At 57.8% G+C, this 55914-nt stretch carries 53 protein-coding genes, 2 tRNA genes and 1 pseudogene (1 of these 56 only partly in view); 30 read left to right on the forward strand and 26 right to left on the reverse strand.

Annotated elements, in window-relative coordinates:
• Positions 1–113 precede the first annotated feature (113 nt).
• Positions 114–344, forward strand: a complete 231-nt coding sequence (locus BR48_RS0116640) for a hypothetical protein (RefSeq protein ID WP_027232348.1) — start codon at positions 114–116, stop codon at positions 342–344.
• Between the two features lie 1264 nt (positions 345–1608).
• On the opposite strand, the gene BR48_RS26305 is transcribed toward BR48_RS0116640, so the two are convergent.
• From BR48_RS26305 to BR48_RS0116660, 3 genes are all read right to left on the reverse strand, one after another.
• Positions 1609–2145, reverse strand: coding sequence for a hypothetical protein (locus BR48_RS26305; protein WP_139217602.1), 537 nt, complete (start codon positions 2143–2145; stop codon positions 1609–1611).
• Positions 2146–2349: 204 nt separating this feature from the next.
• A complete protein-coding gene (locus BR48_RS0116650) occupies positions 2350–2667 on the reverse strand; it encodes a hypothetical protein (protein WP_027232350.1) in 318 nt (105 codons plus the stop codon).
• Between the two features lie 747 nt (positions 2668–3414).
• Complete coding sequence (locus tag BR48_RS0116660; protein ID WP_027232352.1) at positions 3415–3774, reverse strand: hypothetical protein; 360 nt, start codon at positions 3772–3774, stop codon at positions 3415–3417.
• Between the two features lie 179 nt (positions 3775–3953).
• On the opposite strand from BR48_RS0116660, the gene BR48_RS0116665 reads away from it, so the two are divergent.
• The 4 genes from BR48_RS0116665 (at position 3954) to BR48_RS24825 (ending at position 5955) form a co-directional block, all read left to right on the forward strand.
• Positions 3954–4030: transfer RNA gene (locus BR48_RS0116665), tRNA-Pro, on the forward strand.
• A 74-nt stretch (positions 4031–4104) separates the two neighbouring features.
• The gene (locus BR48_RS0116670) at positions 4105–4410 is read left to right on the forward strand and encodes an ETC complex I subunit (protein ID WP_027232353.1); all 306 of its coding nucleotides are present in this window, start codon (positions 4105–4107) and stop codon (positions 4408–4410) included.
• A 50-nt stretch (positions 4411–4460) separates the two neighbouring features.
• Positions 4461–4537: transfer RNA gene (locus BR48_RS0116675), tRNA-Arg, on the forward strand.
• A 38-nt stretch (positions 4538–4575) separates the two neighbouring features.
• Positions 4576–5955, forward strand: coding sequence for a glycoside hydrolase family 99-like domain-containing protein (locus BR48_RS24825; protein ID WP_051615111.1), 1380 nt, complete (start codon positions 4576–4578; stop codon positions 5953–5955).
• Positions 5956–5960: 5 nt separating this feature from the next.
• Here BR48_RS24825 and BR48_RS26715 read toward each other — a convergent pair.
• The 4 genes and pseudogenes from BR48_RS26715 to BR48_RS0116700 form a co-directional block, all read right to left on the reverse strand.
• Positions 5961–6212, reverse strand: a pseudogene (locus BR48_RS26715) (tripartite tricarboxylate transporter substrate-binding protein); the annotation flags it as partial.
• Positions 6213–6224: 12 nt separating this feature from the next.
• Positions 6225–6683 (reverse strand): hypothetical protein, encoded by a 459-nt coding sequence (locus tag BR48_RS25555; RefSeq protein WP_051615114.1) that lies wholly within the window; start codon positions 6681–6683, stop codon positions 6225–6227.
• A 79-nt stretch (positions 6684–6762) separates the two neighbouring features.
• Positions 6763–7182, reverse strand: coding sequence for a hypothetical protein (locus BR48_RS0116695; protein ID WP_027232355.1), 420 nt, complete (start codon positions 7180–7182; stop codon positions 6763–6765).
• Positions 7183–7355: 173 nt separating this feature from the next.
• The gene (locus BR48_RS0116700; protein ID WP_027232356.1) at positions 7356–8255 is read right to left on the reverse strand and encodes a LysR family transcriptional regulator; all 900 of its coding nucleotides are present in this window, start codon (positions 8253–8255) and stop codon (positions 7356–7358) included.
• Positions 8256–8519: 264 nt separating this feature from the next.
• Between BR48_RS0116700 and BR48_RS0116705 the strand changes: the two genes are divergently transcribed.
• Positions 8520–9506, forward strand: coding sequence for an MlaD family protein (locus BR48_RS0116705; RefSeq protein ID WP_027232357.1), 987 nt, complete (start codon positions 8520–8522; stop codon positions 9504–9506).
• Between the two features lie 12 nt (positions 9507–9518).
• Here the strand turns inward: BR48_RS0116705 and BR48_RS0116710 are convergent, their stop codons facing one another.
• The 5 genes from BR48_RS0116710 to BR48_RS0116730 all read right to left on the reverse strand — a co-directional run bounded on the left by BR48_RS0116710 (position 9519) and on the right by BR48_RS0116730 (position 12716).
• Positions 9519–9701, reverse strand: a complete 183-nt coding sequence (locus tag BR48_RS0116710) for a hypothetical protein (RefSeq protein WP_027232358.1) — start codon at positions 9699–9701, stop codon at positions 9519–9521.
• Positions 9702–10319: 618 nt separating this feature from the next.
• Positions 10320–10496 (reverse strand): hypothetical protein, encoded by a 177-nt coding sequence (locus tag BR48_RS26310; RefSeq protein WP_153667724.1) that lies wholly within the window; start codon positions 10494–10496, stop codon positions 10320–10322.
• A gap of 219 nt (positions 10497–10715) precedes the next feature.
• Positions 10716–11201, reverse strand: a complete 486-nt coding sequence (locus tag BR48_RS0116720; RefSeq protein ID WP_027232359.1) for a hypothetical protein — start codon at positions 11199–11201, stop codon at positions 10716–10718.
• A gap of 170 nt (positions 11202–11371) precedes the next feature.
• Entirely contained in the window at positions 11372–11698 is a 327-nt protein-coding gene (locus BR48_RS24835; protein ID WP_051615116.1) for a hypothetical protein, read from the reverse strand.
• A gap of 184 nt (positions 11699–11882) precedes the next feature.
• Positions 11883–12716: an FkbM family methyltransferase gene (locus tag BR48_RS0116730; protein ID WP_081815925.1), complete on the reverse strand. Its 834-nt coding sequence runs from the start codon at positions 12714–12716 to the stop codon at positions 11883–11885.
• Between the two features lie 396 nt (positions 12717–13112).
• Between BR48_RS0116730 and BR48_RS0116735 the strand changes: the two genes are divergently transcribed.
• On the forward strand, positions 13113–13451 hold the full coding sequence (locus BR48_RS0116735; protein WP_027232361.1) for a hypothetical protein: 339 nt from the start codon (positions 13113–13115) through the stop codon (positions 13449–13451).
• 61 nt (positions 13452–13512) lie between these two features.
• On the opposite strand, the gene BR48_RS0116740 is transcribed toward BR48_RS0116735, so the two are convergent.
• From BR48_RS0116740 to BR48_RS0116750, 3 genes are all read right to left on the reverse strand, one after another.
• Positions 13513–13893, reverse strand: a complete 381-nt coding sequence (locus BR48_RS0116740; protein ID WP_036814785.1) for a DUF305 domain-containing protein — start codon at positions 13891–13893, stop codon at positions 13513–13515.
• A gap of 87 nt (positions 13894–13980) precedes the next feature.
• Positions 13981–14328: a hypothetical protein gene (locus BR48_RS0116745; RefSeq protein ID WP_027232363.1), complete on the reverse strand. Its 348-nt coding sequence runs from the start codon at positions 14326–14328 to the stop codon at positions 13981–13983.
• A gap of 55 nt (positions 14329–14383) precedes the next feature.
• Positions 14384–15559, reverse strand: coding sequence for a cystathionine beta-lyase (locus tag BR48_RS0116750; RefSeq protein ID WP_027232364.1), 1176 nt, complete (start codon positions 15557–15559; stop codon positions 14384–14386).
• Positions 15560–15645: 86 nt separating this feature from the next.
• On the opposite strand from BR48_RS0116750, the gene BR48_RS25560 reads away from it, so the two are divergent.
• The 5 genes from BR48_RS25560 to BR48_RS0116775 all read left to right on the forward strand — a co-directional run bounded on the left by BR48_RS25560 (position 15646) and on the right by BR48_RS0116775 (position 20970).
• Entirely contained in the window at positions 15646–16431 is a 786-nt protein-coding gene (locus BR48_RS25560) for a phosphatase PAP2 family protein (RefSeq protein WP_051615118.1), read from the forward strand.
• 237 nt (positions 16432–16668) lie between these two features.
• Positions 16669–17697, forward strand: a complete 1029-nt coding sequence (locus BR48_RS0116760; RefSeq protein WP_027232365.1) for an amino acid ABC transporter substrate-binding protein — start codon at positions 16669–16671, stop codon at positions 17695–17697.
• Positions 17698–17799: 102 nt separating this feature from the next.
• Complete coding sequence (locus BR48_RS0116765) at positions 17800–18996, forward strand: amino acid ABC transporter permease (RefSeq protein ID WP_027232366.1); 1197 nt, start codon at positions 17800–17802, stop codon at positions 18994–18996.
• Between the two features lie 2 nt (positions 18997–18998).
• The gene (locus tag BR48_RS0116770) at positions 18999–20153 is read left to right on the forward strand and encodes an amino acid ABC transporter permease (protein WP_027232367.1); all 1155 of its coding nucleotides are present in this window, start codon (positions 18999–19001) and stop codon (positions 20151–20153) included.
• Between the two features lie 13 nt (positions 20154–20166).
• Positions 20167–20970 carry an amino acid ABC transporter ATP-binding protein gene (locus BR48_RS0116775; RefSeq protein WP_027232368.1) on the forward strand — a complete coding sequence of 268 codons (804 nt, stop codon included), beginning with the start codon at positions 20167–20169 and terminating at the stop codon, positions 20968–20970.
• Between the two features lie 245 nt (positions 20971–21215).
• Here BR48_RS0116775 and BR48_RS0116780 read toward each other — a convergent pair whose 3' ends face one another.
• Positions 21216–22487 carry an FAD-dependent monooxygenase gene (locus BR48_RS0116780; protein ID WP_051615120.1) on the reverse strand — a complete coding sequence of 424 codons (1272 nt, stop codon included), beginning with the start codon at positions 22485–22487 and terminating at the stop codon, positions 21216–21218.
• A gap of 29 nt (positions 22488–22516) precedes the next feature.
• Positions 22517–22762: a zinc-finger domain-containing protein gene (locus BR48_RS0116785; protein ID WP_027232370.1), complete on the reverse strand. Its 246-nt coding sequence runs from the start codon at positions 22760–22762 to the stop codon at positions 22517–22519.
• A 199-nt stretch (positions 22763–22961) separates the two neighbouring features.
• Here BR48_RS0116785 and BR48_RS0116790 point away from each other — a divergent pair, with 199 nt between their 5' ends.
• On the forward strand, positions 22962–25157 hold the full coding sequence (locus tag BR48_RS0116790; RefSeq protein ID WP_027232371.1) for an RNA degradosome polyphosphate kinase: 2196 nt from the start codon (positions 22962–22964) through the stop codon (positions 25155–25157).
• Positions 25154–26665 carry an exopolyphosphatase gene (gene ppx / locus BR48_RS0116795; protein ID WP_027232372.1) on the forward strand — a complete coding sequence of 504 codons (1512 nt, stop codon included), beginning with the start codon at positions 25154–25156 and terminating at the stop codon, positions 26663–26665. The genes BR48_RS0116790 and ppx overlap by 4 nt, the downstream gene beginning before the upstream one ends.
• A 44-nt stretch (positions 26666–26709) precedes the next feature.
• Here ppx and BR48_RS0116800 read toward each other — a convergent pair whose 3' ends face one another.
• A complete protein-coding gene (locus BR48_RS0116800; RefSeq protein WP_027232373.1) occupies positions 26710–27633 on the reverse strand; it encodes an EamA family transporter in 924 nt (307 codons plus the stop codon).
• A gap of 86 nt (positions 27634–27719) precedes the next feature.
• Positions 27720–28880, reverse strand: a complete 1161-nt coding sequence (gene rnd / locus BR48_RS0116805; RefSeq protein ID WP_027232374.1) for a ribonuclease D — start codon at positions 28878–28880, stop codon at positions 27720–27722.
• Between the two features lie 150 nt (positions 28881–29030).
• Between rnd and aspS the strand changes: the two genes are divergently transcribed.
• Entirely contained in the window at positions 29031–30821 is a 1791-nt protein-coding gene (gene aspS / locus BR48_RS0116810; RefSeq protein WP_027232375.1) for an aspartate--tRNA ligase, read from the forward strand.
• 153 nt (positions 30822–30974) lie between these two features.
• Here aspS and BR48_RS0116815 read toward each other — a convergent pair whose 3' ends face one another.
• The gene (locus tag BR48_RS0116815) at positions 30975–32171 is read right to left on the reverse strand and encodes a hypothetical protein (protein WP_155810909.1); all 1197 of its coding nucleotides are present in this window, start codon (positions 32169–32171) and stop codon (positions 30975–30977) included.
• Positions 32172–32373: 202 nt separating this feature from the next.
• On the opposite strand from BR48_RS0116815, the gene parC reads away from it, so the two are divergent.
• From parC to BR48_RS0116840, 4 genes are all read left to right on the forward strand, one after another.
• Positions 32374–34662, forward strand: a complete 2289-nt coding sequence (gene parC / locus BR48_RS0116825) for a DNA topoisomerase IV subunit A (protein ID WP_027232377.1) — start codon at positions 32374–32376, stop codon at positions 34660–34662.
• A gap of 109 nt (positions 34663–34771) precedes the next feature.
• Positions 34772–35485, forward strand: coding sequence for a TetR/AcrR family transcriptional regulator (locus BR48_RS26485; protein ID WP_051615122.1), 714 nt, complete (start codon positions 34772–34774; stop codon positions 35483–35485).
• Positions 35486–35511: 26 nt separating this feature from the next.
• Positions 35512–36720, forward strand: a complete 1209-nt coding sequence (locus BR48_RS0116835) for an efflux RND transporter periplasmic adaptor subunit (protein WP_027232378.1) — start codon at positions 35512–35514, stop codon at positions 36718–36720.
• The gene (locus BR48_RS0116840) at positions 36717–39860 is read left to right on the forward strand and encodes an efflux RND transporter permease subunit (RefSeq protein WP_027232379.1); all 3144 of its coding nucleotides are present in this window, start codon (positions 36717–36719) and stop codon (positions 39858–39860) included. The genes BR48_RS0116835 and BR48_RS0116840 overlap by 4 nt, the downstream gene beginning before the upstream one ends.
• Positions 39861–39931: 71 nt before the next feature.
• On the opposite strand, the gene BR48_RS0116845 is transcribed toward BR48_RS0116840, so the two are convergent.
• The 5 genes from BR48_RS0116845 to hemB form a co-directional block, all read right to left on the reverse strand.
• Positions 39932–40831 (reverse strand): DMT family transporter, encoded by a 900-nt coding sequence (locus BR48_RS0116845; protein WP_027232380.1) that lies wholly within the window; start codon positions 40829–40831, stop codon positions 39932–39934.
• A 63-nt stretch (positions 40832–40894) separates the two neighbouring features.
• Entirely contained in the window at positions 40895–41641 is a 747-nt protein-coding gene (locus tag BR48_RS0116850; protein WP_027232381.1) for an arginyltransferase, read from the reverse strand.
• A 110-nt stretch (positions 41642–41751) separates the two neighbouring features.
• The gene (locus BR48_RS24850; protein ID WP_051615124.1) at positions 41752–42165 is read right to left on the reverse strand and encodes a hypothetical protein; all 414 of its coding nucleotides are present in this window, start codon (positions 42163–42165) and stop codon (positions 41752–41754) included.
• Positions 42166–42236: 71 nt separating this feature from the next.
• Positions 42237–42707 (reverse strand): RDD family protein, encoded by a 471-nt coding sequence (locus tag BR48_RS0116860; RefSeq protein WP_027232382.1) that lies wholly within the window; start codon positions 42705–42707, stop codon positions 42237–42239.
• A 79-nt stretch (positions 42708–42786) separates the two neighbouring features.
• Complete coding sequence (gene hemB / locus BR48_RS0116865; protein WP_027232383.1) at positions 42787–43824, reverse strand: porphobilinogen synthase; 1038 nt, start codon at positions 43822–43824, stop codon at positions 42787–42789.
• A gap of 154 nt (positions 43825–43978) precedes the next feature.
• On the opposite strand from hemB, the gene BR48_RS0116870 reads away from it, so the two are divergent.
• From BR48_RS0116870 to BR48_RS0116930, 11 genes are all read left to right on the forward strand, one after another.
• Complete coding sequence (locus tag BR48_RS0116870; RefSeq protein ID WP_027232384.1) at positions 43979–45034, forward strand: enoyl-CoA hydratase/isomerase family protein; 1056 nt, start codon at positions 43979–43981, stop codon at positions 45032–45034.
• Positions 45031–45459 carry a DUF6163 family protein gene (locus BR48_RS0116875; RefSeq protein WP_027232385.1) on the forward strand — a complete coding sequence of 143 codons (429 nt, stop codon included), beginning with the start codon at positions 45031–45033 and terminating at the stop codon, positions 45457–45459. Before BR48_RS0116870 ends, BR48_RS0116875 begins: the two co-directional genes overlap by 4 nt.
• Positions 45460–45616: 157 nt before the next feature.
• On the forward strand, positions 45617–46132 hold the full coding sequence (locus tag BR48_RS0116880) for a winged helix DNA-binding protein (RefSeq protein WP_027232386.1): 516 nt from the start codon (positions 45617–45619) through the stop codon (positions 46130–46132).
• A gap of 329 nt (positions 46133–46461) precedes the next feature.
• The gene (locus tag BR48_RS0116885) at positions 46462–47739 is read left to right on the forward strand and encodes a L,D-transpeptidase family protein (protein ID WP_027232387.1); all 1278 of its coding nucleotides are present in this window, start codon (positions 46462–46464) and stop codon (positions 47737–47739) included.
• Between the two features lie 281 nt (positions 47740–48020).
• Positions 48021–49313 carry a serine hydroxymethyltransferase gene (gene glyA / locus BR48_RS0116890; protein ID WP_027232388.1) on the forward strand — a complete coding sequence of 431 codons (1293 nt, stop codon included), beginning with the start codon at positions 48021–48023 and terminating at the stop codon, positions 49311–49313.
• A gap of 157 nt (positions 49314–49470) precedes the next feature.
• Positions 49471–49953 (forward strand): transcriptional regulator NrdR, encoded by a 483-nt coding sequence (gene nrdR, locus BR48_RS0116895; protein ID WP_027232389.1) that lies wholly within the window; start codon positions 49471–49473, stop codon positions 49951–49953.
• Positions 49954–49957: 4 nt separating this feature from the next.
• Positions 49958–51055, forward strand: a complete 1098-nt coding sequence (gene ribD / locus BR48_RS0116900; protein WP_027232390.1) for a bifunctional diaminohydroxyphosphoribosylaminopyrimidine deaminase/5-amino-6-(5-phosphoribosylamino)uracil reductase RibD — start codon at positions 49958–49960, stop codon at positions 51053–51055.
• Between the two features lie 10 nt (positions 51056–51065).
• Positions 51066–51680, forward strand: a complete 615-nt coding sequence (locus tag BR48_RS0116905; protein ID WP_027232391.1) for a riboflavin synthase — start codon at positions 51066–51068, stop codon at positions 51678–51680.
• Between the two features lie 33 nt (positions 51681–51713).
• Positions 51714–52175: a 6,7-dimethyl-8-ribityllumazine synthase gene (gene ribH / locus BR48_RS0116910; RefSeq protein WP_027232392.1), complete on the forward strand. Its 462-nt coding sequence runs from the start codon at positions 51714–51716 to the stop codon at positions 52173–52175.
• 2 nt (positions 52176–52177) lie between these two features.
• The gene (gene nusB, locus BR48_RS0116915; RefSeq protein ID WP_027232393.1) at positions 52178–52684 is read left to right on the forward strand and encodes a transcription antitermination factor NusB; all 507 of its coding nucleotides are present in this window, start codon (positions 52178–52180) and stop codon (positions 52682–52684) included.
• A 577-nt stretch (positions 52685–53261) separates the two neighbouring features.
• Positions 53262–55415 (forward strand): sodium-translocating pyrophosphatase, encoded by a 2154-nt coding sequence (locus BR48_RS0116930; protein ID WP_027232395.1) that lies wholly within the window; start codon positions 53262–53264, stop codon positions 55413–55415.
• A gap of 81 nt (positions 55416–55496) precedes the next feature.
• On the opposite strand, the gene BR48_RS0116935 is transcribed toward BR48_RS0116930, so the two are convergent.
• Positions 55497–55914, reverse strand: the 3' portion of a protein-coding gene (locus tag BR48_RS0116935; protein ID WP_027232396.1) for an outer membrane protein assembly factor BamE. The gene runs 110 nt beyond the window's last position; 418 of the gene's 528 nt are visible here — the last part of the coding sequence; the start codon falls outside the window, past its right edge; the stop codon is at positions 55497–55499.

Here is a 55914-nt window from a genome sequence, read left to right on the forward strand (position 1 = left end):
TCATGGTCGCTTCAGCCAAAGCAAATACCACGAAAGACTGATCCGGCGGGTTAGTGACGCTTATGAAGGCCGCGTGCATTATGAGAAACGCACATATTCGACAGGAGCAATTCTTGACGCCCGAGCAATTTAAGGAATGCCTTTCACTCTTGCGCTGGACTCAGATCGACCTTGCTGCGGCATTGGAATGCGACATTTTTCTCACGAACGCTTGGGGCAACGGGCTTGAGCCGATCCCGGCGGATATTTCCGCGTGGCTCGAGAAACTCGCTAAGGCTCACCACAAAGCCGGTATTCCCGATGCATATAGGGGCGCAGTGCTGAAGATGAAGGTGGGAGGTTAGAAAGGAGGCCTTTACCCGATTGATCCGCGAGGCTTTTGTGGTCCCGGTGTTAATGAACTGGCGCAAACGTGACAGCTCAACTTCGAGTTGGCACCGTTTGTCTTTGTGGACTGCGAGAGGCCCGATTAGCGGTCCAATAATTGCGGCCTCACAGATCAGACTATCCGTCCGAGCCACGCTGTCCCGCCGCATCGGGAGGACGTTCTTCCACTCAGAGGCTAAGGGCTCCGTTCATTGCAGCATTTATCAGGTATGTCAGCATGCCGAAATGTTCGTTGGCGGCTTTGGCCTATTGTGGCACCCGAAATGATTTATCAGATGATGAAATTCGCCCCCGGTGCCGCCATGGCGTTCGGGGGGTCTTTTCTTTCAGCGCCCGATCGTCTTTATGGATGCAGCACTACCTTGATTACGCCATCCTCTTTGTCGCGCAATTTCTTATACAGGGGCGGCGTTTCGGGATTCCGAATCAATAAATTTATTTATTGGGGGAACAGTCGCCTTGTCTGGACGCCGGCTCCGGCCAGTCTTGGTGGTTCAGTCGTTATTGGAAATTGACTTTGTCTACTCTCTCGGCAATCGCGCTTGAATTCATATTCCACCCCGTGATTTCGTTGTATTTCTGTAATAAAGTGCAATTCGTTCAATAGTGAGTGCCAATGTTAAGTAAACTCCTAGTATTATCGACGTTGTCTTAATAATTAAAATATAAATTGAATCACGCGTTGTTATAGAGAATAAACTATTCTTGTTACCGACGCCCAAAAGTAATATAACAATAAACAGCAGCATGCATAATAATAACCATTTTGTCGGCCACGGATTATATATGATTGTATCCTTTCTAAATATCAGCATAATTGACTGCCATAATATGAGAATCCACACAAATAATCCAAGAACAGATTACATCGCAAAAAACATACATTTCTCATAAGTCGTATAATCTGAAGTTATGATCTCGTTTTGATTTATATAATTAATTGGCCCTATGTAGAAAATTGCTCTAACAGAAATGAACTTACATGCAATATCAGGATAAGAAGATAAGTACACACCTACACATAAAAGAAGTATTGGTATAACTAGAAATCCGATAAAGATCGGCTTCAAGTGTTCTCCATACGCTGTGATTAACTGCTTTTCAATTGTCATCGGTCCGTCACCTGTTGTCGCTAGGGAGACTATTCCGCCGCCAAATCATCATCATGATGGAACCCCGCCTCGTGAATATACAAACTCGGATCGGGCTGCTGGCGAACCTTCACATTGGCGGCTTTTGATCTCTATCATAGGTAAAATGTTCGGTTGCGGTATCGCCCGATTCAACACCATAATCACGCACAACGTTGAAGGTCCGCTCCACTTTGAGGAGCTTACCGTTTTGCTTGGATATCCAGGCCTTTGCGATCGCGAAATTCGGTTCGTAGCGCCAATCACCGGTTATGGTGATAGCAGCGGTTCCGCCCACGTCTTCGTCAGCCTGGCGCCGGCAACCATAAAACCGCGGAACGTTATTCACCATGGATTGCAACATATCCCGGTATTGCCTTGTCCACGCACCACCTGCCACTTTCCAATACCTGTTAATTCCATCCCACCGTTCTTCCGAATGTTGTTCAGGAGGCTTACCGGGCCTCTGCACATATATCACCTCCTGATAGCGGCTGGTGTTCCTGGTTTTGTCATAGGCCGCCAGGAGATCATGGCAGTCAGGATCATAGTTCGGATCGCCCGCGCGTGCGGTCTCGGCAGTGACCAACAAGCTTAAAGCGAGTGCGGGAATCAAAGCAGATTTCATAGGATGTCTCCCCTGGAGCAGCTCTAGCATCGGAGCTTAGGACCAGCGTAATCGCTAGTGCGCAAAGGTTTCGAAGCATTTGATTTCCCCAACTCTTTTCCCTCATACAAGCTTTTTTCTGAGTTCCTCAAAAGAAAAATCTGAGCTCCCTCTGGGAGGCGTCAAGGTTATTCTCTGCAGGGGGCAAGCAGACTAGCGCCCTTACTAGCGAATCTGTTGCGGGACGCGACTCCGTGGACGCCAACGGCTCTTCTTGCGGTCCTCTGGCGTGAGCCATTCGGCGCACCAGGCAGCCTGAAACACCTCGGCATTCGCACGGCTCGAGAAACAATAGACGCTGTAGTGAGCGGTTTCTTCATCGAAATAAAAGTGATGGCCGAGGGCGGATGCGCCGAGCTGCACAGCTTGGCCGCTGATGGCCCAGAGATGCTTTCGCATCTTCGCATCGTTCTTCAGCATGACCTGGTGCGGATAGTAGCGATCGACCATTGTCTTGGTCAGTGCGCCGCGACTTCGGCTCATTGAGGCGTCCTTTCAGATGCCCGTGCTCGCCCATCCCCGAACAGGGTTTTAAGAGTTTCAAATTGTGGTTGGACGGTCGTCGCTGCCGAATGTGTTCTATAAATGTTCTGGTTGGTCGCAGATGTCAATCTGGCCCGAAATAAAAAGCAACGCTATTGAAACCTGCCCCGTCGTCGTGCTCTTCTACATAGTTGTCAACACGGGGGTGGCATGCCGAACGGACTGCACTTAATCGCAAATGCCATCACCGCAATATGCAGCCTCATCTTAATCGTTAGCTTGTGGCGCAGAATCGCAAGGCGTGGGGACTTCTGGGCCGATCAGTACTATTCTTTCGGCAGGAGAGACCTTGATCGCAACCCTTTTATAACCTTCAAGCGAATGCGCGACCACAGGCTGCCGATCATATTGCAGGAATTCAAAGCGTTCTACGCTTCCTCACTCGGCAAAGCTGTCTGCTTTCTCGCAGCTGTCTCGTTGTTCCTATAGACCGCCGCATTTGCCGATGTCGCCGACATGACCAGTGCGAGTATCGGAACTTTCATTTGCCCTACGAAGACAACCGGGATCGCGTCAACAAGAAGCGCGTCATCTGGCGACCAGTGAAGAGTGAAGAGCGTAACGACACGATTCGGTGCGACGATAGACAACCGGGTATGCGACTGAAAGCGAACTGGCGCTCGCGACAGGTTCAACTCGGGGCGAACGTATTTGTAGGGCGTGATAGGCCAAATGAGCGGCCAATAGCTATTTCTTGGGCGCTATCCGGGGCAGCCTGCCGTTTCCCAGCAAGTCGAGCATGAGATGATACGCTGCTGGATTGGACTGCTTGAGAATGTCATGCGGCCATTCCTGCGGATCACGCTTGCCGGCCTCGGTTGTCAAGAAGTGCGCGAACCTATGCTCAACCCAGTCTATAGCCTCACGCATGGTCAGGCATGAATCGGTGGCTGCATTTCCGATCTGCATGTTTACAGACCAAACACTGAGGTTGTCCGAATCCCTGTTGCGAAAGATGCGCGCGATCGTGATGTTCTCGACGTAGGCGCAGAAGTCGTGATGAAGCTCATCGCCACCGATGACCCTGCGTTTCCAAGTGATGTGCATAACCGAGCATACCATCGCCTTGCGGAACGTCCAGTGAACATCCGGTGGGACTATGGTGGGACTTTTTGTGCCGTAAGGTCCCACCGTATGCCTTATTTTCCATATTTGTTCTTTTTGTCGCTTTGTGCTCTTGCCTTCTCAGGGCGAAAACTCTAGTGAAACCAGCGTCCAAGAACGGACGGAGCGTAGCGCAGTCTGGTAGCGCATCTGGTTTGGGACCAGAGGGTCGCAGGTTCGAATCCTGCCGCTCCGACCATTTTCAGTGAAGTTGCTGCTGGAGTTCGGCAAAAGCCTGTAATATATCGGCATTGCAGACAAAGGGATTCTTCGATGGCAGCGCGCATTTATCGTCCAGCAAAAACAGCCATGCAGTCAGGGAAGGCGAAAGCCGACACCTGGACGCTCGAATACGAGCCGGAACAGCCCCGCAAGGTTGAGCCGTTGATGGGCTATACCTCGTCGCGCGACATGAAGAGCCAGATTCGCCTGACTTTCGAGACCAAGGAAGAGGCGATTGCCTACGCGCAAAAAAACGGCATCGCTTTCACGGTACTGGAACCCAAGGAAACGCGCCGCCGCGCCGTCTCCTATTCGGAAAACTTTCGCTTCGACCGCAAGCAGCCCTGGACGCATTGATTTACTGAATTTTGCGCCTGTCCGCCGGGATGGGCGCGCCGATACCAAACGGTCCCGTAGCTCAGCTGGATAGAGCACCGGCCTTCTAAGCCGACGGTCGCTGGTTCGAATCCAGCCGGGATCGCCAAAATTAGTGCCCGGGCGAGCACGAGGACGAGGTAGCCAATGAACCGCCTTTTTGAGCCCGAGCGTTCTGAATCTGCTGCCAATCCGGTGGGCCGGGATGTTTCAGACAGCGGCCGCACTGTCCCAGAATCCACAGACACTTCTAAGCTGATCGCCTTCTATCTGCCCCAGTTTCATCGGGTGAAGGAAAACTCCGCTTGGTGGGGTCCGGGCTTTACCGAGTGGACCAACGTTGCGCGTGGCCGGCCCAATTTCGACGGCCATTACCAGCCGCATATCCCGCGCGAGCTCGGCTTCTACGATCTGTCCTATGTGGAACCCCTGGCGGAACAGGCTGCTCTGGCGCGTCAATATGGCATCCACGGCTTCTGCTTTTACCATTACTGGTTCAGCGGGCGACGCATTCTTGAGCGTCCCGCAGAAAACTTTCTCAAATCGGACATCGATATTAAGTTTTGCCTCTGCTGGGCCAACGAAAACTGGACCCGCACCTGGGACGGCGACGCCAGGAGCGTGCTTCTCGAACAGAAATATGCCGAAGGCGACGATGAGGCCTTCATCGCAAGCCTCATCGATTACTTCAAGGACGATCGCTATATCAAGATCGACGGCAAACCGCTGCTTGTCGTCTATCACGCCAAGGAAATTCCAAACCCGAAGAAGAGTTTTGCCGTCTGGCGCGAGTTTGCGAAGCGGGAGGGGTTTCCGGACCTGCACATTGCCGCGGTGGATTTTTATGATATCTCGGCGCCTGAAGAGTGCGGGGCCGATGCACTGGTCGAATTCCCGCCGCACAAATTCATCGGTTCGGAAAGCCGGCCCGACCGGTCACCGGTCACGACCAATCCGGAGTTCTCCGGCCGCTTTGTCGACTACCGCAAGATGGTGGCCCAAAGCGTCAACCGGCCTGTGCCCGCGTTTCGGCTTTATCGTGGAATTATTCCAAGCTGGGACAACACAGCGCGTCGCCAGAACACGGCAACGACAATAATAAATTCCAACCCGTCACTCTATGGCAGATGGCTGCGCTATTTGCGGGCCTATAGGCGAACCGAGTTTGACACGGGCGAAGACAATTTCATCTTCATCAATGCCTGGAACGAGTGGGGCGAGGGGTGTCATCTCGAGCCCGACCAGAAGTGGGGATTGTCGTATCTTGAAGAAACGCGCGGCTCGTCCTTCTACAAGCGTGATGACGCAGCAGAACAGTCTATCGAGGCCGCGCGCTCCTCTGCGATCGAAACTCTGACCCAGGCCTTTCTGGACTCAGACCCTGCCACCGACGCCAGGACGATTGCCGAGAAACTTTCAGACTACCGGCCTCCCAGCCAGTTCACCCGGAAATTGTCCGGCATACTGGTGAGATGGCCTTGGCTGCACCGCACGGTCAAGACAATATTCCAAAAGATCAATGCGTGATCCTTGTAGCCATCCGGCTCGGCGCGTGCCACGAAGCTCGCGCCAAGGCTGGTGTCGCCGCCGTCCATGTTGTGGACAATAACCTGCTGGCCAAGCAGACCGGACATCTTGGCCGCGATCACGCGGGCAACAACATCCGTCGAACCCCCCGCAGCAAACGGCGCGACCAGCGTGACCACATGATCCGGGAAACTACCTGCCGCTGCTGGCGCGTGGAAGGTATACGACTTTGGATCGCAATCGCCTGCTACGTTCACGACTTCGGTTAATTACCCGACCCTACGATATACTAGATCGAAGTCGTGCGCCCAGTACGTGCCGTCTTGCGAGCGTTGCCACGAACCTTTGATCGTGTTTCCTCCGGTGTCGAACGTACCGACATAGCGTTGAAAGAAACCCGGGGAACTGCGCCAAAGCTTCCACACGCCGTCAGCCACCGTCATGTTGACGACGCGGTGTACGTGCCGCGCATCGGTGTAAAGCATCGTGAAAAGCCCGGTCGCATCATCGAGCCCTATGATGGACGTGATAGGAAACGGAGAGTTTTCCGTCCATTCACGCGGAAGGCTCGGCGCCATCTCCGCGTCGGCCCGCTGGATCACGAACTGCCTGTTGGCCAGCCATTCAAAGCGGGTATGACCGCTGGCCATGGGCTTGCCGCCAATGGTTGCGTCCGTGCGCCACTCTCCGATAAAAGGGATCAAGCGCTCGAGCAAGGCATCGGACATTATCGCTCCCCCGTTTTCGCCTCCTGCTTTTGGACCAATCCCGCCAATTGTCGCGAGATGCGCTGCGTCATCGCTGACCTTATTGGTGCGACCGTCCCGACCCACCCATATAGGCGTCGCCGCCGCGCGGCAGGTAGATCTTCTGGTCCCCGTAACCGCCGTCGTTATTCGAGGACGGACGGGGATTTGATGGCGGGTTGACGTTCGGGCGGTTGTTGTCGCTGTTGCTGTAATGGCGGCGGTCGTCATTGCCATTGCGATCGTAACGGGAGCGATCGTATCTGTAGCGATCATACCTGTAGCGGTCATTCCGGTAAGGGCTATAGCGGTAGCCGTTATAACCGGGGCCATCATAAAATCCGCTATAGACGGTCGTCCCGTAATAGCCGCCATATCCGCCATAGCCGCCGTAATAAGGACCTGTCGTCTCGACGCAGCCCGAAAGAAAAACCGCAGAGAGACCCGCTGCTGCAGCCAGCGTCAAATATCTGATGGACATAGAAGTCTACCTCCCATACGGACCCGTTATTCTATCACTGTTCAACAACTGCGCGCCGGAAAAAGTTCCAGCGCGAAGTGCAACGGCTCGCCGTCCAGTCAAAGAACCTTCGGTCCCATTATTTCTTGTGTGATCTTTGTACGATCGACCTGCTGAACGCAGGCTGAATGGTTTCAACAGTCCCAATAGGCCGGGAATCCGAACGCCTTGCGCAGATGGTCGGCAAGCGCCCTCAGCTTGGCCGAAGGCGTGCGGCCTTCGGGATGGGCGATATAGATGTGTTCGGCCGCCGCCGCCACGCCGATATCGATAACCTGCAATTGCCCGGCCTTGATCGCTTCGCCGGCGACGAAGCTCGGCAGCATTGCTATCCCGATCCCGGCAATGGCGGCGTCGCGCATCGTGTCGCCATTGTTGACCCTAAGCCCGATCCGGCCACGAACCGTCGTCGCGGTGCCGTTCGTTGGGAAACTCCAATCGGCCACGCCGCGGTTTGCATAAAAAATACCTTTGTGCTGGTCGAGCGATTCGATCGAATCCGGCGTTCCATACCTTTCGATATAAGCGGGCGATGCGACGAGCACGCGCTGGCTGCTCGCCAGGCGCCAGGTGATGAGACGGGAATCAGCAATTAAACCGTGGCGTATGACGGCATCGTAACCATCTGACGCCACGTCGACGCGGCGGTCGTCGAGATCGAGAAAAAGCTCGATATCGGGATGCGCTTTGAGAAACGGGAAAAGGGCAGGGCCGAGATGCATGCGCCCGAAAGTTACGGGTGCGGAAATGCGCAACGGGCCCACCAGCAGGCCGCGCCGCTCGGCCATGTCGGCTGCCGCATCCTCCACCTCACGCGTAATGCGTGCCGCGCGCTCGAGGAAGGCTGCGCCATCCTCGGTCAGGGCAAGACTGCGCGTTGTGCGATGCAGGAGCACAGCCCCGATCTGACGCTCCAGCTCCGCAAGCCTTTCACTGACGATCGATTTTGATAGCCGCAGCCGGCGGGCGGCCTCACTGATCGAGCCTGCTTCGGCCACGGCAACAAAGGTTGCAATCCCCTCGAGCTTCATCATTGTTCGATAATATCCGAAAATGCCTTCCTGAATATTCAAGTTAATCCGAACGTTTAGCGAGCGCCATACCTGCCGAAGCCCCGGGCCGGGCTTGCTGATCCCGACATGGCTGCCAAACTTGGCCAATTCGACATTCCTCACAACCAACACCTCGATCAATGCATGCATTGGAACGCTTTAAGGCTGAACGCCATTGATTTGCCGCGACATGAGGCGGTAATGAGAAGATCAATTTTCTGAACCTGTCTTCATTCCGGAATTTCAATGGAAACCAAGGCCAACTATTTTCTTGTAGCTATATTCTTGCTTGCGGTGAGTTTCCTCGCATTCGGCTTCTTTTACTGGATCGGGCGTTATGGAGAGACGCGAGAGACTGCTACGCTAGAAATCAGGGTTCCCGGATCCGTGACTGGCCTTGCTGCCAATAGTCCGGTCTATTTCAATGGCTTGAAGGTCGGGCAGGTGCGTCGATTGTATATCGATTCGACCAATCCGGACGCCGTGATCGTCCAGACCGACATCGATGCGACAACGCCGATTACGCGTTCGACCGTTGCGACGCTAGCGTTCGAATTGCTGGCAGGCCGCGCCTATATCGAGTTGAAAGGCGGCAAGGCCTATGAGCCGAAGCTTCTGGAGGAGGCGGAAAAGGAGGATACTGTTGCGCGCGTCGACATTGACCCGACATCGTTGAAAACGCTGGTTCAGACCGCGCAGGACTGGATTGACCGCGTCGACAAGGCAACGACGGCGACCGAGAAATACATTGCGGACACCCGAGGGGCATTTGTCGAAGGCATCAACCAGGCCAAGGCGGCGACAGACAAGTTGGCTGCCAGTACCGATCTGATCAATAAATATGGCGAGCGTGCAAAAAGCCTCAATGAGATCACGCATGATGCGCGTGACGTGATCGCCCGCATCAACGAAGCCTCCGTGAAAATCGACAATGCCCTGGCGAAGGTCGATCGCGAATTGTCAGATGAAAAAGGCAGTGCCGTCAGCGACGCACGCGCCAAGCTTGAAGCCTATCAACAGCAGGCCAAAACCCTGGATGCTCAATTGGCGTCCATCTTGAAGAACATCGGCAGTTTCACCGGCACGAAGCTGCCGGAGGTGCAGAAATTCATTTCGGCGAGCCGCCGATCGGTCGACAGCATCGACAGGGCGGTTTCGGATTTTGCAGATGATCCCAAGAAGCTGTTTTTCGGTGAGGACAGCAAGGTTCCGGAATTCGAGGCTCCGCGCTGAGCGCTGGCACGCTCACGAGGCGTAATACATTCCGGCGATATAACTCGTCGCAGCGATAGCAATCAGCACGACCGCGAGCGGCCAATAGAGATAGGCTTTGAATTCACCTTCAAAGCAGCGTGTGTTGTCATCGAATGTGGCTGGAATATTCGCTGCGGGGGTCTTTGCCCTCTTCTTCAACGCGATGAACGGCACAACTACTCACCTTCCGAACTGACGGCCCAGATACAAGACTATTGGTATAATGATCAGAAAGATGATGAGGTAACCCCAGATTGAAGTGAGGTAGGGCGCGTAGTCCTCTCGTTCCTTCCGTTCATCCTCCTCATCCATTGGTGCCTCCCACATCTGCCCGTGACACAGTGATTAAGAGGACTTAGAGCCAACTAATGAATGCGGCTCAGGTCGCATCAAGCCATGGTGGCAGGTTGAAAACAATTCAACAATTCAGGCTACGTCGTTAGATCAAAAGCGGAAATGTGCACTAGTTCGAAAGTGTATCGCCGCTAGGCCAGTCCGGGCGCACGAGCAACATCAACCGATTGCGTCAAGGCTGCGCCTGTTGAGCCCGGCGACATAACAATCGTGGCGATAATAGCAAGGTCTGGCAGAGCTGCAACTTCAACGGGTCAACGCCGAAGTCATACGACCCTATGGTTGCAGAGACAAACGTGTATTGAAATGATTGGGGTGGCGGGCTTCGAATGCCCCGCACTCGCCCATCGTAAGCAATCCAGCACGTCTTAGCGGGAAGCACGCAATTTTAACCTGCCAGCAAGCCGGCAGGTCAAATATTTTAGATTTTCATTGTCGTCATGCCGTGTGCTGTTTGAACCTGCGATGAGTGAAACCACCCTTGGCGCGCCTCAAAATATCCGAAAGCTTATTGGGGCTTGCGGGCTTCTTTGGCATCTCTTCGCGGACTTTTTGTAGAATTTGTTGGCTCGCACAACTGGCATTATGGGGCAGATGAAGCGTCACGTCGCCCATTTCGTCACTCCCTGGAGAAGAGCAAATTACCTTCCGTTGGTCGGAAGGCTGAAAGCTTAATTATCGCCTAAGCCGATATGTGTACGCCTAGTTTCGTGCTTATACAACTAAGATCAATGTTGGCGGCAGTCACATTCTGCGTTTGTTATTCAACATGCCGTGAAAAACAAGAATAGGATACCGGTCAAGCAGCCTAGACCGGCTCTTTTAGTGCATTTTTCAAGCTTGCAGCGGATGGAACCGCCGCAGGGAAAGAAACCCGGCGATGATGAAAAGTACAAGCACGATCCCCTGGCTGATTGCGAATGGCGGTTCCGACTGCGTGGGCGCGAGTGCGTTAAGGGCCGGGATCTTCTGAAACGATTGCGCGACAAGGACGAAAACGTTGAGGTAGAGCGACACGATCGCGCATACCACATAGACCCAGCGCCACGATCCCGCGAGGCGGAATGCATAGAGGGCGGCGATTGCCAGAATAAGAAATACCATCGAGATAATCCCGACGCCAATCGCCGGGGTGAAGCCGTTGAATGGGAACAGAAATCCGGTCACGCTCGTGGCGACCGTCGTCAGCAGGAAGATAAAGGTCCAGCCCGGCCAGTTCTCCGACTTGAGCAGGCCCGACAGGACGACCAGTCCTGTCACGATGCCAATAAGGCTCAAGATCACGTGGAACAAGGTAAATGGCGTCATACCCAGAATCATTATGGTCCCCTCAACTCGTGATTGTATGGCGTGGAATCAACTTCACACAACGAAACAATTTTTACAAACAAAAGTAAATCGGACGCGTCTTCTTCAAAAATATGAGTGTAGCTCTCAATATTTAAGCGTGGATGCTGGCAGGAGACTTGCTTTTTCAGTAAGGGGGTAGGTTAACCGGCACATTTCCTGCGGTCGATCGAACGTGTCATCGAATCGACCTGGCCCTGCAGCGGCCCGGCCTGCTTCTGGTTATTGGTGCGATAGTCGGGAAGGAAGGGCCCAAGACCCACGATGATATTGGGGTCCTGGTAGCCGGCGCCATTTGTCAGGCGGCTGACCTCGGCCATCTTCTGGTTGCGCTGAGCGATCAGAGCCGCGCAGTCTGTCGTATCGTAGTTCAGCGACGAAATCTTCTCGTTGTCGAGTTGGCCCTGGATGTTGCCGCAACCGGCAAGAACTACGGTAAGGGTGATCACCTGAAGGTGCCGTATCGTCATAAGTCAAATATCCCCGATCGCGAAGCAGCGCGGACATGAATGGGCTAATGGCGATGTTTTGGCAAGATGGGTGTCCAAAATCTCGCGCAACGCAGACGTCATGAAGTGCGCGACATACTGAATGGCGACCGCTCGACCAGCAACCGCCGGGGGTGATGCCGAGGCGGCTGCACCATGATCGAGCTCAGTCGACAATCAGAACGCGCTGGCCGACGCGATTGGTCGGAATATCCATTATCGTGGTTATCCGCGCGCTTTCGTCGTCAAATACAACACAGCGATGGTAATGAGTTGCAAGAAAGCGCAAAAAACTTGCGGTCTGGCCCGGTTGGGCCGGATTTGGTGACATGACCACGTAAATGGGGATGCTCTGCCGCATGACCTGGAGAAGGCCAAGGCACGCCATCGTCTCGTAACCCTCAATGTCGATCCAGACGAGGCCCAACTGGTTTGTGGGGACACGTGCATCGTCCAATATAGTTTGGGCCGTGTTGACCGTGGTCCGCAGCGGCATGTCCGATGCATGTTTTTGCCTGACGCTGCTCGTGAGGCTGTCCGTTCGGTTAACATGGAAATTGATCATGCCATCGATCATGCCGGCGGCGCAGGGAATCTTGTCTACAACCCCATCGAGATTATTGTCGGCAAGCTTTCGAACGAGCGCACGGAAATTTTCGGGTTCCGGCTCAACCGCCAGCACACGCGTAAATGCACCGCACGTGGCGAGTTCGCTTGTGGTGTCACCGCGGCCGGCGCCGAGTTCCAGCACGGTGGAATTGCGGCGCAACGCGCCAACTCCATCGAGTATCCGGCACACCATGGCTACGTCGCCGTGACACCGCACTTCGAGGGCGGCCTGGACAGCGCTCGGTAGTTTATCAATTCCGCGCCCGCCAGACGACCGAAGAAATTCGGCCGCAAACAACCGCAGCGCCGTCAGTGGGCCGAGGCGAGGTTTCTTTCTCTGGAAAGTAAAAATAGATGTGGATATCAGCTCCACGTATTCATCGAAATACATGACCTTTAAATCCGAAAAAATCTAAAAAAGAAAAAAGCAATGATCAAATTCTTACTTAAGTTCGGTTCCATCGTCAAATGGTTCTAATTGATCAATTCGGGCAGTGATTCCTGGCCGGAAACGGGGTTCTCATTTCGCCGTTCACGGCCCAGCGGGGGGGCGCGTGTTAAATTGGGCAAATGGCGGAAATGTTTTTGATCAATAACATGCGAGCTTTCCCTTATACAATAGATAAGAAAAGAAGGTTAAAACTGTCGGGAAATCTGGATTTAATCCGATATGCCTAGTAATTTAGTATGGTATCGCAGTTTGCGCTTGCTGAAACCGTCGTTCCGCCCTTATGATTCTACTTCCGGGAGCCCCCGGTCGTGCAACCCAAAGAGTGAGGAGACAGGAATGCCTGGTTTGCTGCACCCACTTCACGACGGCCACGCGCCGATCATATTGCAAAACGCCTTCCAAGACGCGATCGATGCACTTGAGGACTGGGAACTCGGCACTGATGAACCGGTAATTGACGTTAACGAGAAGCGGGTCGCGATCAGTACCGTGTTCCGCCGCCTGTGGACTTGCACGGACATTCTTCCGGCACGCACATTGGACGTCATTGAAGATCTATTGCCGTTGCGTTCAGCTGAATTCAAGGTGGGCACTTCGACCTATGCCGATGCCGCCTATAGTCTCTGGCAACTGTGCTTGCAAAAGCGCGCCGCGAGCTATGAGATGCGTATCTAGTTTCAAGTCAAAGAATGTGGTCACCCGCCGGTCTCGCCGGCGGGTGATTTTTTTTGAAGCGTCAGCCGCCGTTTTTGGCCAGCCAGCTTTTCATCTGTTTGATTTCCGCCTCCTGTGCCGCGATGATCTCGCCAGCGAGTTTACGGATTTCCGCATCCTTCCCGTATTCGAGTTCAATCTTCGCCATGTCTATTGCACCCTGGTGGTGCGCGATCATTCCCCGCACGAAATCCTCGTCGGCCTTTCCCGTGAACTCGATCGCCATATCCTCGTGCATTTTGGCATTGGCCGCGGCAAAGGCTTTCGACGGGGCACTCTGATCGCCGGCGGGCTTTGCGGACATCTCATGCTGCATCTTCCCGTGCGTATTGTGGTCCTGGGCGATAACGGGCGTAGCGGAGGCCATGCCGAGAACCAGCGCTGTCGTATATACTCTGTTCATTGTTGTAACTTTCCTTGGGCCAGCAGAAATCATGCGCGAGGCTTTGGCCCGGCTCACCTGCGCGTCAATTGCGAAAAATGTTTACGATCAGAGCTTGGGGGGACGTGGCAGGGGCGCGGGTATGCCGTTGACGAGCGGCAGTTGCCGGTCGCGTGGAATGACGATTCGAGGCTTTGCGGCAACTAACACCATGAGTGCCGTTGCTGGAACGCCGATACAGGCGGCGCAGGCGGCAAGATGGGGCGCCGGGTCCTGCGCGCAATGGTTTTGCCCATCACAGTTGCGCTGGTGATCGATGTGCCGGGCCGCTGGCGTCTCCAAACCGTGGTGCTGCGTCCCGATTTCCGCGGCGAGCCGTCCGGGTGCGGCGAATACCGGCACCCACCCAATGCAAAGCGCAGTTATCAGCGCGAAGATCGCAGCGAAGCGTTTCATCCGGTCGTTCTAACAAGAACACCGCATGAACTGAAATCACTTCTCTTCACGTCGTTCACGCGGTTCTTGCTGCCGCAAGCGCATTTTCGATATCGGCAATCAGATCGGCAGGGTCTTCGAGCCCGATTTGGAGGCGGATCAAGGGGCCGGCATAGTTTTTTCCGGTGATGACCCGCCCGCCTAGATTGACGTGGACGGCAAGGCTCTCATAGCCGCCCCAGGAATAGCCGAGACCGAATATCGTCAGCGCATTGAGGAAGGCGTGCGCCTGGTTCACCCCGCCAGCGATGACGATTGAGAACACGCCGCCGGCGCCGCCGAAGTCGCGTTTCCAGAGGACATGGCCGGCATGGCTTTCAAGCGCCGGATGGAGAACTTCGACCACGCCGTCCTGCCGCTCCAGCCAATTGGCAATTTCGAGCGCACTCTTGGCATGCCGTTCCATGCGCACGCCCATGGTCCTCAGGCCCCGCAGGATCTGGTAGGCATCATCACCGCCCACGCAAAGTCCGAGGGCGGTATAGGCAGCGTCGAGCTTCTTGAAGCATGCCTCGGTGGCGGAAACCGTCCCCATCAATATGTCGGAATGTCCTGATGGATATTTCGTCGCCGCGTGAATCGTTATGTCGACGCCGAAATCGAGCGCCCTGAAATAGAGCGGCGTTGCCCAGGTATTGTCCATCATCACGATGGCGCCGGCAGCATGTGCCTTTTCCACGATAGCCGGAATGTCCTGCACTTCAAACGTGTTGGAGCCCGGTGATTCGGTGAAGACGACGCGAGTATTCGCCTTGATCAGCTTTTCAATGCCGGAACCGATGAGCGGATCGTAATATTCGACCTCGACACCGAACTGCTTCAGCATCGTGTTGCAGAAGTGCCTTGTATTGCCATAGCAGCAATCGACCATCAGCAGGTGATCGCCAGGGGCAAGAAAAGCGAGGAGGGGGAGCGTTACCGCTACCAGTCCTGAAGGGACGAGCAATGTTCCTGCCGAGCCCTCGAGTTCGTCGATTGCGCGGCAAAGCGCATCCGTTGTCGGCGTTCCATGCGTTGCGTATGTGTATTTCTGCCTGTGGCCCGCCATGGTTTCAGCGTCGGGGAAAAGCACCGTCGAGGCATGGACGACGGGCGGATTGACAAAGCCATGATAGTCGTGCGGATCGTATCCACCATGTGCCAATCTGGTATTGATGCCCAGTTTCGCCGGCTTGCCCGGTTGCTTGTCCATGAGTTCGTCTCCACATCTTGTCTGTCTGGTGGGAAGTCGATAATCCGGCAGCGCGCCGGTTGCAACAGGGAGCGTCGAAAGGAAATATGACGGATCAGCTTCAGGACCGCCCCTCCGGCTTCGTGCGCGCGGGCCAGTCTGTCATCCGCTTTCTGCGCCGCATGAATGCGCCCGCTTATCCGGCGACCGAACCCGCCTGGACGCAAGGAATGACCATGGCTGCGGTCATGATCGTCTTCGTCATTCTCTTGCTGCACCCCTACGATGAGTGGCTGTCGCGCACGCTGTCATCGCACGGGCGCTTGCGCGAGGCGCGTCACCTGACCGACATTGGTCTTTCTCAGTGGTATCTGATTCCAGCGTTTGCCGTCGCAGTTTGCCTTATCGGCATCGACTGGTGGGGCCTTGCCCGGACAAGAAGAGTTCAGTTCGGCTTGATCTATTCGCAAGCGACATTCGCGTTCTGGGCGATCGCTCTTTCGGGTATTTTCACCAATATCGCAAAGTTTCTGATCGGACGCGCCCGGCCGAAATTCATCGATACGCTGGGTCCAAATGCCTTCTCGCCCTTTGTGTCGGGATATGATTTCGCAAGTTTTCCGTCGGGCCATTCGACGACCATGGGTGCCGTCGGCGCGGTGCTTGCATTGTGGTTTCCGCGCTGGCGGGTTGCGATCATCCTCGCAACGATGTTCATCGCATTTACCCGCATCCTGGTGCGCGCCCACTATCCTACCGATGTCGTGGCCGGCTACAGCGTCGGCTTTCTACTGACGGTTGCCCTTGCAAGGTTCCTCGCAGGGCGCCGCACTGCCTTTGTTTCTGACGGCCGATTCTGGCCCAAAATCCGCTTTCGCGACAATTTTTGGTGAGCGGATCGCGATTTGCACAGCGAATAATCAGAATAATCGCTTTGAGGGCAGGTTAACGGCCTGTTTTGCAATATTCTCAAGCAAAGATTGTACCTTGACCAAACAGACAGAATGGCCTTCGATGCAGCGGTGAATGGGAGAGGTATTGGGCCCTTTTTGGGTATGGGGGTTACCTGCCAATATCGTACTTTTCCTCTCTGGGAACTAAGGGCAATACAACCAAAGGGTACACTTGTTATGAAAAATCTTGTTTTGAAGGGCACGCTTGCTGTTTCGGCGCTCGTTCTGTTGGCGACCGCTGCCTCCGCCAGCACACTCGACGACGTCAAGAAGAAGGGCTTCCTCCAGTGCGGCGTCAATACCGGTCTTGCCGGCTTCGGCGCTCCGAATGACAAGGGCGAATGGTCCGGTTTCGACGTCGATTATTGCCGCGCGGTCGCTGCTGCGATCTTTGGCGATGGAACCAAGGTAAAGTTTACGCCTCTCTCGGCGAAGGATCGTCTCCCGGCATTGCAGTCCGGCGAAATCGACGTTCTGATCCGCAACACCACATGGACGCTCAGCCGCGATACGCAGGGCTTCGATTTCACTGGAGTCAACTATTTTGACGGCCAGGGCTTCATGATCAATTCGAAGAAGCTGTCGGGCATCAACTCGGCCCTGCAGCTTTCCGGCGCTTCGGTTTGCGTACAGGCCGGCACCACAACTGAGCTCAACCTGGCTGACTATTTCAAGGCGAACAAGATGGAATATAATCCCGTCGTGTTCGAGAAGCTCGAAGAAGTCAACGCGGCTTATGATTCCGGCCGTTGCGACGTCTACACTACCGACCAGTCCGGCCTTTACTCCATCCGCCTGACGCTCTCGGCGCCGGACGACCATGTCGTTCTTCCCGAGATCATCTCGAAGGAGCCACTTGGTCCGGTCGTACGCCAGGGCGACGATCAGTGGGCGGATATCATTCGCTGGACGCACTTTGCGCTGCTGACCGCCGAAGAACTCGGCATCACCAAGGCAAATGTCGAGGAACTGACGAAGAGCGACAGTCCGGAAATCAAGCGCGTTCTCGGCCAGGAAGCCAATACCAAGCTCGGGACGGACCTTGGCCTCACCAACGATTGGGTGGTCAATATCGTCAAGGCAGTCGGCAATTACGGCGAAGTCTTCGAGACCAACATCGGCTCGGGCAGCAAGCTCAAGATTGCCCGCGGCATCAATGCACAATGGAGCAAGGGCGGCCTGCAATACGCGATGCCGATCCGCTGATTAACTCATGCTCAAATAACATGGGGCGAGGGGGCATTGCCTCCTCGCCCTCGACCATAAAACAATAATAATAAGAATAAAAACGAATGAATCGAGGGGTCAATGGCATCGCAGGACATAACGCCTGTCGGAAGATCGAGCGCCAAGGCGTCGCTTCTTTACGATCCGAAAGTTCGCGGACTTGTTTTTCAGGTACTGACGGTTGTCGTCATCGCGGGTCTTATTTACTGGATTATCAACAATACCATCACCAATCTTCAGCGCGCTAATCTGGCGTCTGGCTTCGGATTTCTGGACGGCCGTTCCGGTTTCGACATCAGCAGCAGCCCGTATCTGGCCTATTCGAGCGATTCCACCTATATCAAGGCGCTTTGGGTCGGCATCCTCAATACGATCACGGTCGCCTTCGTAGGCATCATAACTGCGACGATCATCGGCTTCGTCATCGGTATCGGGCGGTTGTCGCATAACTGGCTGATCCGCAAGATCTGCACGGTTTATGTGGAGATATTCCGCAACATTCCGCCGCTTCTGGTCATCTTCTTCTGGTATCTCGGCGTTCTCTCGGTGCTGCCTCAGGCGCGCCAGAGCATCCATCTGCCGTTCAATACCTACCTCAATAATCGCGGTTTCTTCTTTCCGTCGCCGGTGTTTGGCGAAGGCGCATGGCTTGCCGGCGTGGGCCTCATCGTCGGTATCGTCGGCGCGCTCCTCGTAAAGCGCTGGGCACGCAGGCGCCAGATGGTCACCGGGCAGCAATTTCCGGTTGGACTGACGGCACTTGCTCTGATCGTCGGCCTCCCGCTGCTCGCCTTGCTGGTCAAGGGTTTTCCGCTATCGTTCGACTATCCCGTCCTTGGCTCGTTCAATCTCAAGGGCGGCGCGCAAATCGGCCCGGAATTCATGTCGCTCTATCTGGCGCTGTCGTTTTATACGGCGTCCTTCATTGCCGAGATCGTCCGCGCCGGTATTCGCGGCGTGGGCAAGGGGCAGTCCGAGGCCTCCCATGCGCTCGGGCTGCGTGCTGGTCCAACGACCCGGCTTGTCATCGTTCCGCAGGCGATGCGCATCATCATTCCGCCGCTGACGAGCCAATATCTGAATCTCACCAAGAACTCGTCCCTGGCTGTTGCGATCGGTTATCCCGATCTCGTGGCGGTGGGCGGTACGATCCTCAACCAGACGGGACACTCGATTGAAGTGGTTGCGATCTGGATGGTGGTTTATCTCGGCATCAGCGTTCTTACGTCGATCTTCATGAATTGGTTCAACGCCAGAGTGGCACTGGTGGAGCGCTGATCATGGATAATAATCTAAGCTACGTTCGCACCGAAATGTTGCAGGAGCAGACCCCGCCGCTCGGAGAGCGAGGCATCATCCGCTGGATGAGAATCAATCTCTTCGCGACGCCGATGGATACGGCGCTGACCGTATTTGCGCTGCTGGTGATCGCCTGGTTCCTGCCCGGCATCATCAACTGGCTGTTCGTGAACGCCGTCTGGTCCGGTCCGGACCGGTCGGTCTGCTCCACGGTGGCGCAGGGCGGCATCCAGCCTGAGGGCTGGTCAGGCGCGTGCTGGGCCTATGTGAACGCCAACTTTAGCCAGTTCATGTATGGGCCCTATCCGATCGATCAGCATTGGCGCGTCAATATTGTCGCGATCCTGTTTGTGTTGCTGCTCGTGCCGCTGCTCATTCCGAAGGCCCCGTACAAGGTTGCCAACGCCATCGTCTTCTTCTTCATCTTCCCGATTGTCGCCTTCTTCCTGCTTGTCGGCGGCTGGTTTGGCTTGCCTTATGTGGAGACGGCCAATTGGGGCGGACTATTGGTAACGTTGACGCTATCCTTCGTCGGCATTTCAGTATCGCTGCCGCTCGGCATTGCGCTTGCGCTTGGGCGGCGCTCAAAGATGCCGGTAATCAAGATGCTGTGCGTCATCTTCATCGAGACGATCCGCGGCATCCCGCTCATCACCGTGCTCTTCATGGCAAGCTATATGCTGCCGCTGTTCCTGCCGCCGGGTGTATCCTTCGACAAGTATCTGCGTGCTCTGATCGGCGTTGCGCTCTTTGCTTCGGCCTATATGGCGGAAGTGGTGCGCGGTGGTCTGCAGGCAATTCCCAAGGGCCAGTATGAGGGCGCAGATTCGCTGGGGTTGAGCTATTGGCAGAAGACCGGGCTCATCATCCTTCCGCAGGCGCTCAAGCTGGTCATTCCGGGCATCGTCAACACGTTCATTGGCCTCTTCAAGGATACCAGCCTTGTAACGGTCATCAGCATGTTCGACCTGCTGGGAACCGTGAAGCAGCACTTCGCCGATGCCAATTGGGCATCACCGCAGACCCCCATCTCCGGCTTGATTTTTGCCGGTTTCGTATTCTGGATTTTCTGTTTCGGGATGTCGCGCTATTCCATCTTCATGGAAAAGCGGCTCGACAAAGGACATAAACGCTGAGGAGCACCCCATAATGACAACCGAAAACGTTGTTGACCCAAATGAAATCCACGTCGACCGATCGCTCTTGCACGTGTCGAAGACGGACGTGGCTGTCGATATCATCAACATGAACAAGTGGTACGGGGATTTCCACGTCCTCAAGGATATCAACCTCAAGGTCATGCGCGGCGAGCGCATCGTCGTTGCGGGGCCTTCGGGATCGGGCAAGTCGACCATGATCCGCTGCATCAACCGCCTCGAAGAACACCAGAGCGGCAAGATCATCGTCGATGGCATTGAGCTTACGAACGACTTGAAGAAGATCGACGAAGTCCGCCGCGAAGTCGGTATGGTCTTCCAGCACTTCAATCTGTTCCCGCATTTGACAATCCTCGAAAATTGCACGCTTGCGCCGATCTGGGTACGCAAGATGCCGAAGAAGAAGGCGGACGAGGTCGCGATGCACTATCTCGAGCGCGTCAAGATTCCGGAACAGGCCAACAAGTATCCGGGCCAGTTGTCCGGTGGCCAGCAGCAGCGCGTTGCTATCGCCCGGTCGCTGTGCATGAACCCGCGCATCATGCTGTTCGATGAGCCGACTTCGGCGCTCGATCCGGAAATGATCAAGGAAGTGCTCGACACCATGGTGCAACTAGCCGAAGAGGGCATGACCATGGTGTGCGTTACTCACGAAATGGGATTTGCCCGCCAGGTTGCCAACCGGGTGATCTTTATGGATCAGGGCCAGATCGTCGAACAGAACGCGCCAGCGGAATTCTTCGACAATCCGCAGCACGAGCGCACCAAGCTGTTCCTCAGCCAGATCCTGCACTGACGAGACAAATGTTGAAAGCGGCGGCCTCACGGCCGCCGCTTTGATTTGTTTCATCGCTCTGAGCGGTCGTCCCGGGCATCTCCGCCGTCATCCTTGGGGCCTCCGCCGTTATCCTCGGGCACTTGTCCCGAGGATCCATTCTTCCTTTTGCGGGTAGATATCGCGTGAGTGGATCTGCGGGTCAAGAGCCCCGGAATGACGGGGACCGGCAGCTCAAGCGCCGTGCCACAACGGCCGCCGAACTATCAGCCACGCTTTTCCGGATCAAATCCATAGAGCCAGTCGAAGCCCTCGACGAACTTATCGGCTGGTCGATTGCGAAAGACGACGTTGCGGGCAAGCGCAATCGGTCCTCTTGCATGGTAGGCAAGCTGGTTCAATGCGCCGCGTCGCACCACTGCACCGACCCGTTTCGATCGTGCCTTGCTGAACTGATCGAGCGCCGTCGTCCATTTCTTGCCGTCGGTGGCAAGCGCAGCCGCCAGCAGGCAGGCGTCTTCAATGGCCATGGCCGCGCCCTGTGCCGCATAGGGCGTCATGGCGTGGGCGGCATCCCCGATGAGGACCACGCGCTCCTCGATCTTGAACTGGCATTTCTTCATGGCAAACAGCCGCCATGGCGTCCAGGGCCGGCCGGCCCGCATCAGGTCGCAAATCCCTTGATTCCACGCTGCGAACGCGCGGATGAAATCCTGGCTGGCATTGTTGGTCCGCTGGTCGTCCCAGCGGCGGCGAATGTTTCGATCCGGTGCAACGGCCACGAAATTGATCACCTGTCCGGAGCGAATGGGGTAGGCGATCAGGTGGGCATTGGCGCCGGTCCAGGCCACGACATTGGTGCCGGGAGGCATCAGCGCAGCAAAGGCGGGCGGCAATTGATCGACCGCGACCGAAGAACGCCAGGCGATCGTTCCCGTGTAACGGGCGCGGTCGGTGTCCGACAGAGCGGTGCGCATGTCCGACCATACGCCGTCGGCGCCTGCGAGCAGCGCCCCGCGATGTTCTTCGATGCGGTCATGATACTGGACCCGAACCAAAATGCCTTCGGTGTCCGACTTGTATTGCGTCACCGTCGATTGCAGCTGGATCGCAATGTTGGGACGGTTGCGCGCCTCGTTGAGCAACGCATTTTGCAGGTCGGCGCGGTGGCAAACGATATAAGGCGCGCCCCAACGCTGTCTTGCCGTTCCGCCGATCGGCAGATGCAGCAGATTTGCGCCGCTTCGCCCGTCCTGCAGGCAGATGGCCTGCGGCTCGACGGAGGCATATTTCAGCCGTTCCAGCACACCAAGGCGATCGAGAAGGCGCGTGGCATTGGGTGAAAGCTGCAGGCCCGCGCCGATCTCGGCAAGCGTCGCACTCTTCTCGAAAAGCTGAACCGAAAAACCCTTGTCGCTCAGGGCAAGCGCGAGCGTCAGGCCGGCAATGCCGGCCCCCGCAATAATGATCTGGTCAGGATTGGGAATTCGCCTGTTACGTTCTGTCTTGAGATCAATCAGGGTCGGGCCAGAGGACATCCGGATGGAACCAGTTTCTCCGTCCGGGTTCAAGCAGCCCTGTCGACGTAGATGCAGCCTTCCGGCACCGTCACCTCGGCAGGAAGCGAGGGATCGTAGCGGTAAAGCGTCGAGCAATAGGGGCAGACCTTTTCGTTATCGTCGCCAAGATCCAGAAATACGTGCGGGTGATCGAACGGAGGATTGGCGCCGACACACATGAATTCCTTCACGCCGATGCTGATCGCTGCATGACCAGCGCTGTTCTGGAAATGAGGGATGCTGTGTCCAGCCATATTACGCTCCTGACGACTCGCCGCTCAACGCGCCTTGGCGCAATTGACTTCTCTTTCCCTAGGGTTTGTATCATCCTGAATGCGATTTCAAGACGCTTGCAAACAATCTGTCAAAACACCGCATTAGTTTGCCGTTGAGACATGACCGTATATTCCGTTGCCGGTATAGTGGCAGCCAGCTTTTGATTGGAGAATAAATATGAACGAACAGGCGCCCCTCATTCCGCAACCGGTGGAGAGCGTCGATCTGCCCGATCTGCCGAAAAGCGTCGATCGGTTCGTCAATCGCGAGTTCTCGTGGCTGCAGTTCAATCGCCGCGTGCTCGAAGAAGCCCACAACGCGCACCAGCCCCTTCTCGAACGGCTGCGTTTCCTGTCGATCTCGGCCGCCAATCTCGACGAGTTTTTCATGGTTCGAATCGCGGGGCTGGCCGGTCAGGTTCGTGCCGGCGTCTCCGATCGCAGCGACGACGGGCGCACCCCGCAGGAACAGCTCGATTTCGTGCTCGAAGAGGTTGGACGCCTCCAGGCCGCGCAGCAGATCAGGCTGACGGAACTGCGCGCCGAAATGCTGAAGGAAAATATCGAGATCGTGCGGCCGGACCGGCTGACCAGCGCCGAACAGGCGTGGCTCGAAGATCACTTCCTCGAAACCATCTATCCGGTGCTGACCCCGCTCGCCATCGACCCAGCGCACCCGTTTCCATTCATCCCCAATCTCGGATTTACCATCGCCATGTTGCTTAGCCGCAGCAGCGACAATCGCCCGATGACGGCGCTGCTGCGCCTGCCGCAGGCGCTGAAGCGTTTCATCCAGATTCCCGACGAGAGCGGCCATTTCCGCTTTCTGACACTGGAGGATGCAATCAGCCTCTTCACCGGCCGGCTGTTTCCCGGCTACGAAATCAAGGGGGCAGGCACGTTCCGCATCATCCGCGACAGCGATATCGAGGTGGAAGAAGAGGCCGAGGATCTGGTGCGCCTCTTCGAAAGTGCGCTGAAGCGCCGCCGCCGCGGCCAGGTGATCCGCATCGAGTTCGACGACGAAATGCCGGAATCGCTGCGCAGCTTCGTTGCGACCGAGCTTGGCGTGCCGGACAATCGCATCAGCGTGCTCGAAGGCCTGCTCGCCCTCAACATGATGTCGGAAATTGTCGGCATACCGCGGGCCGACCTCAAATTCGTGCCCTACAATCCGCGCTTCCCCGAGCGTGTCCGCGAACATGGCGGCGATTGCTTTGCGGCGATCCGCGAGAAGGACATCATCGTTCACCATCCTTACGAATCCTTTGATGTCGTTGTCCAGTTCCTGCGCCAGGCCGCCGCCGATCCCGATGTCGTCGCCATCAAGCAGACGCTCTACCGCACATCGAACGACAGCCCGATCGTGCGCGCGCTTATCGATGCGGCGGAAAGCGGCAAGTCGGTGACGGCCTTGATCGAACTCAAGGCGCGGTTCGACGAAGAGGCGAATATCCGTTGGGCGCGAGACCTGGAGCGGGCCGGCGTGCAGGTGGTCTTCGGCTTCATCGAGTTGAAGACGCACGCCAAGATGTCGCTTGTGGTGCGGCGTGAAGAAAACCGGCTGCGCAGTTACGTGCATCTTGGCACCGGCAACTACCATCCGATCACGGCGAAGATCTATACCGATCTCTCGTTCTTCACATGCGAGCAGGCCATCGGGCGCGACGTGGCGCAGATTTTCAACTACATCACCGGCTATACACCGCCATCAGGGGAAATGCGCATTGCCGTTTCGCCGATTTCGCTGCGTCCGCGCATCCTCCAGCACATCGCCGAAGAAATCGAGCACGCCAAGGCCGGACGTCCGGCTTCGATCTGGATGAAGGTGAATTCGCTGGTCGACGCCGAGATCATCGACGCGCTCTATAAGGCGAGCAAGCACGGCGTCGAAATCGACCTGGTCGTCCGCGGCATTTGCTGTCTGCGCCCGCAGGTGCCGGGACTTTCGGAAAACATTCGTGCGAAATCGATTGTCGGCCGTTTCCTCGAGCATAGCCGCATCTTCTGCTTCGGCAACGGCGAAGGATTGCCGTCCGAAAAAGCACTGGTCTATTTCGGTTCGGCCGACATGATGACACGCAATCTCGACCGCCGCGTGGAGACGCTGGTGCCCATCACCAATCCAACTGTGCATCAACAGGTTCTTTCACAGATTATGCTGGCCAACGTTCTCGACAACCAGCAGAGTTACGAGTTACTAGCAGACGGAACGTCGCGCCGGATTGAGCCGGCCGAAGGTGAAGAAGCTTTCAACGCGCAGGAATATTTCATGACAAATCCCAGCCTTTCCGGCCGTGGCAAGTCTCTGAAATCCTCGGCACCTCGACTGATTGCCCATCGCAAGCGCTCGAAAAGAAACAAGGCTGCATGATCTCCGCTGCACAGGGACGCGTACAGGGGCGCCAGCCGGCCGCAGTTATCGACATTGGCTCGAACTCAGTGCGCCTTGTCGTTTATGAAGGCGTCAACCGCTCGCCCACTGTGCTGTTCAACGAGAAGATTCTCTGCGGTCTCGGCAAGGGTTTGGTCAAGACACACAAGCTGAATGCCAAGGCGGTGCAAAGCGCGCTGCGTGCGCTGCGCCGCTTCCGTGCCCTGGCCGATCAGGCGGGAGCGGTTTCGCTCGACGTTCTCGCAACGGCCGCAGCGCGCGAGGCAGAGAACGGCTCGATGTTCATCAAGGAAGCCGAGGCTCTGCTCAAAGAACCTATCCGGGTGCTTTCGGGCCGCGAGGAAGCGTACTATTCCGCCCTCGGCATCATCTCGGGATTTCACGATCCGGACGGGATTGCCGGCGACCTCGGCGGCGGCAGTCTCGAACTCGTCGATGTCAAGGGGCATCAGATCGGCGACGGGATCACACTTCCGCTTGGCGGCTTGCGCCTGCAGGACATGGCAGATGGTGATCTCACCGCAGCAGTGACGATAGCACGGAAGTATCTGGCTTCCGCCAAGCTTCTGGCCAATGGCAAGGGGCGCACCTTCTATGCAGTTGGCGGCACCTGGCGAAATCTCGCCAAGCTCCATATGAGCGCGACGCACTATCCACTGCATGTCATGCATCATTACGAAATTCCGTTCGAGGAGGCGCAGCGCTTCCTCAAGCTCGTCGCCGCCGGCGATCTCGATTATATGCGCGGCATAGAGGACGTCTCGAAAAACCGCCGCTCATTGCTTTCCTATGGCGCAATTGCGCTGCTCGAAACCATCAAACTGATGCGTCCGGCCCAGGTTGTATTCTCGGCGCTTGGGGTACGCGAGGGATTTCTCTATTCGCTGCTTTCTGAAAGCGAGCAACTGGAAGACCCGCTCATCTCGGCAGCCGATGAACTGGCGGTACTTCGCGCCCGCTCGCCTGCCTATGCGCGCGAGCTTGCCGAATGGACCGGTGGCGCCTTTGCCGCGCTCGGGTATGACGAGACCGAGGACGAAAGCCGCTATCGGCGCGCTGCCTGCCTCGTCGCGGATATCAGTTGGCGCGCCCATCCGGATTATCGCGGCTCGCAGGCCTTGAACATGATTTCCAACGCCGCCTTTATCGGTATCGATCACCCCGGCCGCGCCTATATCGCCCTTGCCAATTTCTTCCGCCATGAAGGCATTACCAATAGCGTCGCCGATCCGGACCTAGCGGCAATTGCCACGCCGCGCTTGCTCGAATATTCGCGCATCCTCGCGGCGGTCATGCGCATCGTCTACCCCTTCTCGGCCTCGATGGCCGGGGTGGTGCCTTACCTGTCCTGGAAGGCGACGGCAAACGGCATCGATCTCGTCGTCCACAAGTCCAAGGCCGACCTAATCGGCGACGTGCCGGAGGGGCGGCTGCAGCAACTGGCGAAGCTTACCGGTAAAAACATCCGGATGACGATCGGCTCCTAGTTCTCGGAGCCGACCCTAACCGCAAGGCAATTGGCGATTGACCGTTAGATCGGCGCGGCCGTTGCCTTCTTGCGCGCGGGCAGCGTCATGGCTGCGACCCCGGCAATGACGCAGACGAGCCCCAGCCAGGCGGTCGAGCTCAGGCTTTCCCCGAGAAAGAGCACGCCGATTCCAACCCCGATCGGCACGCGCAGATAGGCTTGCGACGTTGTGCTGACCGATCCCAGCGTATGGACGAGGCGGAAGAAGATCACGAAGGCGAGGGCGGTCGAGAAAACCGCAAGGCCAAACAGGGCTGCAATCGACGCGGTTGACGGTACGATCGTCCACGGATGGTCGACGACAAGGCTCAAGGGTATGAGCATGACCGCACCGCATATCATCGAGCCCGCCGCCGGCATCATCGGGTCCATCCCCTTGAAGCCGCGGCCGAAAATAGCTGCGCACGCATAGGAAATTGTTGCCGTGACAATTGCGAGTTGCGAGACAAGTTCCTTGCCGAGGCCGTTGAAGGCTTCAAGGCCAATGATCAGGCTGATGCCAACGACGCCAGCAGTGACGCCGAACACCTTGCGGGCGGTCACAGGTTCGTGCCGTGTGATGAGCACGGTGAGCAGGAACGTGAAGATCGGGGTCGTCGAATTGAGGATCGTCGCAAGACCGGCGTCGACGGTGATTTCCGCCCAGGCAACCAGGGTAAAGGGGATGACACTGTTGATGCAGGCCTGGATGAAGAAGCGCTTCCAGACGTCCGGATCTCGCGGCAGTGCGAGACCGCGCATCTTGATGATGGCGAGCAGCAGCGCTCCGGCAATCAAGGTGCGCGCGGCAATAAATGTAACGGGCGGTATGGTTTCCACGCCGATCTTGATGAAGGTATAGGAAGCCCCCCACAGCGTGGCAAGCACCGCGAGAAGGGCAATCTCTCTGGCAAGCGGCGGGGTGGTCGAAACGGCGGGACTGGACATGCGTGGTTGCCTAATATGTGATGTGATCATGCCGGGACGTTAGCTGCACCGCCAAAGCGATGCTACGATCACGGCCGAACCATCGCTTACTCTTCTGGCCAGGGAACGGCCCGAATCTTCCTGTTTTCGAATTTAAGGCAAAGCGATCCGTTGATCAGTTGCAGCGCCTTTTCGCCAAAAACCTCGCGCCGCCAGCCCTGCAGCGCCGGAATGTCGTCGACGTCGCCCTCGGCGGCGATCCGGTCGATCTCGTCGGTTGTCGCAACCACCTTCGCGGCGACACCATGCTCCTCGGTGACAAGGCGCAAAAGCACCTTGAGGAGTTCAGCGGCAGCACCGGCGCCTTCCGGCGACTGCACGGATTTCGGCAGGCGCGGCATGTCTTCCTTCGGCAGGTCGAGCGCGAGATTCACCGCATTGAGAAGGCCGGTCGCCATGCTCGATCGTTCCCAGCCTTTCGGGATCGTTCTGAGGCGTGACATCGCCTCCGCATCGCGCGGCTGCTGCTGCGCGATCTCATAAATCGCATCGTCCTTGAGCACGCGCCCGCGGGGCACGTTGCGCTCGCGCGCCTCGCGTTCGCGCCAGGCCGCAACACTGCGCAGAACCGCGAGTTCCTGCGGCTTGCGCAGGCGCATCTTCAGCCGCTTCCACGCATCATCCGGATGCATGTCGTAGGTTTCGCGCGCCGTCAGGATTTTCATCTCGTCAAGCACCCAGTCGGTGCGGCCCTCTTCCTGAAGGCTCTGCTTCAGATGAAGATAGATGTCGCGCAGATGCGTCACGTCGGCGAGCGCATAGTCGAGCTGCTTTTCGGAGAGCGGGCGGCGACGCCAGTCGGTAAAGCGTGACGATTTGTCGATTTGCGCCCCGACGATGCGCTGAACCAGCTGATCATAGGCAATCGCATCGCCAAAACCGCATACCATGGCCGCAACCTGCGTGTCGAAAACCGGATGCGGGATGAGATTTCCGAGGTGGAAGATGATTTCGATGTCCTGGCGCGCGGCATGGAAGACCTTGACGATCTTCTCATCGGCCATCAGCCGAAAAAAAGCAGCAAGATCAAGGCCCGGCGCCAGCGCATCAACGATCGCAGTATGATCGGGCGACGCAAGCTGAATGACGCAGAGTTCCGGCCAGAAGGTGGTCTCCCGGATGAATTCCGTATCGACGGTCACAAAATCGGATTGCGAAAGGGCCGCGACAGCCTGCTCGAGTTGGTCGGTGGTTGTAATCATGCTCATAAATTTTCTATAGCGAATGAGAATGCGTTTGTCTCCGCCCCGATCTTGACAAATCACCCTCAAAATGCGCTTGTCCGCCCAAATTCTTGGCTCATGCCGGGGCATTTCCCACGCTTTTCGGCAACCAGCATAAATTCAGAGGCACATACCATGCACCGTTACCGCAGCCACACCTGCGCAGCCTTGCGTAAATCGGACGTTGGTTCGACTGTTCGTCTATCCGGCTGGGTCCATCGCGTCCGCGACCACGGCGGCATTCTCTTCATCGACCTGCGCGACCACTATGGTCTGACGCAAATCGTTGCGAGCCCGGATTCGCCAGCATTCAAATTGGCGGAAACTGTACGCGGCGAATGGGTTATCCGCGTCGACGGTGAGGTCAAGGCCCGTACCGACGATACGATCAACCCGAACATGCCGACCGGAGAGATCGAAATCTTCGCCCGCGAGATCGAAGTGCTGTCGGCTGCCAAGGAACTGCCGCTGCCGGTCTTCGGCGAGCTCGACTACCCCGAAGACATCCGTCTGAAGTACCGCTTCCTCGACCTGCGTCGCGACACGCTGCACAAGAACATCATGGCGCGCACGAAGATCATCTCGGCGATGCGCCGCCGCATGTCCGAAATCGGCTTCACGGAGTTCTCGACGCCGATCCTGACGGCCTCTTCGCCGGAAGGCGCGCGCGATTTCCTCGTGCCGAGCCGCATCCATCCCGGTAACTTCTACGCCCTGCCGCAGGCGCCACAGCAATACAAGCAGCTCATCATGATGTCGGGCTTCGATCGCTATTTCCAGATCGCGCCGTGCTTCCGCGATGAAGACCCGCGCGCCGACCGCCTGCCGGGCGAATTCTACCAGCTCGATATCGAGATGAGCTTCGTCGAGCAGAACGACGTGCTTTCGACGATGGAACCGGTGCTGCGCGGCATCTTCGAGGAGTTTGCCAATGGCAAGCCGGTAACGCAGGAATTCCCGCGGATTTCCTACGATGTTGCCATGCGCAAATACGGCTCCGACAAGCCGGATCTGCGCAACCCGATCGAGATGGAAGCCGTCACCGAGCACTTTGCCGGCTCGGGCTTCAAGGTTTTCGCCAACATGATTGCCAATGATCCGAAGGTCGAGGTCTGGGCCATACCAGCCAAAACCGGCGGATCGCGCGCATTCTGCGATCGCATGAACTCGTGGGCGCAAGGTGAAGGCCAGCCCGGCCTCGGCTATATTTTCTGGCGCAAGGAAGGCGAGGCGCTGGAAGGCGCCGGACCGCTTGCCAAGAATATCGGGCCGGAACGTACCGAAGCCATCCGCACGCAGCTTGGCCTCGGCGAGGGCGACGCCGTGTTCTTCGTGGCGGGCGACCCGAAAAAGTTCGTCTCCTTTGCCGGCGCGGCCCGCACCCGCGCGGGCGAGGAGCTCAACCTCGTCGATCGCGATCAGTTCAAGCTCTGCTGGATCGTCGATTTTCCCTTCTTCGAATGGCTCGAGGAAGAAAAGAAGATCGATTTTGCCCACAACCCGTTTTCCATGCCGCAGGGCGGCATCGATGCGCTGGAACACCAGGATCCGCTGACGATCAAGGCGTTCCAGTACGACATGGTCTGCAACGGCTTCGAAATTGCCTCGGGCGGCATCCGCAACCACCTGCCGGAGACGATGGTCAAGGCGTTCGAGGCCGTTGGTCACTCGCGCGAGACGGTGGAAGAGCGTTTCGGCGCGCTCTACCGGGCATTTCAGTATGGCGCTCCGCCGCATGGCGGTATGGCGGCCGGCATCGACCGTATCGTCATGCTGCTCGTCGGCGCCAAGAACCTCCGCGAGATCACCATGTTCCCGATGAACCAGCAGGCCTACGACCTTCTGATGAACGCACCTTCGGAAGTGTCACAAGCGCAGCTGCGCGACCTGCACATTCGCCTCAATCCGGTGAAGAAAGAGGTTTAAAACACCTCATCTAAGTGGTTTTGAATACAGAAAAGCCCGGCAGCAATGCGGGGCTTTTTGCTATGCCACAAGAGCCCTCGGCGAACGTTGCGTTTCAGCGTTACGGAACCTGGGTCCCCGGGCCCTTGTCCCGAGGATCCCCGTCACGAAATGCTACTCGGTCGCGGTGACCGTCACCCCGAGCGTCTTGATCAGCGATTTCGGATCGGCCATGCCGCCCGCCGCGATAATGGCGAAGGGCACGGGCTTTGCCGGCATCGCCTTGATTTCGATCGTTTTCGGGTTGTCGAGATAGGTACTGGTCGCCTGGGCGAGCGCTTGCGCGAAATCGGCATTCTTCAACTGCGTTGCGGCCATCGGAATGATCATCTTCGCCTGATTGATCAGGTCGGAACGCTTGGCGCCCTGCTGCTTGGCGACATAATCAAGTGCCTTGTAGGTCAGCGAAGCATCGTCGAAGCGGATCGCAGCGCTGTTGAAGCTCAGTTGCTGCATGAGGCCGAGCATGGCCATGCCCTGCGCATCATCGGGCTTGCCTTCCATGTTCTTGGTGGCTTCCTGCAAGCCCTTGATGAAATCGAGCGTATAGCCGGAAATGTCGAGCTTGATGCCGAGTGTACCGGCATTGTCGGCGATATAGTCCATCTTTTCGATGTTGAGCCGGCCATCGGCCATGTTCCAACTGCCGCTCATGTCGATCTTGCCGGTGAGCGTCTCATAGCCGAGCGCCTTGAGGGCGTCTTTCGTCTTCGGGTCTTCCACCGTCGACAGATCCGCCTTGAAGCGTTCCACGTTGGAGGTGAAGGTGACGGGGGCAGACGCGGTGATCGGCGACACGGTGACCGTCAGATTGTCGGCGTTGAAGACGTCCTTGCCCTTTGCGTTGACGTCGAAATGCTTGATTTCCGCTTTTTTATATTGAAGGATTTTGGCGAGCGGATCGGTTGAGCCTTCAGGAGGCAAGGTGATTCCAGCAAGGCTGATGCCGCTGACATTGACCTTGCTGCCGGGTTCGCCTTCAGGGGTGAAGTTGATGTCCGGGATTGTCAGCGAGCCAATCTTGAAACCACCGCCGGGCGCATCGGAGACGTCGGTCAACGTCACGTCGCCGGCGCTGAAACTCTCCTTGACGCCCGCAGTCGATACTTTTGTATCCTTCAGGACGACAGTCGAGCCGTTCGTTTCCACGCTGCCATAGTCGAAGGTGCCGCCCTGTTCGGCATAGACGGCCTTGAGACGTCCTGCGACAGCATTTCCATCGACCGCATAGGCCGATCCGGCAAAGATGATCATGAGAGCAGAGGTGGCGCCGAGGACGCGCAGGCTGGAATTCAGTTGCATTGAAGCCATGAGTTGATCCCTTCTGTTCCCGTATTCGAAGCGTGCAGCAGCGGCAAAACTATGGCCATCACCGAGGAGCTTTGCTGTTAAAGGGCGAGAAGGTCAGATTTGCAGATCGAAAGCAAGAGCTGTGCGTCCGGCAAGGCCAACTGGCTGTGATCTTGGCGAATCATTGCTTGCCGCCGAATCGGCGAGTTGATAACCCATTGACATGGGAAAAAGCGTGATTCCGCCAGACAATGGCGATGAAAATGACAATAATATCGAGCCGGTCGATCTGAAGGCGGCGCTGGAGGAGCGCTATCTAGCATATGCCCTTTCGACGATCATGCATCGCGCGCTGCCGGACGTACGCGACGGGCTGAAGCCGGTGCATCGCCGCATCATGCATGCCATGCGGCTTCTGCGCCTTTCGCCGGACCAGTCCTATGCCAAGTGCGCTCGTATCGTCGGCGAAGTCATGGGTAAATTCCACCCGCATGGCGACCAGTCGATCTATGATGCGCTGGTGCGCCTGTCGCAGGATTTCGCCGTGCGCTATCCGGTCGTCGACGGCCAGGGCAATTTCGGCAATATCGACGGCGATAACCCGGCGGCGATGCGCTACACCGAAGCGCGGATGACCGATGTCGCCATGCTGCTTCTTGAGGGCATTACCGAGGACGCGGTCGATTTCCGGCCAACCTATAATGAAGAGGACGAGGAACCGATCGTCCTTCCGGGCGCATTCCCGAATCTGCTCGCCAACGGCTCGTCCGGCATCGCCGTCGGCATGGCGACGTCGATACCGCCGCATAATGTCTCGGAGCTTTGCGCCGCCGCGCTGCATCTGATCAAGCATCCGGACGCGAGCGTCGAGGACCTGATGTCGACGGTGGAGGAGGAGGACCCGCTCAAGACCAAGGTGCGCGGTCCCGATTTCCCGACCGGCGGTATCCTCGTCGAAACTCCGGATGCCATTCTCGACGCCTACAAGACCGGTCGCGGCGGTTTCCGCCTGCGTGCCCGCTGGGAGGTTGAGGATCAGGGCAGGGGCACCTGGAATATCGTCATCACCGAGATTCCGTATCAGGTGCAGAAGTCGCGGCTGATCGAGAAGATCGCCGAACTCCTGATCGCCAAGAAATTGCCGCTGCTCGACGATGTGCGCGACGAATCCACCGAGGACGTGCGCCTTGTCCTCGAACCGAAGAGCCGGAGTGTCAATCCGGACATCCTGATGGAATCGCTGTTCAAGCTGACGGAACTTGAAACCCGTTTCCCCTTGAACATGAACGTGCTGTCGAACGGCAAGGTGCCGAATGTCCTGTCGTTGCGCGACGTTTTGAAGGAGTGGCTCGAACACCGCAAGGATGTGCTTATCCGGCGCTCGCGGCACCGGCTCGGCGAGATTGAACGCCGTCTCGAAATTCTAGGCGGCATGCTGATCGCCTATCTCAACATCGATGAGGTCATCCGAATCATCCGCGAGGAGGATGAGCCGAAACAGGAGATGATCAGGCGCTTCGAACTCACCGACGTTCAGGCCGAAGCCATCCTCAACATGCGGCTTCGCTCGCTGCGCAAGCTTGAGGAGTTCGAGATTCGCAAGGAATTTGACGGTCTCACAGCCGAAAAGCGTGAAATCGAACAGCTCCTCGGTTCCGAGCCCAAGCAATGGCAAACCATTTCCTGGCAAATCTCGGAAATGCAGAAAAAATATGCGCCGGATACGCTGCTCGGCAAGCGTCGCACCACATTCGCGGAGGCGCCGCAGCACGACCTGACCGATATTCATCATGCGATGATCGAGAAGGAGCCGGTCACCGTCGTCGTCTCCGAAAAGGGCTGGCTGCGCGCCATGAAGGGGCACCTTGCCGATTTCTCGGCGCTGACCTTCAAGGAAGGCGACAAGCTCAAGCTTGCCTTCCATGCCGAAACAACGGACCGCATTCTAGTCCTCACCACTGGCGGCAAGTTCTACACCATCGGCGCCAACAGCCTGCCGGGCGGGCGCGGCCATGGCGAGCCGATCCGCATCATTGTCGACATGGAGAACGACCAGGACATTGTCACGGCCTTCGTGCATAGCCCCGAGCGCAAACTGCTGCTGTCCTCGCATGTCGGCAATGGTTTCGTCGTTCCCGAGGCCGAGGTGATCGCCAATACCCGCAAGGGCAAGCAGGTGATGAACGTCAAGGCGCCCGACGAGGCGCGCCATTGCATTCCGGTTACTGGCGATACGGTTGCCATCGTCGGCGAAAACCGCAAGATGCTGGTGTTCCCGCTGTCGGAAGTGCCCGAACTCGGACGGGGCAAGGGTGTACGGCTGCAGCGCTACAAGGATGGCGGCGTGTCCGATATCCGCATCTTCGCCATGGCGCAGGGCCTGACCTGGCAGGACGCCGCCGAGCGCACCTTCAGCCGAAGCGAGACCGAACTCCTTGAGTGGATCGGCCCGCGCGCAACCGCCGGACGGATGGTGCCGAAGGGTTTCCCGCGCTCTGGCAAGTTCGCTTGACCAAAAAAGGCCACTGTCTCCGATAAACGAGAATGATCTCTCGCATATTGACGGCCAACTAGCATTCGTATAAATGAGAGAGAACGTTCTCTCTCATTTCGGTGGATCGATGGTTGATCAAATTCTGCCCAAGCAGGCAAGGAGCGCTTCCGACGACGACGCGGAAGGCTCTCATTGCTTCGTGGCGAAACTCTTCGGCAAGCGCGCGCGCAATCGCGAAGCGCAGGAGGAGCGTATTCTCAACGCCGCAATGAGCTGTTTCATCCGTTCTGGCTTCCGTGGCGCGTCGATGAACGATATATGCTCGGAGGCAGGCATGAGCCCGGGTGCGCTTTACCGCTATTTTCCTTCCAAGGAAGCAATTATCGAGACGATCGCGGCGATGCATCGCCAGCAGAGCAATGAGATCCTCGATCGCATGCTGCAGTCCAACAATATCATCGATGCGATTACCCAGGTCGGCACCGACCATGTGCGCAAGATGTCGCTGAACGATAGCGGTCCGGGCCCGGCCGATTCCAGCGCGCGTCTTTTTGTCGAGGTACGGGCCGAGGCGATGCGAAACGAAACCGTCGCGGCAACCTGCGAACTGCACGAAGGGATGATGCGCGAAAAGCTGCATGCAGCCCTCGAAGCTGCCAAGGCGCGGGGCGAAATCGATCCGATCGCCGATATGGATCTGGTAGTCGCATCGCTGGCCGCCATGGGCGAGGGGATCATCATGCGCAACTTTCCGGCCCAGGGCCTCCCGGTCGAGGCGCTGGAGCCCGTGTTCCGTGCGCTCGCGGTAGCGATGCTGCGCCCGACAAGTTCTAAGATTTGAAGATCGCTCCAACTCGAGTTTTCCCGATGAGCCGTTACAGCAAAAAAGTTCTTGTTTCCCTGGCTCTCGTGTCGAGCCTCTCCCTGTCCGCCATGGCGGGCGCGATGGCTGAAGAAAAAGCCGCTGCCGCCGTCCCCGAGACTAAAGCGCCGGTCATCAATGTCATACCCGCGGGCAAGAGCGAGATGGTCTCGACCATCACCGTCAACGGCACCATCGTGCCGCGCCAGGAGGTTGCGGTCGGGACCGATGTTGCCGGCCTGCTCGTCCTCGAACTCAACGCCGATCAGGGCGACGTGGTGAAGGAGGGCGACATTCTTGCCCGCCTCGACAAGTCGGCGCTGCAGATACAGCTTGCACAGATCGATGCCCAGCGGGCTCAGGCCGACGCTTCGATTTCGCAGTCGGAGGCCCAGATCGTCGATGCGGAGATTGCCGTGCGCCAGGCCATGGAAGCGCTGGAGCGCGCACGTGCCCTCTCCAGCAAGGGCATCAACTCTAAGATGGAGCTCGACAACGCGACCAACGCGCACGACAGCGCCAATGCCCGTCTCAACACCGCCCGTCAGGCGCTGGTCGCCACCCAGTCGCAGTTGCAGCTTGTCGCCGCGCAGAAGCGCGATGTTCTCCTGCGTCTGGAAAAGGCCGACGTGAAGGCACCGACCGCCGGCGTCGTGCTCAGCCGGAATGCGCTGCTTGGCGGCATTGTTTCCTTCAATGCAGGACCCTTGTTCCGCATTGCGCGCGACGCCCAATTCGAAGTCGCAGCCAATATTCCGGAAGTCGATCTGCCTCGCCTCAAGGAGGGGATGCCGGTTTCGGTCCGCGTCTCGGGCATGGAAGAATCGGTGTCCGGTCGCGTGCGCCTCATTTCGCCGGAAATCAATGCAAGTTCGCGCCTTGGCTCGGTGAAGATCACGCTTGAGAAGAACCCGGCGATCAGGCCCGGTAATTTCGCCCGCGCCGTGGTCGAACTCACACGTCGCGACGGCATCAATGTTCCGCTCTCCGCCGTGGTCTATCATGGCCGCACCGCGCTTGTGCAGGTCGTCAAGGACGGCGTCATCGAAAGCCGGACGGTGGAACTGGGCATTCGCAACGACCGCGCCGTCGAAGTCCTCAAGGGATTGGCGGAAGGCGAGGAAGTCGTGGCCCGCGCTGGAACTTTCGTCGCCAATGGCGACCGCGTAACGCCGGTTCGCGTTACCGACGAGGCCACGGGGGCCATCAAATGAACTGGAACATTTCTGCCTGGTCGATCCGAAACCCGGTTCCCTCGATCCTGCTGTTCGTGGTGCTTGTCGTTCTCGGGCTGATGGCTTTTGCCAAACTGCCGATCACGCGCTTCCCCAATATTGATGTGCCGCTGATTTCGGTTTCCGTCACCGACCCCGGCGTCGCACCGACCGAACTTGAAACCCAGATCGCCAAGCGGGTCGAGGATTCGGTTGCGAATATAACCGGCGTCAAGAACGTCACCACCAATTTGACGGAAGGCAATTCCACCACGCTTGTCGAGTTCCGGCTCGAAGTCGACACGCAAAAGGCACTCGATGACGTCAAGGATGCCGTGTCGCGAATTCGCGACGACCTGCCGGCGACGATCAAGGAACCGATCATCAATTCGGTCGATGTCGAAGGATCGTCGATCCTGACCTATGCTGTCTCGGCGCCGACCATGACATCGGAAGAACTGTCCTGGTTCGTCGATGACAAGATCATCCGCGATATTCAGGGCCTCAAGGGTGTCGGCCGCGTTGAGCGCTATGGTGGCGTTACCCGGGAAATCCGCGTGTCGCTCGATCCTGACCGGCTGACGGCGCTTGGCGTTACCGCCTGGGACGTGAACCGCGCGCTGAAATCGATGAATGCCGACCTGACCGGTGGGCGCGGCGATCTCGGTACCATGCAGCAGACGATCCGCACCCTTGGTGCATCGCGTACGCTTGACGACCTGCGGGCCGTGGAAATTCCGCTCGCCGGCGGCCGTTCGGTGCGCCTCGATGCCCTTGGTACCGTCAGCGACTCCTTCGAGGAGCCCAAATCTTTTGCCCGGGTCAACAACCAGACCGTTGTGTCCCTCGGCATTTTCCGCGCCAAGGGCGCCAGCGATACCGATGTCTACGCGCTCGTCCAGGCGCGGATGGATCAATTGAAGGAGAAGTATCCGGACGCGCGCTTCAGCATCATCGACAATTCGGTGAACTACACCTACGGCAACTATGAATCGGCAATGAGTTCGCTGGTCGAAGGGGCGCTGCTGTCGATCATCGTCGTGTTCCTGTTCCTGCGGAATATTCGGGCGACGCTGATTGCCGCGATCGCCTTGCCCCTGTCGGCCATACCCACCTTCTGGGCGATCGACATGCTGGGCTTCTCGCTCAATCTTATCAGCCTGCTCGGCATCACCCTCGTCACCGGTATCCTCGTTGACGACGCCATCGTCGAGATCGAGAACATCGTCCGCCATATGCGCTCGGGCAAGTCGCCCTATAGGGCATCGCTCGAAGCCGCCGACGAGATCGGCCTCGCCGTGATCGCGATTTCGGTGACGATCATTGCCGTCTTCGCGCCGGTCAGCTTCATGAGCGGCATTGCCGGGCAGTATTTCAAGCAGTTCGGCCTGACGGTCGCAGTCGCCGTATTCTTCTCGTTGCTCGTCGCCCGCCTGCTGACGCCGATGATGACGGCCTATCTGCTGCGCGACGGCAAGAGCCTGCATCATGGCGACAAGGAAGCCGGCTGGATACGCGGCTATACGCGGTTCCTCGGTGTAACCTTGCGCTATCGCTGGCTGACGCTGGTAAGCGGTATTGGACTTTTCGCGCTCGCCATCTGGGCAATGGGCTTCCTGCCCTCCGGTTTCGTTCCGCCACAGGACGAGGCGCGGGTCGCCGTCAGTCTCGAACTGCCGCCCGGCGCGCCGATCGACGAGACGCTGCGCGTGACCGACGCTGCTTCGCTCAAGGTGCGCGAGATTCCCGAAGTCCAGCAAACCTATGTGACCGGTGGCTCGTCGCCGACGGGTTCGCTCGATACGCGCCGTGCAACGATGATCGTCAAGCTCAGCCACAAGAGCGAACGGAACCGGACCCAGAAGCAGATCGAGGTCGATATCTTCAATAAACTGTCGGAAGTGCCTGATCTCAGGGCAAATTTCGTCAATGATCGTGGCGAGCGCGAGTTTGCTGTCGGCGTTATCGGCAGCGATGGCGATAAGGTCAGCGAGCAGGCCCGCCTGCTGCAGAGCGGGATGACCGCGACAGGCAGTTTCCAGGCGGTATCGTCGACTGCCGCGCTTGACCGGCCGGAAATCATCGTCACGCCGCGCATGGACAAGCTCGCCGAACTCGGCATTTCGACTTCGCAGGTGTCAGACGCATTGCGTGTCGCGACGCTGGGCGATCTTGATGCGAACCTTGCCAAATACACGATCGGTGACCGGCAGATCCCGATCCGCGTGCAATTGACCGAGGAAGCGCGCCGCGATCTTTCGATCCTCAGTACGCAGACCGTGACGACCCCGGCGGGCGTGGTGGTGCCACTCGAATCCATCGCCGATATCAGCTTTGGCCAGGGACCGTCCTCCATCGAGCGTTTCAACCGCGAACGCCGCGTCGTTGTCGGCGCCAATATGGCGGGCGGCAAGGAGATCGGCGAGGGGCTCGATATCGTCAAGAACCTTCCGGCTGCGAAGTCGATGCCCCAGGGCGTGCGCATCCAGGAGACGGGCGATGCGGAAGTCATGGGCGAGGTGTTTGCCGGGTTCCGCGATGCGATGATCATGGGCCTCATGCTCGTCTTCGTCGTGCTGATCCTGCTTTTCGGCAGTATCTTCCATGCCTTCACCATTCTGATGTCGCTGCCGCTGTCGATTGCCGGCGTGGCGGTGGCGTTGCTGCTGACCAACAATTCCGTGTCGATGGCGGTGGTCATCGGTATCCTGATGCTGATGGGTATCGTGACCAAGAACGCGATCATGCTCGTCGATTTCGCGGTCGAGGAGGTCAAGCATGGCGTTGCCCGCAACGAGGCAATCATCGATGCCGGACGCAAGCGCATCCGCCCGATTGTGATGACGACCATCGCCATGTCTGCCGGCATGCTGCCCGCCGCCATGGCTTTCGGCGATGGTGGTGAGTTCCGCGCGCCGATGGCGATTGCCGTTATCGGAGGTCTTCTGGTTTCAACGGTTCTGTCGCTGGTCTTCGTTCCATCGTTCTATACGATCATGGACGATGCCAGCCATTGGATGGGCCGCGCCTTCCAATGGTCGTTCCGCCCCAACAAGCCCGACGAGCCTGAGACTGTTGCACACGGCGAGTTGGTTCACGTGCAAGGACCGCGGCCGATTATCGTTGAGGCCGCGGAGTAACGATGCGGCAGCAGTCCGATATCTGCGGAAGCGACGGGATAATTCTCAAAGTCAGGGCATAGTCGCTTAGATCACACCGGATGCCGCAGGGCTCCTAATCGCGCTATTCGGCGGCTGTGGTACATCTGCCAGAGCGAGTGGCAGACGAGGGCGGTGATGATAATCAGGCCGCCAACAAGGGTCGGATCGCTCGGCCGCTCGGCAAAGATCATCCACACCCAGATCGGCGTCAGCACGGTTTCAAGCAGATAGAACATCGCGACTTCGGGTCCGGAGATGAACTTCGGGCCGGTGGCAAGACAAAGGAATGCCAGCGTCGTCACGACAGCGCCGTTGAATATGATCCAGCCGGGCACTGCGACCGAATAGCCGTTCTGGGCAACCATGAACGCCGCCACCGTCATGGGCAGCGCAGTGCCAATGATCGCGGCAAATCCCATGTCCTTGCCGGAGGCACGGCTGACCGTGATTGCCGATGACAGGATAAAGGTCGAGAGCAGGGCGACCAGATCGCCGAAGAGATGGCCGGAGGAAAGCCCTTCGCGCACAATGATGCTGACGCCGACCAGCATGAAGAACATGGCTGCAAAAGTTGCAGGTTTCGGCCGCTCCTTCAGGAAAATCCAGGACAGGAGCGCCGAAAACACCGTGTTGAGCGCAAGAATGAACACGAGGTTTGCTGTCTTGGTATTGTAGACGGCAATCATGAAGGTGATCGAGGTCAGGCCGTAGAGACCGGCGACGACATAACCGACGGCGCCCGGAACAATCGGCCGCCACTTTCCCGTCGCAAGGCTCCAGATCAGCCAGATGAGGAAGGCGCTGATGAAGGTCGTTGCGCTGCGCAGCAACAATGTCGACCAGGTTTCTCCATGGCCAAGCCGCAATAGCGGAATGTCTGCCGTCAGGATAAGGCCGCCAAGGCCGGTTATGAGCAAACCCTTGCGATGGTCGAGGTGAAGCTGGGACATGCGGCGTTTCCGAATTGTTTTATTTGCCGCATGCCAGGGCAGTGTTAGGGCAGGCTGGATCGATCAGTCTTGGCGTTCCCACCCCTTGGGGCCGAGATGCTCCTGGGGCTTGTAGCGAATCTTGTATTGCATCTTGCGCGAGCCCGCCACCCAGTAGCCAAGATAGACGTGGGGAAGTCCGGCGGCGGCGGCGCGCTGGATATGATCGAGGATCATGAAGGTGCCAAGCGAGCGGCTGGCGTGTTCGGGATTGAAGAACGAATAGACCATCGACAGGCCATCGCCCATGATATCGGTGAGCGCGACGGCAATAAGTTCGCCTTCGCCCTTCTTGGTAATGAATGAGTCCGGACCGCGGCGTCGGTATTCGATGATCTGCGTCGGCACATGCGTGTCCTCGATCATCATCGCATAGTCGAGAACCGACATCTCCGACATGCCGCCTTTGTTATGGCGGGCATCGAGATATTGCCGGAACAGAGCATATTGCTCGGTGGAGGGCTCCGCGTGGTGAATATTGCCGATCAGGTCGCGGTTGCGATTCCAGACGCGGCGCATCGACTTGTCCTGCTTGAACTCGCCGGCAAGGATGCGCACGGAAACGCAGGCGCGGCAGTTTTCGCAGGCAGGACGGTAGGCGATGTTCTGCGAGCGGCGGAAACCGCCTTGCGTCAGCAGATCATTGAGCTCGCTGGCGCGCCCGCCGACAAGATGCGTGAAGACCTTGCGCTCCAGCTGCCCCTCCAGATAGGGACAGGGCGAAGGTGCTGTCAGGAAAAACTGTGGTGACTGCTGTGGTTGGTGCGTCATTCCATGCCCTGGGACGGTCTTCAATAGCTAATAGAATCGTATGACCGTCCGAAACGTCAATTGAATAATATTGTATTCAGCAATGAAAGTCTTCGTCCCTGTAGTATTGCTCAATTCGCACCGCAGGCAGCCCCGGTCCAGCTATGGCTGACAGCATCGAATCTGCCGTCCTTCGATGCGCCCCAACGTCCGTTGAATTGCTTGTAGTCATCAGAAAAATGAAGGTCGAGCCGGCCGGTTCCATATTTGTCGGTCCAGATCAGCGACCGCGAGGTTCCGGTGCCATCGTCCTTTTCAGCAAGCTTGCCGACAAGCCGCCCCGCGGAATCGCCGGCTTCATAGGTGCCGTTGATGTGGCCCGACTTGTCGACGTTCAATATCGTCTCGACGTCGCGATAGTCGCCGTCTGAAATCATTTCACCGCAATAGCGGCCGGCCGGCGAAGCGGCCACACCCGGAATCGTGCCGAGCCCATAGATTGCGAGCGACGCAAAAGCGAGCGCGGATAAACGCATTTTCATCATTTGTACTACCTTGAAAGTGGCCCTCGAAACGCGAAGGCCCTGGAATTATTGCTGCTGAATAAGCCTCGAAATTAGCTGTACGCGCGGACGACAACCGTCCCGAGAAGAAGGTCGTGCACAGTTCGCTTACGGTCGAGGAAGAATGTTGCGAGCAGGATAAGCGGCGTTAACACCACGTTCAGGCCCCAGAACAGCACAGTATGGACGACGGCGAGCAGGCCGTCGACCTTCTGGCCGTCGAGCCGTTCGAGCTTGATGCCCATCATCTGCATGCCCTTGGTCGCCTGACGTCGCCCGCCAAGGGTCGTTGCCACATAGGCGAGGGCGACGGCGGGAAACATGATGCCGTAGAGCGTCCAGCCAAGGCCGAGCGTCGCGACGCCGAGAATTGCAATGAGGAACGCCACCGGAATGCAAAGAAAGAACACGATCACATAGTCGATGAGGAAGGCGAAGGCGCGGCTCGTCCGCACGCCCTGATAGAGCCGCCAGTCATCAAGGCGGCTGGTTACGATTTCGCCATCAAGCGTTTCGGTGTTCATTTCGTTTTCCGTTTCAAACCGGCGACAGAATGCCGTTGCGCTGAAATTGGGAACTCGGGAATGAAAAATCAAGGAGCAGTCAGGCGCCCGCCTTTAGCCGCTCGGCAACGATCGGTGCGAAATAGGTGAGAATTCCGTCGCAGCCCGCCCGCTTGAACGCGAGCAGCGTCTCCATCATGACCCGCTCTTCGTCGATCCAGCCATTGGCGCCCGCGGCCTTTATCATCGTGTATTCGCCCGACACCTGATAGGCGAACGTCGGCATCGCGAAGGCATCCTTCAGCCGGCGGATAATATCGAGATAGGGAAGGCCGGGCTTGACCATCAGTGAATCCGCACCCTCAGCCAGGTCCTGTTCCGCTTCGCGCACTGCCTCGTCTGTATTGGCGGGATCGATATAATAGGTCTTCTTGTCGCCCTTGAGCCGGCCGGACGTTCCGATGGCTTCGCGGTAAGGACCGTAAAAGGCCGATGCAAACTTGGTCGCATAGGCCATGATGGCGACATCCTGGAAGCCGTTGTGGTCGAGTGCCTCGCGGATGGCGCCGATACGGCCGTCCATCATGTCCGACGGCGCAATGATATCGGCCCCGGCGGCCGCCTGAAGCACGGCCCCCTTGGTGATCTGTTCGACGGTCTCATCATTGACGATAATGCCGTCGCGCAGGATGCCGTCATGCCCATGGCTGGTGAAAGGATCGAGGGCAACGTCGGTGATCATGCCAATTTCCGGCACTGCATCCTTGATGGCGCGGGTCGCGCGATTGATGAGATTGTCGGGGTCGAGAATGCCCGAGCCCGTCTCGTCGCGCAGCGCCGGATCGATATTCGCAAAGGTGGCGATTGCCGGAATGCCAAGTTTTGCCGCGCGCTCCGCTTCCCGAACCGCCATGTCAACCGAAAAGCGCTGGACCCCCGGCATCGCGCCAATGTCTTCGCGCCGGTTTTCGCCCTCGCACAGAAAGATTGGCCAGATGAGGTCATTGACTGTCAGCTGGTTTTCCTGAACGAGCCGCCGTGACCAATCGGCCTTGCGCATCCGGCGCAGGCGGCGGCCTTGTGTAATTTCATCCACGGTCCGGCCCTGGGGGCCCGCGAAAGCTGGGTATTTGTTCATTGTTGCCTTGACCCGCCATAGCGGGCATTTCCTCTGTTTGTAATGGTTCTAACAGGGAAGCAGCCGTCTACCAAGATATTTGGGATGATGTGGGATCCATTGACGCGGCACGCTTGAGTTTCCTAACCTCGCATGCTCAAGCTTGGAGGGGCGAATGGAAATCGACTTTGGTGGGGCGGGCCAGGTGCTGTTCGAAAGACGCGGCAAGGCCGGGCTCATCCGGCTTACACGGCCGAAAGCCCTCAATGCACTGACGCAGACGATGGTCAATGCGATGCACCGCGCCCTCGTCGCCTGGTCAACCGATCCCGACGTCCATTGCGTCATCGTCGAGGGCGAGGGGCGGGCCTTTTGCGCCGGCGGCGATATTCTGGAGGTTTATCACGCCGGCAAGGCGGGAGAGCCGCTCTACGAGTTCTTCGCCGACGAGTATCGCCTCAATGCCTATATCCGGCATTTTCCCAAGCCATATGTTTCCCTGATCGACGGCATCGTCATGGGTGGCGGCGTCGGAATATCGGTGCACGGTTCGCACCGGGTCGTCACCGAGAATGTCCTCTTTGCCATGCCCGAAGTCGGCATCGGCTTTTTCCCCGACGTCGGCGGCAGCGCCTTCCTCCCGCATCTTCCCGAACATTTCGGCACATATCTCGCCCTGACGGGCAATCGAATCCGGCAGGGCGACTGCCTGCAGAGCGGGATCGCTACCCACGCGATCAAGGCCGAAGACAAGCAGAGGGTCAGGCGCAGCCTGATCAGGACCGGCAAGCCCGAAGTGGCCTTACGGGGAAAAACTATCAACCCGGACTATGAAACACCTGAGAAAACGCGCGATATGATAGGCGTGCTCTTCGATTCGGAGACCTTGGGCGGCTGCCTCATCCGGCTCGCCGCCTCAGGGGTCAACGGAAACGAATGGGCGCAGCAGATCCTTGAACTTATCAAGACCCGTTCTCCGACCAGCCTGCACGTGACGTTCAGGCAGATCGCCGAGGGCGGGCATCTTGAAATGGATCAATGTATGCAGATGGAGTACCGGATATTGTCGCGCATGCTCGAAAACCATGATTTTTACGAAGGCGTCCGCTCGCTTCTCGTCGATAAGGACAACGCGCCCGTGTGGCAGCCGGCTTCGATTGACGAGGTGACCCCAGAGATGGTGGACGCCTATTTCGCCCTCCTCGGTGAGCGTGAACTGAAGCTGGCATGAACGAGAGGCCGACGCATCTGCCATTCGACCCGACGCTGACGCAACTGGGCTTTGTCTGGTTCCTGCGGCTCGTCGCCATCTACTGTATCGTGGCGGGCATAGGGTATTGGGCGCAGATCAGCGGTTATTACGAGGGCATGCTGTGGCGCTTCGACCTTATGCCGTGGCAATGGAAAGTTGCCTCGGTATCGCTCGCGGTGCTCTATCCGGTGGCAGCGACAGGGCTCTGGATGATGGTCTCCTGGGGCCCGGTCATCTGGTTCGTCGCCGCGCTCGGCGAAACATTGATGTTCACGACTTTCTCCCGATATTTCTTCTACAAGCCTCAGATTGCCATCATCCACGGCGGCGTGGCGCTACTCTATATTGCCTTCAGGATCCTGCTGTTCGTGCAGAAAAGACGCCAGGCCAAGCCCAGGCGATAGGGCGCTTTTTAAGGCGTAAGTCTTCATTAAGCCTGAAATTGATTGAGCCGAGGTAAGGTACTGTTAAGTCTGTGTTTTAAGTCGAATTTTATGCGTATTCGATAGTGTTGCCTCAACGGTGAGAAAAATACACCGAAACAACAGTGAGGCAGGTATTATGAACAACACACAGAGAAAGTCTGGTGAGAACCAGCGTTCGACACCCAGTGATACTGCGTTGCGGACACTTTATCTTGAAGCACTTCAGTTGGTAGAACGTTTGCATCGACGTTTGCTTGACGTCGTCAAGGATGAATTCGACCGTAACGGCCGCAGCGACATCAACGCTATCCAGGCATTGCTGCTTTTCAACATCGGCAATGCTGAACTGACGGCCGGCGAACTGCGCAGCCGCGGCTACTATCTAGGCTCGAACGTTTCGTACAATCTGAAGAAACTGGTCGAGCTCGGCTTCATCTCGCATGAACGGTCCCGCACCGATCGTCGCTCCGTTCGGGTTAGCCTGACGGACAAGGGGACGGAAGTCGCGGAACTGGTGGCGGGTCTCTACGAGCGCCATATCGCGTCGATTGAACATGTCGGTGGCATCAAGGCGGAAGAATTCCAGTCGATGAACAAGGCCCTCCAGCGTCTCGATCGCTTCTGGAACGACAGCATCGCCTACCGCATGTAAGCTCTAACAGTGTCTCCACTGCAAAAGCCCGGCTTCGCTGCATGCGAGGGCGGGCTTTGACCATTGTTCTGTGGGGTTCTTCAAGCCTGTGCGTTTCCCATGGCCTAGGGTCATTAATCCGCCATAATGGCGTGGAAATCGACGAAGTCATTGCATGCTCAGCGAAATACGGCGGACAGCTGGAGAGGCGTGGTCGGCATCACGATTGCGCGATCAGTGTTAAAATTGCTGTTTGTTAAAGTAGTTGCTGGTAATTCTGGATAATCGTAACCGCTCATCTTGCGTTGCAGGTGGCACTGGCCGCAGTACTTCCAAGGGTTGGACACAATATGAAGAAATTCGGATCATCGGCAATTGATCGCCGCGCATTCCTGCGAGGCGTGGCAACTGCTGGTTTCGCCGCGGCAACAACGTCGGCATTCGCCCAGCAGAGCGATATCGGCGAGATTCTGGCGGCGCCGCGCCGCGGTAACTGGGATGATCAGTTCGACGCGCGCTCGACATCAAAGGGCAAGGTCGCAAGCTTCCAGCCGATCGCAAGCCCGGAGACGGCTTCCTTCATCCAAAACGCCATCAACACCTATAACCAGATCGTCAGCAATGGCGGATGGCCGCGCGTCGATACCACGGTCAAGCTGCAGCTTGGCGTCGTCGACCCTTCGGTCGCCGTCATGCGCAAGCGCCTGATGATCGCAGGCGATCTTTCAGAGAGCGCAGGCATCTCCAATTCGTTCGATACCTATGTTGATGCCGCTGTAAAGCGCTTCCAGGCCCGGCACGGTCTGCCGGCCGATGGCGTCATGGGGCAGTATTCGCTGGCTGCGATGAATGTCCCCGCCGATATTCGCCTCGGACAGCTGCAGACCAACCTCGAACGTGTTCGCACTTTGGCCGCCGCCGACCAGGGCCCACGTTACGTCATGGTCAACATTCCGGCTGCGCAGCTCGAGGCAGTGGAGGGCGGCCGCGTCGTCCAGCGCCATACCGCAATCGTCGGCAAGATCGATCGTCAGACGCCAATCCTCGATTCCAAGATCCACGAGGTCATTCTCAATCCTTACTGGACCGCGCCGAAGTCGATCATCGAAAAAGACATCATTCCGCTGATGCGCAAGGACCCGACTTATCTGACGCGCAACAAGATTCGCCTCTTCGACCAGCAGGGTCAGGAAGTTCCGCCGGAACAGGTCGACTGGAATACGGATGATGCCGTCAAGCTGATGTTCCGCCAGGATCCGGGCAAGATCAACGCCATGTCATCGACGAAGATCAATTTCCCGAACCCCTATGCCGTCTATATGCACGATACGCCTCAGCAGGGCGTATTCAACAAGTTGATGCGCTTCGAATCGTCCGGCTGTGTCCGCGTCCAGAACGTGCGCGATCTAAATGTATGGTTGCTGCGCGATACGGCGGGCTGGGATCGCCAAACAATGGAAGCGACCATCAAGACCGGCGTCAACACGCCGATCAACGTCAGTAACCCGGTGCCGCTGCACTTCGTCTACGTGACGGCGTGGTCGACCGGCGACGGGGTCGTTCACCTGCGCGACGATATCTACGAGCGCGACGGTCAGGCCGCGCTTTCTATCGGCACGAATACCTGAGCGATTTGACCTTTGGATTAGTGGAAAGACCGCCTTCGGGCGGTCTTTTTTTCTGACGAAGGCAATGTGAATTCTCGTGCCCAACTCTCCGTCATCCTTCGGGCTTGTCCCGAGGATTGACCTTGGCGAAGCCCGGATTAAGCGGGCCCACCTCATTTCCACATCCATGGCGGTTTCCGGCTATTGCTTTTCGTCTCCCGGCCATTGGCCTTGCCGGTTTAAGTATGATAATGCGCCGCAATCACGTAACTGTTCCCACCGGCAAATGAGGTTGAGACACCATGTCGAACGCAGATACCTTTTTCAACGCACCGCTCGAAGAGATCGATCCGGAAATCTTCGGCGCAATCCGCAAGGAACTTGGTCGTCAGCGGCATGAAATCGAGCTGATCGCCTCGGAAAACATCGTCTCCCGCGCCGTGCTCGAAGCCCAGGGCTCGATCATGACCAACAAATATGCCGAGGGGTATCCGGGCAAGCGCTATTATGGCGGCTGCCAATTTGTCGATATTGCCGAAGAACTTGCCATTGAGCGCGCCAAGCAGTTGTTCGGCTGCGAATTCGCGAACGTTCAGCCGAACTCCGGCAGCCAGATGAACCAGGCCGTGTTCCTGGCGCTGCTGCAGCCTGGCGACACGTTCATGGGCCTCGACCTCAATTCTGGTGGCCACCTTACCCACGGCTCGCCGGTTAACATGTCCGGCAAGTGGTTCAACGTCGTTTCCTACGGCGTGCGTGAGGACGATCACCTCCTCGACATGGACGCCATCGAGAAGAAGGCGCATGAGACCAAGCCCAAGCTTATACTTGCGGGCGGCACGGCCTATTCGCGGGTCTGGGACTGGCAGCGCTTCCGCCAGATTGCCGATTCCATCGGCGCCTACCTCATGGTCGACATGGCGCATATCGCGGGTCTCGTTGCTGCCGGCGTGCATCCTTCGCCGCTTCCGCACGCTCATGTTGTAACAACCACCACGCACAAGTCGCTGCGCGGTCCTCGCGGCGGCATGATCCTCTGCAACGATCCCGAGATCGCCAAGAAGATGAATTCCGCCGTGTTCCCCGGCTTGCAGGGCGGGCCGCTGATGCACGTCATCGCCGCCAAGGCAGTCGCCTTCGGCGAAGCGCTGAAGCCGGACTTCAAGACCTATGGCAAGAACGTCGTCACCAATGCGCAGACGCTTGCCGAGACGCTGAAGAAGAACGGGCTCGACATCGTTTCCGGCGGTACCGACAACCATCTGATGCTCGTCGATCTGCGCCCCAAGAATGCGACCGGCAAGCGCGCCGAGGCCGCGCTGGGCCGCGCCAACATCACCTGCAACAAGAACGGTATTCCGTTCGACCCGGAAAAGCCGTTCGTGACGTCGGGCGTTCGTCTCGGCACGCCTGCCGGCACGACACGCGGATTTGGCCCGGCCGAATTCACCGAAATCGGCAATCTCATTTCCGAAGTGCTCGACGGTCTCAAGGTCGCGAATTCCGATGAGGGCAATGCCGCCGTGGAAAAAGCCGTGCAGCAGAAGGTCATCTCGTTGACCGACCGTTTCTCGCTTTACCCCTACCTCGGCTAAGGCGCGCGCCGGATTGATATGGATGGGCGGGGGGAACGTGGCGGATCGAACGGTCCGTTCACAGTCCTCTCCGCCCGACCGCTTTTAACTTCGCAAGAAAATCATTATCTTCGAGCTCTGTCTCTTGCGAACATGAAGTTGTTCAGAAAGCTCGTCGATGCGTTGTCCCTATTGCCAATCCGAAGACACCCAGGTGAAAGATTCCCGTCCTGCAGAAGACGGAGCGGTGATCCGGAGAAGACGTGTCTGCTCGGTCTGCGGTGGTCGCTTCACTACCTTTGAGCGCGTGCAGTTGCGCGATCTGACGGTCATCAAGAAGAGTGGCCGCAAGGTTGCCTTCGACCGGGACAAGCTCATGCGTTCAGTGGAAGTTGCGCTGCGCAAGCGTCAGGTCGATCCCGATCGCGTCGAGCGTGCCGTCTCCGGCATCGTACGCCAACTCGAAAGTTCGGGAGAACCGGAGGTCGCGTCCGACGAAATCGGGCGGCTGGTCATGGATGCGCTGAAAGGCATCGATGACATCGCCTATATCCGCTTTGCCTCGGTCTACCGCAATTTTCGCGAAGCCAGGGATTTCCACGATGTGATCGATGAGATCACCTCTGGCGACACGGTTGCCGAACGGGTCGAGGAAGACTGAACAAATGGCGGCATCCGAGCTTGACCGCCGCTATGTGGAAGCGGCGATACGCCTTTCGCGCACGCATCGGGGCCTCACGGGAACCAACCCATCAGTAGCCACCCTCATCGTCAAGAACGGCGTGATCGTCGGGCGTGGGGTAACCGCAATTGGTGGACGCCCGCATGCGGAGACGCAAGCCTTGGCCGAAGCTGGCGATAAAGCCCGCGGCGCAACCGCCTATGTTACCCTCGAGCCCTGCGCCCATCACGGGAAGACGCCGCCCTGCGCCAATGCGCTGGTAACGGCCGGTGTGACCCGCGTCGTTGCTGCAGCCACCGACCCTGACGACCGGGTATCGGGAAAGGGCTATGCCATCCTGCGCGCTGGCGGTGTCGAAGTGGAGGAAAACGTCATGGCGGCGGAGGCGGCAGACTACCTCGCAGGCTACCTCATTCGGTCAGCGACGAAACGCCCCGAAGTGATTCTGAAACTTGCCCTTTCCAGCGACGGCTACATGGGTAGCGCGGGCGAGGGGCAGGTGCCGATCACCGGCAGCGTTGCACGCGCGCAGGTGCATCTGATGCGGGCTGAATCCGACGCTATTCTCGTCGGCATCGGCACAGTACTGAGCGACGATCCGCAATTGACCTGCCGGCTCCCCGGCCTTGAAGCGCGCTCGCCGATCCGCATCGTGCTCGACAGCCATCTGCGTCTGCCGGTCGACAGCGAACTTGTGCGAACGGCCGCGAACGTTCCTGTCTGGGTTGCGGCGCGGGCGGATGCTGATCCAGCCAAGCGCCGGGCGCTCGCTGCCGCAGGCTGCAGGATATTGGCGACCGAGACCGATTGCGGCGCAACCGCCCTGCCGGAGCTCCTGGAGGACCTTGCTGCTCAGGGGCTTTCAACCGTGATGGTCGAGGGTGGAGCGGCGGTCGCGACGTCGCTGCTCGATGAGAACCTCGTTGACAGGATTGCGCTCTTTGAGGGAGCGGTTGTGATTGGTAGTGAGGCGGGGGTTGCAGGTCCTGATCTCAACCCCCATATCGCGCGTGATTTCAAGCAGCTGAACGAGTTTCGCTTTGGGGAAGACCGCTATCGCGAATATGTCAGATCGACCTAGGAAAACATGAATGTTCACAGGTATTGTAACGGATATCGGCCGGATCGGTCAGGTAAAGCCGCTCAACGAGGGCGTGCTGCTGCGCGTTGAAACCAATTATGATCCCCAGACGATCGAAATCGGCGCATCGATCGCCTGTTCCGGCGTCTGTCTGACTGTAACCACCTTGCCGGAAAAAGGTTCGAATGCCCGCTGGTTCGAGGTCGAGGCCTGGGAAGAGGCGCTGCGCCTTACCAGCATAGCCGGCTGGAAAACCGGCTCGCGTATAAATCTGGAACGATCCTTGAAACTTGGCGATGAAATGGGAGGACATCTCGTCTCCGGGCATGTCGATGCCATGGCGGAACTCATCAAGCGCGAAGACGAGGGCGATGCCGTCCGGTTCACGCTTCGGGTTCCCGGGCATCTCGCGCGTTTCATAGCGCAGAAGGGGTCGGTTGCCCTGGACGGCACGTCATTGACCGTCAACGGCGTCAATGGCAACGAGTTCGACGTGCTCCTTATCCGCCATTCGCTGGAAGTTACGACCTGGGGCGAGCGCAAGGTTGGCGACAAGGTCAATATCGAGATCGACCAGATGGCGAGATACGCCGCACGACTTGCGGAATACCCGAAATCGGCCTAGGACCAACGCCACCTCATTTCCGTTGGAGCAATCATGTCCAAAAGTCAGGCGCATGCGCCACATCTATTGATCGTGGAAGCACGATTCTATGACGATCTCGCCGACGCGCTGCTGGCTGGCGCCAAGGGCGCCCTCGACGAGGCGAACGCGACCTATGAGGTAATCACCGTGCCGGGTGCACTGGAGATCCCGGCCGTCATTTCGTTTGCTCTCGATGCTGCCGTCGAAGGCGGCAGGGAGTATGATGGCTTCGTCGCTCTCGGGACGGTTATTCGCGGTGAGACGTACCATTTCGATATTGTTGCCAATGAATCGTCGCGCGGCTTGATGGATCTTTCCGTCAATGAAAGCATTGCCATCGGCAATGGCATTCTCACGGTCGAGAATGACGAACAGGCGTGGGCGCGTGCAAAGCGCGGCGAAGGCGACAAGGGCGGCTTCGCGGCGCGCGCTGCATTGACCATGATCGCCATCAAGGAAAAGCTTGGAGCCTGACGATGCCTTCCGCCAAAGACGGGCATAGCCCTGCCGCAAAGACCGCCAACAAGCGTGGCGTTGCCCGCCTTGCCGCCGTGCAGGCACTTTACCAGATGGACGTTGCCGGTACGGGTGTTCTCGAGGTCGTTGCCGAATATGAGGCGCACCGCCTGGGCAAGGAAGTGGACGGCAACCAATATCTCGATGCAGATCCGCAGTGGTTTCGCGGTATCGTCTCAGGTGTCGTCGCCGAGCAGAAGGTCCTCGATCCGCTCATACATCAGGCACTGCTTGAAGACTGGCCCCTGTCACGGCTCGATTCGACGCTTCGCGCCATCTTGCGCGCCGGGATTTGGGAATTGAAGGACCGGGTCGATGTGCCGACGGCCGTCATCGTCTCTGAATATGTCGACATCGCCAAGGCGTTCTACAATGAGGACGAGCCGAAGCTCGTCAACGCCGTTCTCGACCGGCTGGCATTTGAGATTCGCGGTGCAAGCAAGGGCGTAAAGGGCCCGCAGCGGTAAAGGTGCGGCCCTCAGCGGTCGCGCGGTTTGCGCCGTTGGTTGCGATCGACAACGTAGAACGCAAGCAGGGCGAAGAGCACGGCGCTGACCGGCGCTATGAAGAACGAAAGCATCTGCAGCGTCGTCATGGTCTCATCCTCGTGAGGAAAGTGCTCGCCAAGTAATGTAGGGTGAATGCGATCACAACACAAATTGCGCTGACAAATGCGAGAAATCTTGTCGGTCCGATTGTGCCGTTCAGACTCGAAACGAGTGGAGCGAATCCACCTACCGCGAAAATCGCGACACCGAGGCCATTTAAAAAGGTCGCAAATAACTTCACGCGTTCATTATAGATCACGTTCAAGGCCAACTCATTCAAATGAATTCTTTTGTTAAGATTGATCACTCCCCCTACTGTTCGCAATCCCTACTTTCGTCGCGCATTCCGCTAAGTTGCGAAAGACCTTGACGGTTTCGCATTTGCTTCGTTACTCCTTACACATACGGTCGCGTCTCTGCCGGCCTGGCAGATTTCGAGTGCCGTACCGAACCTGACCCGGGGAGGGGTTTTCCGGTCAAAATCTGAGGGAGTGGCATGACAATACTATTTCTGGTCATTGCCTGCGGTCTGCTGTCTATCGTTTACGCTATCTGGGCCACCAAATCGGTGCTCGCGGCGGACCAGGGCAATGCGCGCATGCAAGAAATCGCCGGTGCGATCCGCGAAGGTGCACAGGCCTATCTCACACGTCAGTACACCACGATCGCCATTGTCGGCATCGTCGTCTTTGTCGCCGTCTGGTATCTCCTGAGCGCGACGGCCGCCATCGGCTTCCTGATCGGCGCGGTGCTTTCCGGCCTTGCCGGCTTCATCGGCATGCACGTCTCCGTCCGCGCCAATGTGCGCACGGCGCAGGCTGCATCCCGCAGTCTGGCTGCCGGTCTCGAGATCGCCTTCAAATCGGGCGCAATCACCGGCATGCTCGTTGCCGGGCTCGCGCTTCTCGGCGTCTCCGTCTATTTCTGGGTCCTGACCGGTCCGCTCGGCCTTCCTGCAGCTGATCGCGCGGTAATAGACGCCCTCGTTTCGCTTGGTTTCGGCGCTTCCCTTATTTCGATCTTCGCCCGCCTTGGCGGCGGCATCTTCACCAAGGGTGCAGATGTTGGCGGCGACCTCGTCGGCAAGGTTGAAGCTGGAATTCCCGAAGATGATCCGCGTAACCCCGCAACGATTGCCGACAATGTTGGTGACAATGTCGGCGACTGCGCCGGCATGGCTGCCGATCTCTTCGAGACCTACGCCGTGACGATCGTTGCCACGATGGTGCTTGCCGCTATTTTCTTCGGCGCGACACCTGTGCTCGGGCAGGTCATGCTGTATCCGCTGGCCATCTGCGGCGCCTGCATCATCACCTCGATTGCCGGCACGTTCTTCGTAAAGCTCGGTGCCAACAACTCCATCATGGGTGCCCTCTACAAGGGCCTGATCGTGACGGGGCTCTTGTCGATCGTCGGCCTCGCCGTCGCAACGTCGATGACCGTCGGCTGGGGCGAGTTTGGCACCGTGGCCGGGCGAGCTATCACCGGCACGAACCTCTTCTTCTGCGGTATTATCGGTCTCGTCGTAACCGGCCTGATTGTCGTCATCACCGAATATTATACCGGCACCAACAAGCGTCCGGTGAATTCGATCGCCCAGGCATCGATCACCGGTCACGGCACCAACGTGATCCAGGGCTTGGCTGTTTCGCTTGAGTCGACCGCTTTGCCTGCGCTCGTCATTGTCGGCGGCATCATCTCCACCTATCAACTCGCCGGCCTCTTCGGAACCGGTATTGCGGTGACGGCGATGCTCGGCATTGCCGGCATGATCGTTGCGCTCGATGCATTCGGCCCGGTAACGGACAATGCCGGCGGCATCGCCGAAATGTCGGGCCTCGATCCGGACGTGCGTAAATCCACCGATGCTCTCGACGCCGTTGGCAATACGACGAAGGCCGTCACCAAGGGCTACGCCATCGGCTCTGCCGGCCTTGGCGCGCTGGTGTTGTTTGCAGCCTATAGCAACGACCTTCAATACTTCATCAGCGAAGCCAACAAGGAAGGCGCGACTGCATTCAGCTACTTCAAGGGCATCGGGGCGGTCTCCTTCGACCTTTCCAATCCCTATGTCGTCGCAGGCCTTATCTTCGGCGGTCTCATTCCCTACCTTTTCGGCGGCATTGCAATGACAGCAGTCGGCCGTGCGGCGGGATCGGTGGTCGAGGAGGTGCGTCGCCAGTTCCGGGAAAAGCCAGGCATCATGCTCGGCACCGAACGGCCCGACTATGCGCGTGCGGTCGATATTCTGACCAAGGCGGCAATCCGGGAAATGGTTGTTCCCTCGCTGCTGCCGGTGCTTGCGCCGCTCGTAGTTTACTTCGGCGTGCTGCTGATATCGGGTTCCAAGGCCTCCGCGTTTGCCGCGCTCGGTGCTTCGCTGCTCGGCGTCATCATCAATGGCATCTTCGTTGCGATATCGATGACCTCGGGTGGCGGTGCCTGGGATAATGCCAAGAAGTCGTTTGAGGACGGCTTTGTCGGCAAGGACGGCACCCGCCACATGAAGGGCTCCGAGGCACATAAAGCGTCCGTCACCGGCGATACCGTTGGCGATCCATACAAGGATACGGCAGGTCCCGCCGTCAATCCGGCGATCAAGATCACCAACATCGTGGCCCTGCTGCTCTTGGCCGTGCTGGCCCACTGACACCTGCCAGCGAAAACGAAAAACCCGCGAAGCTGCTTCGCGGGTTTTTCATTTGTGCCTCGCAAGAGCGCGGTCGCCGGATCAGTCCGGGGCGCCACCGGTTGGCGTGCGGCCGGCGCTCGGCAGCGCGCTTGGAGTCTTGCTGACACCCTGCAGCATCTGCCCGAGGAAGGAGAGGTCCTTGCCGCCAGTCGGGGTCGTGCGCGAGATGAAGTCGAAGACCTTGCCGTCCTGCAGACCATAATTGGAGATACTGGAAACCTTGCCATCCTTGTCGAAATAGACCGCAAGGATACGCCGGTCAGTCACGCGAGGCATCATGAAGGCAACTGAACGCTGACGCTTCTGTGAAATATAATAGAAGACTTCATTGTCGAAGGTCGCGGTGGTCGACGGGCTGCCAAGTGACAGGATGACCTGTTCGCGGCTCGAGCCAACCGGCACGAATTCGAGCGCCTTCTCGTCGAGAACATAGCCCTGCGTCAAGGTCTCTGTCGGT

This window comes from Phyllobacterium sp. UNC302MFCol5.2 (assembly GCF_000686005.1).
In the GTDB taxonomy this organism is placed as follows: Bacteria; Pseudomonadota; Alphaproteobacteria; order Rhizobiales; family Rhizobiaceae; genus Phyllobacterium; species Phyllobacterium pellucidum.

What these genes read in the sequence shown, in the direction of transcription:
- BR48_RS25560 (WP_051615118.1), top strand. Translation starts at nt 15,646, where the DNA reads ATGACGGATCAGCTTCAGGACCGCCCCTCCGGCTTCGTGCGCGCGGGC.
- ribH (WP_027232392.1), top strand. Translation starts at nt 51,714, where the DNA reads ATGTCCAAAAGTCAGGCGCATGCGCCACATCTATTGATCGTGGAAGCA.
- BR48_RS0116880 (WP_027232386.1), top strand. Translation starts at nt 45,617, where the DNA reads ATGAACAACACACAGAGAAAGTCTGGTGAGAACCAGCGTTCGACACCC.
- nrdR (WP_027232389.1), top strand. Translation starts at nt 49,471, where the DNA reads ATGCGTTGTCCCTATTGCCAATCCGAAGACACCCAGGTGAAAGATTCC.
- BR48_RS0116870 (WP_027232384.1), top strand. Translation starts at nt 43,979, where the DNA reads ATGGAAATCGACTTTGGTGGGGCGGGCCAGGTGCTGTTCGAAAGACGC.
- BR48_RS0116790 (WP_027232371.1), top strand. Translation starts at nt 22,962, where the DNA reads ATGAACGAACAGGCGCCCCTCATTCCGCAACCGGTGGAGAGCGTCGAT.
- BR48_RS0116745 (WP_027232363.1), bottom strand. Translation starts at nt 14,328, where the DNA reads ATGAAACGCTTCGCTGCGATCTTCGCGCTGATAACTGCGCTTTGCATT.
- hemB (WP_027232383.1), bottom strand. Translation starts at nt 43,824, where the DNA reads ATGAACAAATACCCAGCTTTCGCGGGCCCCCAGGGCCGGACCGTGGAT.
- BR48_RS0116660 (WP_027232352.1), bottom strand. Translation starts at nt 3,774, where the DNA reads ATGCACATCACTTGGAAACGCAGGGTCATCGGTGGCGATGAGCTTCAT.
- BR48_RS0116845 (WP_027232380.1), bottom strand. Translation starts at nt 40,831, where the DNA reads ATGTCCCAGCTTCACCTCGACCATCGCAAGGGTTTGCTCATAACCGGC.
- BR48_RS0116735 (WP_027232361.1), top strand. Translation starts at nt 13,113, where the DNA reads ATGCCTGGTTTGCTGCACCCACTTCACGACGGCCACGCGCCGATCATA.
- BR48_RS0116765 (WP_027232366.1), top strand. Translation starts at nt 17,800, where the DNA reads ATGGCATCGCAGGACATAACGCCTGTCGGAAGATCGAGCGCCAAGGCG.
- BR48_RS26485 (WP_051615122.1), top strand. Translation starts at nt 34,772, where the DNA reads ATGGTTGATCAAATTCTGCCCAAGCAGGCAAGGAGCGCTTCCGACGAC.
- BR48_RS0116860 (WP_027232382.1), bottom strand. Translation starts at nt 42,707, where the DNA reads ATGAACACCGAAACGCTTGATGGCGAAATCGTAACCAGCCGCCTTGAT.
- BR48_RS0116695 (WP_027232355.1), bottom strand. Translation starts at nt 7,182, where the DNA reads ATGTCCATCAGATATTTGACGCTGGCTGCAGCAGCGGGTCTCTCTGCG.
- BR48_RS0116705 (WP_027232357.1), top strand. Translation starts at nt 8,520, where the DNA reads ATGGAAACCAAGGCCAACTATTTTCTTGTAGCTATATTCTTGCTTGCG.
- BR48_RS0116775 (WP_027232368.1), top strand. Translation starts at nt 20,167, where the DNA reads ATGACAACCGAAAACGTTGTTGACCCAAATGAAATCCACGTCGACCGA.
- BR48_RS0116815 (WP_155810909.1), bottom strand. Translation starts at nt 32,171, where the DNA reads ATGGCTTCAATGCAACTGAATTCCAGCCTGCGCGTCCTCGGCGCCACC.
- BR48_RS0116835 (WP_027232378.1), top strand. Translation starts at nt 35,512, where the DNA reads ATGAGCCGTTACAGCAAAAAAGTTCTTGTTTCCCTGGCTCTCGTGTCG.
- BR48_RS26305 (WP_139217602.1), bottom strand. Translation starts at nt 2,145, where the DNA reads ATGAAATCTGCTTTGATTCCCGCACTCGCTTTAAGCTTGTTGGTCACT.
- BR48_RS0116730 (WP_081815925.1), bottom strand. Translation starts at nt 12,716, where the DNA reads ATGTATTTCGATGAATACGTGGAGCTGATATCCACATCTATTTTTACT.
- BR48_RS0116800 (WP_027232373.1), bottom strand. Translation starts at nt 27,633, where the DNA reads ATGTCCAGTCCCGCCGTTTCGACCACCCCGCCGCTTGCCAGAGAGATT.
- BR48_RS25555 (WP_051615114.1), bottom strand. Translation starts at nt 6,683, where the DNA reads ATGTCCGATGCCTTGCTCGAGCGCTTGATCCCTTTTATCGGAGAGTGG.
- BR48_RS24825 (WP_051615111.1), top strand. Translation starts at nt 4,576, where the DNA reads ATGAACCGCCTTTTTGAGCCCGAGCGTTCTGAATCTGCTGCCAATCCG.
- BR48_RS26310 (WP_153667724.1), bottom strand. Translation starts at nt 10,496, where the DNA reads ATGGGCGACGTGACGCTTCATCTGCCCCATAATGCCAGTTGTGCGAGC.
- BR48_RS0116850 (WP_027232381.1), bottom strand. Translation starts at nt 41,641, where the DNA reads ATGACGCACCAACCACAGCAGTCACCACAGTTTTTCCTGACAGCACCT.
- parC (WP_027232377.1), top strand. Translation starts at nt 32,374, where the DNA reads ATGGGAAAAAGCGTGATTCCGCCAGACAATGGCGATGAAAATGACAAT.
- BR48_RS0116740 (WP_036814785.1), bottom strand. Translation starts at nt 13,893, where the DNA reads ATGAACAGAGTATATACGACAGCGCTGGTTCTCGGCATGGCCTCCGCT.
- BR48_RS0116785 (WP_027232370.1), bottom strand. Translation starts at nt 22,762, where the DNA reads ATGGCTGGACACAGCATCCCTCATTTCCAGAACAGCGCTGGTCATGCA.
- nusB (WP_027232393.1), top strand. Translation starts at nt 52,178, where the DNA reads ATGCCTTCCGCCAAAGACGGGCATAGCCCTGCCGCAAAGACCGCCAAC.
- BR48_RS0116885 (WP_027232387.1), top strand. Translation starts at nt 46,462, where the DNA reads ATGAAGAAATTCGGATCATCGGCAATTGATCGCCGCGCATTCCTGCGA.
- glyA (WP_027232388.1), top strand. Translation starts at nt 48,021, where the DNA reads ATGTCGAACGCAGATACCTTTTTCAACGCACCGCTCGAAGAGATCGAT.
- BR48_RS0116750 (WP_027232364.1), bottom strand. Translation starts at nt 15,559, where the DNA reads ATGGACAAGCAACCGGGCAAGCCGGCGAAACTGGGCATCAATACCAGA.
- BR48_RS0116840 (WP_027232379.1), top strand. Translation starts at nt 36,717, where the DNA reads ATGAACTGGAACATTTCTGCCTGGTCGATCCGAAACCCGGTTCCCTCG.
- aspS (WP_027232375.1), top strand. Translation starts at nt 29,031, where the DNA reads ATGCACCGTTACCGCAGCCACACCTGCGCAGCCTTGCGTAAATCGGAC.
- BR48_RS0116700 (WP_027232356.1), bottom strand. Translation starts at nt 8,255, where the DNA reads ATGATGAAGCTCGAGGGGATTGCAACCTTTGTTGCCGTGGCCGAAGCA.
- BR48_RS0116780 (WP_051615120.1), bottom strand. Translation starts at nt 22,487, where the DNA reads ATGTCCTCTGGCCCGACCCTGATTGATCTCAAGACAGAACGTAACAGG.
- BR48_RS0116875 (WP_027232385.1), top strand. Translation starts at nt 45,031, where the DNA reads ATGAACGAGAGGCCGACGCATCTGCCATTCGACCCGACGCTGACGCAA.
- ribD (WP_027232390.1), top strand. Translation starts at nt 49,958, where the DNA reads ATGGCGGCATCCGAGCTTGACCGCCGCTATGTGGAAGCGGCGATACGC.
- BR48_RS24850 (WP_051615124.1), bottom strand. Translation starts at nt 42,165, where the DNA reads ATGATGAAAATGCGTTTATCCGCGCTCGCTTTTGCGTCGCTCGCAATC.
- BR48_RS0116670 (WP_027232353.1), top strand. Translation starts at nt 4,105, where the DNA reads ATGGCAGCGCGCATTTATCGTCCAGCAAAAACAGCCATGCAGTCAGGG.
- BR48_RS0116905 (WP_027232391.1), top strand. Translation starts at nt 51,066, where the DNA reads ATGTTCACAGGTATTGTAACGGATATCGGCCGGATCGGTCAGGTAAAG.
- BR48_RS0116650 (WP_027232350.1), bottom strand. Translation starts at nt 2,667, where the DNA reads ATGAGCCGAAGTCGCGGCGCACTGACCAAGACAATGGTCGATCGCTAC.
- ppx (WP_027232372.1), top strand. Translation starts at nt 25,154, where the DNA reads ATGATCTCCGCTGCACAGGGACGCGTACAGGGGCGCCAGCCGGCCGCA.
- BR48_RS0116770 (WP_027232367.1), top strand. Translation starts at nt 18,999, where the DNA reads ATGGATAATAATCTAAGCTACGTTCGCACCGAAATGTTGCAGGAGCAG.
- BR48_RS0116760 (WP_027232365.1), top strand. Translation starts at nt 16,669, where the DNA reads ATGAAAAATCTTGTTTTGAAGGGCACGCTTGCTGTTTCGGCGCTCGTT.
- BR48_RS0116930 (WP_027232395.1), top strand. Translation starts at nt 53,262, where the DNA reads ATGACAATACTATTTCTGGTCATTGCCTGCGGTCTGCTGTCTATCGTT.
- rnd (WP_027232374.1), bottom strand. Translation starts at nt 28,880, where the DNA reads ATGAGCATGATTACAACCACCGACCAACTCGAGCAGGCTGTCGCGGCC.
- BR48_RS0116720 (WP_027232359.1), bottom strand. Translation starts at nt 11,201, where the DNA reads ATGATTCTGGGTATGACGCCATTTACCTTGTTCCACGTGATCTTGAGC.
- BR48_RS24835 (WP_051615116.1), bottom strand. Translation starts at nt 11,698, where the DNA reads ATGACGATACGGCACCTTCAGGTGATCACCCTTACCGTAGTTCTTGCC.